Raw genomic sequence first — 57,671 nt, 5'->3', positions numbered from 1 at the left:
CTATGAACTACACTATAGATGTAAGGCTCAATAAATGAGAGTGGGGTGGAAATTACGATGAACGAAATGATGATGGTTTCAGAATCAATACTAACAAGATTCGGCTTTGATCTAATGACTTCTAAGAGTTTCAAATCAGGATTCTTCATTGTGGGTAAAGCCTCTTATGTGAACATCGCTATTACATACGGTTATAAAAACGGGTTTTCGGTGGATATTCTCCCTAATAAGGAGTTTATAGGTCTGACTGTAGACGTATCACCATTTGATTTTCCTAATGACCCAACTTGGGAAGTAGAGCTACTTAATATTGTAAGGCGTGCACTAAAACAAAATGCAGCTATTGAACGCAAATTTCTGATGAACGAGAAGTTTAGAGAAATTACCAATATCAAATTAAACCGTATGCAGCGCTCCAACCTAGTTGGTTGATCTGGTAATTGGAACTTTAACGTAATTAGTTCAAAAGGCTAAAAATGAAAGAAAAAGATTTCAATTTACTAATAGTTGATGATACCCCGGCAAACATTGACCTCCTGAGCGGTATATTACTATCAGAATATAATATTAAAGTCGCCACGAATGGTTCTTTAGCGTTAAAACTTGCTGAACAATCACCTAAGCCTGATTTGATCTTATTAGACGTAATGATGCCTCAGATGGATGGTTATGAGGTTTGCACACTTCTTAAGAGTAATCCTGTTACCGCTACAATCCCAGTGATATTCGTTACGGCTAAGTGCGAGGTAGAAGACGAAACCAAAGGATTTGATATTGGAGCTGTTGACTATATCGTAAAACCTATAAGCCCACCGGTAGTAAAATCTCGAGTGGCTACGCATTTGGCGTTACACAATCAAAGAAGAACACTGGAACAACAAGTTCATTTACGTACGCAGGAAATTAGAGAAAACCAACTTGAGATAATTAGTTGCCTTGGTAGAGCCGCTGAGTTTAAAGATAACGAAACTGGTATGCATGTAGTGAGAATGAGTCACTACAGTCGAATACTTGCAGAGGCACTCAATATTGAACAAAAGTGGTGCCAATTATTATTTGAAGCATCTCCAATGCATGACATCGGTAAAATAGGTGTTGCGGACAATATACTTAAAAAAAACGGAAGCTTAACTCCAGAAGAATGGGAGCACATGAAGGAACACGTCAACTACGGTGTTCAGATATTGGGTGACCATAAATCCGAGTTAATCGATATGGCTAGGCAGATTATTGAATATCACCATGAAAAATGGGATGGCTCAGGTTATCCAAAAGGCGTGCTAGGTGAAGAGATACCATTATCTGCGAGAATAGTGATGATAGCGGATGTATTTGATGCACTTACAAGTGATAGGCCCTATAAAGAGGCTTGGCCAGTTGAAGAAGCATTTAGCTATTTACAAGAGCATGCGGGTACTCATTTTGACCGTAAGCTAGTTGATGTTTTTCTTACACAAAAAGCAAAGATATTGGACGTAAAAGCAAGTTTTGCCGACTAAAATGTTGGAGGCTTCACGTATGAATGATGAGCATGTTGATAGCTCTATAGATAGGTCAAACAAAATCACTTTAGGCTTTGTTTTAGTCGTTGTTATATTAATGACTTTAGGAGTCACCGCTTGGAAAAGTCTAAATAAACTGTTTTCAGCTGTCGAACGTTATGATGGCGCAAGTCAAATATTAATAACGTTGGATAGGGCTCGATTACATGAATTATCTTATACTCGTGACTTAACATCCGATGCATCAAAGGAAGCTTTGCACTACATGAATGAAGCATTATCATTTACCGGTAGTCTTGATTCTTCGGAAACGAACTTCAATAATAATCTTAATAGTATTAAAAACGAATTGGAACGATACCGTGACGACTTTGTAAGCTATGTCTCATTAAATGACCACTTGAGTTCATCTAAGAAGTCAATGGTGCAATATGCACAGAACTCTAGTGCACTAATTGATAGATTAAGAGACTTACAAATTGGTTATATAAGCGCTGATACAAGTTTATCGGAAAAATTATATCTAGAAATAATTAACTCATCTAATGCAGTTTCTTTATCAAATAATATCTACTCGTCAGCGCTACTTCTAAATAAAAAACATGAGTATTTGAAGTTGCGTGAAAGTAATGATCTAGAACAAAATGAGTTGCAAATCCTGAAAAGTATGAATAATGACATACATGCTTTAATGGCATTAGAAACTGTTTATTTTCCAGAAGATGAAGTGAAGCAACTTCTACAGTTAATTGAAGAATATACTCATGTGATTGAATCTAGAGTCGATACATTAGAGAACAGTAGTACCTTTGTTAGATATAATAATTCATTAAAAGATATACTAAAGCTATCTTCTTCTATAAAAAGAGAGTTTGGTTCTATTAATGATGTTTCGTTACGAAAGCTATCATCGGCACAAAAACTTCTCTCCAAAAGGGTGGTTCTTTCAGAACAGATCATACTGCTAGCCGAAAATGTGAATATAGCTAGACAAGCAGATCGAGATTTCTCTCTTTCTAATGACAGTACTTTACGTGATGATTACTCGTTTCTCGTTATGGATGTACTCACGAATATTGATGATGATATTAATAATATCAAGGAAGTAGTCATCGAGCAGGATGAAAAAGAGTTATTATTAGAGTTGCAGCCAATTATTAGAAAATACAATCGTGACTTCAGATACGTTTACGATATATCCAATGAAATTTCTACTATCTCAAAAAGAATGGTCTCAAGTGCAATTAGAATTGATTCTATATTGCTTTCCATGAGAGACGCTAGAGCTAGAGAAATGAAAGAGGCACGAGAACTAGCTAGTTTCATATCCTTTGGTGGAGCAGTGTTTGTATTTTCAATCGCTCTTCTAGGTTACTTAGTTCGTAAAAGTGGCAAAGAGTTACAGTCCTTAACAGAGGGGCTGAAACGCTCTAATGATCGAGTGAGTAAAGCTGCTGAGGCAAAAACAAATTTCCTGGCGATGATGAGTCATGAAATTCGTACGCCTATGAATGCAATTATAGGGATGAGCTACCTTGCATTAGAAGGGAAACTGTCGATTAAAGAACGTGGTTACGTCGAAAAGGTACATAATTCGGCTAATTTACTTTTAGGGATTATAAATGATGTCCTTGACTTTTCTAAAATTGAAGCAGGGAAGGTTGTTATAGAGTCAATAGAGTTTTCTCTTTACAAAATGATAGATAGCTTTTCATCTATTATTCAGGAACGAGCGAAAGAGAAGAATCTTGAACTTTCAATAAATATAGATCATAAAGTTCCAAGAATGTTAGTTGGAGATCCTTTGCGTATCCATCAAATATTAATGAACCTGGGTTCGAATGCTATAAAGTTCACAGATACTGGCTCTGTATCTATCGATATAGATACTCTTGAAGGAAGTGGGGGTGATATCTTTCTGAAGATCTCTGTTAAAGATCAAGGGATTGGAATGAGTCAAAGTCAGATCGAGCATTTATATACTTCATTCACTCAAGCAGACAGCACTACGACTAGGAAATATGGTGGAACAGGGTTAGGCTTGGCGATTACAAAAAATCTCGTTGAGCTAATGAATGGAACAATTTCGGTAACTAGTGAGTTAGGAAATGGCTCGCAGTTTAACGTAATCTTGCCATTATCTTCCATGAATATGAATGAGAGTAAAGCTAAAACGTACGAAAAGTTAGTTTTAGTATCTGATGGTGAGTTGGATGTAGGCGGACTAGAAGCTGAGTTAAAGAAAGGTTTTTTCCGAACAGTCGAGAGTTTGAGTGACTACCGTAATATAAGTGACTATTCAAAGCTAGCTGATATCGAACCGATATTGTTCGTGTTTGTTGCTAACTCTGTTAATGACGCTTTTCTCGATTCATTAACGAGATGTTTGGAGAGTTTGCAAAGTTCAAAGTCAAGCGTTTCAATTTTCGTCAATAACCTAAGTGAAATAGATCTAATTCTTAACTTCGATCATAGTGGTGAATTGTTTCATTATAATGAAACTTCAGTTAAAAAAGGTAATCTACTACCACTGCTATACAATTCGTTTGAAAAGATTCGATTCAATGTTTTTCAGTTTAAGAATGAGACATTCGAATCAGGAACCATATTTGGAGGCAGGGTTCTTGTAGTAGAAGATAATGCTATAAACCAGGAGTTGGTGATTGAAATACTTTCGAGACATAGCGTCGAGACGGTTTTAGCCGTAAATGGCATAGAAGCTATTGATATTCTTGAGTCTGACACGGAATTTGATGTTATTCTGATGGATTGTCAAATGCCACTATTAGATGGCTATGAAGCAACTAGGATTATAAAAAAAGAAATGGCTATTGATATTCCTGTGTTGGCTTTGACGGCTAATGTTTTACAATCTGACAGATTAAAGGCAAAGGCTAGTGGTATGGATGGTTTCATCAACAAGCCTATTGTTGTTGATGAAATGATTCATACATTAAGTGAGTGGATTGATTCTTCGAAGTTTAAACACGTTGTAGATGAAGGTGCAGACAGTACCAATAGTACAGTTACAGAATCTAATGAATTTGGATTTTTGAAAGTTGAAGGCGTGAATCTAGAAAAAGGGCTCTCGATATCAGGGAATAAACCAGAATTGTTCATGCGTTTGTTGACCAATTTTGCGAATCAATATGAAGATAAAGAAATTTTCTCTGATGATACTGAAGTATTTCAAATCAACGTTCATACGCTTAAAGGAGTAGCTGGAAATTTAGGATTTGAATCTATCTATGAGCTATGTTCTAAGATCGAAGACGATATGCCAAATACAAACCAGTTTCAAGTTGAATGTTTGAAATCAGAACTCGTTAGTCTTTGTGACTTAATAAATTCACAAAGTGTTATAGGAAAATCAAATCACTACCTTAAATTTAGTGACAACGAGATAACGGAAATCATCGATAATGCAAAGAGTTACAATATTGAAGCCATTGTTACATTAAATGGTACTTTAGGCGAGGCCATTATGTCAGAACTAAGTGATGAAGTTTCCAATGAGCTAAAAGCTGCTATAAAAACCTATGACTTTGATAAAATTGAGCAGATTCTCTCTGCTAGGTTTTTATAAGTACTAAAGAGTGTTTATGAAAGAAAATAAGAAAAAAATAGTAGTTGTAGACGATCACCCAGTTGTTGCAAAGGCAGTTGTCGATTGTATAAAGACTATATCGATAGACTTTGAAGTAATTAGCTTTACTAAAGCTGAACAAGCTCTCGTATACATTCGTTCCTCGATGGTTGACTTGGTCATTCTTGACGTGCAATTAGATGAAGGCGACGGATTTTCATTTTATCGTAGAATAAAATCTTCAGGATTTTCAGGAAAGCTTATTTTCTTCACTACGTTAGAGAATGAGTCTTATATTGAAACAGCAAGACGACTAGGTGCAGATGGATATTGTACAAAGTCAATGCCATTGGAGTCGTTACAGAATACGGTTATAAAAGTTCTTTATCAGAAGCATAGTATTGAAAAGCTAGGTGCACAAAAAATACACGAAATTAAATTATCTCAACGAGAAATGCTGGTTTTATCGTTCCTTATGGAAGGTTATAGCAATAAAGATGTCGCAGAAAAGCTCTTTTTGAGCCCGAAAACCATCAGTACGTATAAGCATCGTTTGCTTAAAAAACATGGAGTTTCCAACATAATAGACCTGATCAGGCTTAAAGATAATTTTTCATACAGCAGAAAGTGAGCTAATAACCTACAAATTGAAGACTTTGATAAGCTAACTGATGAATTTTCCTCCTCACTAGTAGAAACGTCACTCTACTGACGCTGTACTACCTTGTTCGAGGTTAGAGTCTGCTCCAGATTGACCCTATTTATCTCCATTGGGGCAGCAATGCCTTGCGTGGCTTTAGACAAAAAAGCTCCCAACGGGAGCTTTCCAATCACCAATTATCAATTCAAACCACCAAGCCTAAAGCTCAGCAATCTGCTTATTTCGAATAACTCGGCGTTCTTGCCACGCGGCGTTTAGTTGCTGCTTTTTTACCAGCAGGCTTCGCCATTTTCTTCTCAATCTCAGCTTTTGCTTTTACAAAGCGCTCGGGAAGAATTTGCGTTGCGAATACATCTTCAACCGTTTCAGCGCGTTTGATGAGCTCTGCTTCGCCGTCTTTCACTAGCACCGTTGCTGGGCGTGGTAGTGAGTTGAACTGGCTTGCTTGAGACTCTGCGTAGTGACCGACATCCATAATCGCTAGCACGTCTTTTGGTTGTAGAGCTGGCATGCGCGCGCCGCTTTCCCAGATAGATGGGATACAGATTGGGCCTGCGATTTCAGTGGTTCTCTCTACCAATGGTTGGGTCATTTTGTTTGCTGGAAGAACTGGGTTCTTCGACTCTTGAGACTCGACCAATGTAGCTAGGTAAGTCGATGCATCAACCATGGTGTAGGTGTAATCCATCTCTTGATCGTCTTTCACAACGTATACCGACGTAAGTAGCGTGCCGATGTTACCTGCGATATAACGGCCAGGTTCTAGCCATAATTGTGGTACTTCGAAGCCTTCTTTAGTGAACTCTTCTAGCATGCCCGCACACACTACTTTTGCGTAGTCTTCGATGGTGTTCGGGTTCATCATGTGTTCTTTGCTACGACACTCAGGCTCACGCTCACGTGGCCAGCCGCCGCCTAGGTCAACTTGGAAAGGTTGAACGCCACACTCACGAGAGATTTCGATAATGTTGCGTGCGTATTCGCGGTATAGCGCATCCCAACCTTCAGGCTGTTTAGAGAAGCGGCCTAGGTGAGTGTGGAAACCGTAGAATTCGAAGGTGTCGATTTCTTTTACGCGGTTGACGATCTTTTTCGCTTCTTCTTTCAGCAAGCCGAATTTGATCCACTTCATCGCGCCGATAAAGTTAGGGAACGGGTAAGCATCTGGTTCGAAGTCATTGAAGAAATCTTCAGGGATAACTTTTAGACGAACCGCGATACGTACTTTTTCCGCTGGTTTCACTTCGCGAGCGATGCGCTCAACGATTTCAATCTCTTCGTAAGAATCTAGGTGAATCGCGTAGCCATATTCAATTGCTTTACGGATAGCAAGTTCAGGCTTAACGGTACCGTTTAGTGCGATGGTTTTTGGATCTGCGCCAGCAATGTATGTCGCTTCAACTTCACCTGGGCCAAAGCAATCACCGCCGACGCCTTCTTCGTTACAGATAGCTCGAACCGCGAAGTTGGTATTCGACTTGATAGCAAACATCACGTTGACTGGTTTTGGCCAGTAGTTGCCAAACGCGTTTTTCACACGACGCAGGTTGTTACGAAGCGTGTCTTCGCTCAACACGAATAGCGGGCTACCGTATTGCTCGATAAGATCAGTGGCTTTGCAACCACCAATTAATAAGTCGTCACCTTGAGTGGTTAGCTCATCGGTTGGAGTCAGAATGTTCTCAAGACGCTCAGCATAGTTCTGGTTAGCTTTGTGCTCTGCTAGAAGCTGTTGCTGTGTCTCTAAAATAGTGCTCAGTTGCTTTACAGACTCTTCTAAAAGCGCTTGATTTTTCATATTCATTCCTCACGAAGTGTTCGTAATTGGGTATCGATTTGATGAACGCTAGTCTATCTGGAGGTCAAAAATGCAGCATGTCACTGAGGGTCAATTTATTTTACACCTAGTGTTAACGTATTGAATTAATGTTGCTTTTGTCAGAAAGCAGATGTTGGGAGTGGGCTGATAGGTTAACAAACTACGGTTGTCGGTGAACTAACGTATTGTTTGCTATGAGGCGAGAGACAGTGAGGGGTTACGTAATGAGTCAAGTTATCGCTGTGGGTTATTTGCGTTAATGGGTCAAATAAGCTGACACCCAGTGACATCGTGTTGATCAATGTCTGGGTTAAATTATAGCCATATTAGGTGAGAAATCAGCCTTACTAAACATGTCGAAAAGAGCTGGCATAACGCCTAGCTCTTCACAATACCCAATTTTACGAGGTAATCACTATGTCTTTTGATATTAACAACGCTAAAGGTGTATTCGCGACAGTGGACGCTGCGATTGAAGCAACTCATAAAGCTCAACGAGAGTTCTACGTAAACTGTACCAAAGAAGGTCGCGAAGCCATCCTAACTGCTATTCGTGAAGCAGTATTAGCGCGAGCAGAAGACTTCGCAAAAATGGTTCGTGAAGAGACAAAACTGGGCCGCGTGGAAGACAAAATCGCTAAGCACCACCTTACGGCAATGAAAACGCCGGGTACGGAAGTACTGGATACTAAAGTATGGTCTGGTGACAACGGTATTTCTCTTGGTGAGCGCGCACCTTATGGTGTTATTGGCGCGGTAACGCCTGTGACTAACCCAACAGAAACCATAGTGAACAACGCAATTTCGATGCTTGCTGGTGGTAACGCGGTTACGTTTAATGTTCACCCATCGTCTAAAGTGGTTTCTGCGGTGATGATTGACTTGCTAAACAAAACCATCGTAGAAGCAGGCGGCCCAGAAAACCTAGTAACTATGGTAAAAGAGCCAACACTAGAAACACTAAACGAAATTGCTCAGTCACCACTGATTAATATGCTTGTGGGTACAGGTGGCCCTGGTCTCGTTAAGGCTATCTTACAATCTGGTAAGAAAGGTGTGGGCGCAGGCGCTGGTAATCCACCAGTAATCGTGGACGCTTCTGCTAACCTAGACCTAGCTGCGGCAGGCGTATACGGCGGTGCCTCTTTCGATAACAACCTGCTGTGTATTGGCGAGAAGGAAGTCTTCGTTGAAGAGGCCGTAGCAGATGCATTCCTTGATAAGCTAGAAGAAGTTGGCGCTTACGTGCTAACAGCAGAAGAAGCAGAGCAGTTAACTGAGCAAATTTTGACGCTAGATGAGTTTGAAGGCGCGAAGCCGTGCACAGCCCATGAGATTGCTCGTGTTTGGCATCCGGTGAAAAAACACGTCGGTCAAGATGCAGGTGAAATCCTAAAATCAATCGGTATTGAGTCTGACACTCGCCTAGCAGTAATGCTGGTAGAAAACGACCACCCATTGGTTCACGTAGAGCAAATGATGCCAGTTCTTCCTGTGGTTATCTGTAAAGATATCGATGAAGCCATCGAGCGCGCAGTTGCGGCTGAGCGTGCCAATAAGCACTCGGCATGTATCTACTCGGGTAACATCGAGAACGTGACTAAGTTTGGTGCTCGCATCAACACTACTATCTTTGCGCACAACGGACCAACGCTGTCTGGTGTGGGTTATAACGCAGAAGGAACGTCTACGTTCACTATCGCGGGTCCAACGGGTGAGGGTATTACTAACGCGTTATCGTTTACTCGTGCTCGTCGTTTTGCTATCGCTCAAGGTGGTCTGCGTATCGTTTAATCGATGGTGTGATGACCCGTCTTGAGGTGAGTTGAAAGCCGGAGCGTTTGCTTCGGTTTTTTTGTTTGATTGCCGCAGGAACGTTTCCTCTGAGAGATGCGCGGGCAGTAGACATCGACGGCTTTAACCAGAATAACGCTGCCATTTTAATAGGTTAACGATTTTATGAAGTCAATTTGAATACTGATTATGCCCATATTCCAATTAAGTACCACAATGTAACAGTGCTTGTAGCACGTTGATATTGCTAAATTTGTTCTAAGAGGGCGTGTTGATACGAAGATCAAATTTAACGACTGATTTATCAAATAAGCAGTTCCTTCCATTTATTTCTATGATACTGATATTTTTATCTAGTAGATCTTCCTAATTCAAACCTTCATTCGAACTGAGCTTAATTTTCGTACAAGTTGCAACATTTCGTAATCCCTCTTTATGTCTGAAAAACAAAGGATAAATCACACTTTCTAAAATCAAATGTTGCTCAGTTGTTAATCAAAACTAGGTTTTTGAATAGCGCTCAGTTTTTGAGGTTGAGCTTGAAGCAGAGGGATAGGCAGTAGAAATGGACAGTCGTTACGTACAATTCAAGAATGTAAAAAAGAGTTATGACCGACACAATTTTGTGGTGAAAGACTTTAGCCTCGACATCGCTAAAGGTGAGTTTGTGACACTGTTGGGGCCTTCTGGCTCTGGAAAAACCACGTGTTTAATGATGCTCGCTGGGTTTGAAGATGTGACCAGCGGTGGGATAGAAGTCAACGGAGAACTCATCACTAACGTTGCGCCTTATCATCGTAACATCGGCATGGTATTTCAGCACTACGCATTATTCCCTCATATGACGGTGGCAGAAAACCTCGCTTATCCCCTTAATGTTCGCAAACTACCCAAAGAGCAAATCAAACAGAAGGTTCAAGAGTTTTTAAAGTTGGTGGAGCTCGAACACTTTGGTGACCGCTATCCGGGCCAGCTCTCCGGTGGTCAAAAGCAGCGTGTGGCATTGGCGCGTTCGTTGATTTTTGAGCCTTCGATTGTTCTTATGGATGAACCTTTAGGTGCATTGGATAAAAACCTTCGCGAGCAGATGCAATTTGAAATCAAGCGCTTGCACGAACAGTTAGGTTTTACCGCCATCTATGTTACCCATGATCAGACCGAAGCACTTACTATGTCTGACCGTATTGCAGTGTTTGAGGATGGCGTAGTTCAGCAGTGTGCGGACCCTTCTACGCTGTACGAACGTCCAGCCAATGCATTCGTCGCCGATTTTCTCGGCGAGAATAACCATCTTCCGGGGACTTTAACTAAAATTGATGGCGACCACGCTTATGTTGAGTTGAGCGATGGGACTCAAGTCGTGGCGACTGCGATCAATGTTCCTGAAATTGGAGAGCGCTGTATGTTGGCAGTGCGCCCAGAAAACTTCTTTATCGGAGACAAGGACGAAGTGAACAGTAACCAAGTCTCCGCTACCTTTGTCACCCGATTGTACGTTGGTGACTTCATTCGTTACTTCTTTAAGTTGCAAGACGGCAGAGACGTGATGGTGAAGCTCCTCAATGACCAACAAGCACCGACCTTCAAGGCCGGTGATGTAGCCAGCCTAACGTGGTCCATTTCTGATGGGTTAGCGCTTGATCACCCTTAGTCAAGGAAAGAAAGGATATATGATGACGAAAATGAAAAAGTGGCTTCCTATTGCTCTTGCGCTTGGACTGAGCAACGCAGCAATGGCCGACCAACTAACGGCAGTGTCGTTTGGTGGTGCTTACGGCGATGCCCAAAAGAAACACATGCTTGATCCGTTTACTGAGAGTACCGGACACAAGGTGCTGTCTGAAAACTATTCAGGCGGTATCGCAGAGCTTAAAGCCCAAGTAGAGAGTGGCAACGTGCTTTGGGACGTGATTGACGTTGAGGTTATCGACCTTGAGCGAGCCTGTTCAGAAGGTTTGCTAGAAGTATTCCCAATGGATACCTTGCCTCCTGGTGATGACGGTACGCCAGCCAAAGATGACTTCAGCAAAGAGGCGCTCGCTAATGAGTGTGGGGTAGGTAACATCGTTTGGACTGTCCTTTTCGCCTACAACCACGACACCATTCAGGGTGGCAAACCAAGCTCGATTCAAGATCTTTTCGACACTAAAACGTATCCAGGTAAACGTGCTTTTCGTAAGCGTCCTCAAGTGAACTTAGAGTGGGCATTACTGGCTGATGGCGTTGCTAAAGAAGATGTGTATGACGTGCTAAGTACCGATGAAGGCCAAAAACGTGCGTTCGCGAAACTCGATACCATCAAAGACGACATTGTCTGGTTCGACAGTTGGTCGCAAGCGCCTCAACTGCTTAACGATGGTGGCGCGGTCATGGTTCAGTCGGCGAACGGTCGCTTCTTCGATGCCATTCAACGTGAAGGTAAACCGTTTGAAATGGTCTGGGATTCGCACGTTTACGATCTCGATGTTTGGGCGATTGTAAAAGGCACTAAAAAGAAAGCGTTAGCGGAAGAGTTCATTCGCTTTGCAACGGGTTCAAAACCACTGAGTGGTATGCCTGAAGTGGCGTATGGTCCAACTCGTAAATCCGCTTATCAGTATGTGGATCCTGCGGTTATTCCAAAGCTGCCATCGTCTCACCTAGATGAAGGGGTAAAAGCATCGGGTGATTTCTGGGCTGATTACGGTGAATCACTGGGTGAGAAGTTTAACGAGTGGTTACTTCAATAGCCTCAATCCTATAAACAAAAGTTGGGCTATCTAAAAGTATTAGATAGCCCTTTTAATCGAGTTTTTAAGCGTTTAGATTCAAGGATGAAAACAGAATGGCGAGTGAAAATACGCTAACACTGACAGAGCTTTCTGAGAGTAAAAAGAAGCATCGCAGCAAACAGTTAATGCTGTTTTTGTTTACTTTGCCACTGCTGCTGTTTGTGTTTCTTTCCTTTTTAGCGCCGATCACCACCATGCTTTATCGCAGTGTTTATCATCCGACGGTTGCTCAATTGGTACCAAACACCTTAGAGGCGATGGCATCATGGGATGAGTCAACCGGAGCCATGCCGCCTGATGAGGTTATTCAGGTATTCACGTTAGAGCTTCATGAACTGGCACAGGAACGCCGCTCCGGAAAATTGGCCGAGGAAATCAACCGCTCATTGCCGGGCTCTTCAAGTCTTATCAAATCCACTGCACGAAAAATCAAAAGAATGCCGATCGAAGAGCTGCGTCTCGAAGGCACCGATATTCTATTAGATAAACATAAAAAGTGGCGCTCCCCCGATGTGTGGGTAGCGATTAAAGTATCGGGTAACAAATGGACTGAGCGTTACTATTTAACCGCTCTGGATCTGAAGAAGTCATTGCAAGGCGACATCGAAGCCCGAGACACCAAAATCTATATCAAACTGTACTGGAAAAGCTTGAAAATCGCTCTGTACATCACTTTGCTCACAGCGATTATTGCGTTTCCATTGTCTTACTATTTATCTACAGCCTCACCGAGTAAAGCCAATAAGTTACTGGTGTTTGTATTGTTACCGTTTTGGACCTCATTATTGGTTCGAACCACATCATGGATTGCGCTGTTGCAAACCAACGGGGTAGTGAACAGCGCCCTAAAAGCGATAGGCATTATTGATGAGCCACTTGATCTACTATACACCGAGTTTTCGACCATTATTTCAATGACTCATATTTTGCTGCCTTTCATGATTCTGCCGCTCTACAGCGTAATGAAGAACATTGACCCAAGCTATTATCGTGCGGCGCTGTCCCTAGGTTCTAAACCCATGCCAGCGTTTTTTAAAATCTATTTCCCAATGACATTACCCGGCTTAAGTGCAGGAGCTCTGCTGGTGTTTATTATTTCTATTGGTTATTACATTACACCTGCGCTGGTCGGGGGCACGGACGGGCAAATGATCAGTAATATCATTGCGTTCCATATGCAGTCATCCAATAACTGGGAATTAGCGGCGGCATTAGGCAGTTTGCTACTGGTTCTGATTTTAGCGCTCTATTGGTTATATGACCGCTGGGTAGGCGTGAACAACATTAAGTTAGGTTAACGGTATGAAGAGATTTCCAAGCTATTTTACGCCTCTGCAAAAACTGGGCTCATTGTCTCTTTCTGCTAGTGCGTATTTGACTCTGTTTTTTTTGATGATGCCGATCTTGGTGATCATTCCACTCTCTTTCAATGCCGAGCCTTATTTTAGTTTTACGCCGGGGATGCTGGCATTTGAAAAAGAAGCCTATTCGCTCGAATGGTACGCTGAGATTTGGCACGATGATAACTGGTTGCTCGCCATCAAAAACAGTTTTTTGATAGGTATTTGCGCCACGATTATCGCCACAGTATTAGGGACATTGGCCGCAATAGGGCTAAGTAATTCAGCGATGCCAATGCAGCGCATCATAATGGCGATATTGTTGTCTCCGATGATAGTGCCTTTGATTATTACCGCTGCGGGTATGTTTTTCTTCTATACCCAACTCAACTTAGCGGGTACGTTCTGGGGTGTGGTGATTGCACACGCAGCTCTAGGGACGCCATTCGTGATCATCACTGTGAACGCGGCATTAGCGGGCTTTGATTATTCGCTTGTGCAAGCCTCGTTGGGAATGGGCGCAAGACCGGTATATACCTTTGTTAAGATCATTATGCCGCTAATCAGGCCCGGAGTGATTTCGGGGGCGTTGTTTGCTTTTGTGACCTCGTTTGATGAAGTAGTAGTCGCGCTATTTTTGGCAGGACCGGAGCAAAAAACAATTCCGAGACAGATGTTCTCGGGACTAAGAGAGCAAATCAATCCGACCATACTGGCCGTTGCTACCTTGTTGGTGGTCTTGTCGGCTATCTTATTGTTTACTATTGAATATTTGCGTGCCAGATCGGAGCGCATCAAGATCAATAGTTGGTAATCCACTTCTATCGCAGCCTATCTTTGAACGATAGGCTGTTGTCTCATTACCTTGCTTTCTTCACCTTGTTTTGTGTGTTGATTTTGGGTCTGTACTTGCTTGAAAACTGTGAATTATCTTTAACTTTCAGAACGATAGCGGCGGGTGTACCGTAGTTGGGTTTTTCGTTTGTTTAATCCAAGTATCAAGGACCCTAAGATGAACATTAAAAGTTCGCTGAAGCTTATTACTCTCTCTGTACTTCTTGCCTCTCCACTGTCATTTGCTAAAGTCTACACCACCACCGATATGCAGGCTGTCAGCCACCAAGCGCCACAAATGGAAGTCTATAAAGACATCAATTGGGTGTCGGTATCTGACATTCAAAAGCAGCTTCCTGACCATCCAATTACTGTCGGCTTGGATATCGACGACACCATGCTGTTCTCTTCACCGGTGTTCTATCGCGGCCAGCAAAAATACTCTCCGGGTTCGAATGCGTATCTTAAGAACCAAGACTTCTGGAACGAAGCAAGCACAGGCTGGGATGATTTCTCACTACCTAAGCATTCAGCGCTTGCCTTAGTAAACATGCACCTAGCGCACGGTGACACTATTTACTTCATCACCGGTCGTAACGCTCCAGAAGGCAAAGAAACATTAACCAGCACCATCCGCCATTTGTTCCCTAAAGATCGCCGTGACCAGATCAAACCTGTGGTCTTCGCTGGTGGCTTAGAAAAAGAGAAACAACTCAAACAAGCTGGTGTTGAGCAGTACTACGGTGACTCAGATTCCGATATCACTAGCTCAATGCATGTGGGCATCAAAGCAATCCGTTTCCTTCGCAACGAACAGTCAACCTACGTCCCTATGCCTCAAGCAGGCAAATACGGAGAACCTGTTTTGATTGGCTCTAACTACTAGTTAGTCACACTCAAACAAAGGGGCGCAGCCAATAGCCGCGCCCTCAAACATTTAGTCTTCTAATATATCGTCCTCAAAGGCGCTCGTTATTCCTGCCCCCCGAGCAGGAGTCTACTCACCGTGTGCGCCAAGCCCAAGCTAAGTCGACGGAAGTTCTTGCTCACCTTCATGAATATTAAAAACGAGGGTTGAATAGATGAGTGAGCCACATGCTACAGGAGATTTCCTTTTTCAAGGAAATGACGTTTGTCTTGGAACTCTAAGCACCCTAGGACCTTAAACTCATCGTCATTCCCATCTAGAATGGGAATCTACTCAAAGCGCTCACCAACCCACAACCCAATCTCAATGACAATTAAAAAAGTTACGTATGTACTTTTCACCAGAGAGATTCTCCTTATCCGACGATAAGGAAATCAACTCCAACACAATATCAATCAGCTCTTCCTTTGAGTAACCAATACTTGGGAATTGGTAAGAGCCAAAGTGAGAGAAGAAAGTATTATCAAACCCAATAATTACTGGACGGTCATCTTGGTTACCAAAGCTGTCCACCGCTGCCATCGCCATGGCATCAGAGGTACAAATCACACCGTTGTTTGGTTGAACAATGTCGTTTGAATTGCCGATGAGATACTGCTTCGCCTCATTGTACTTGTAGTTGCAATAGGCGATGTTTTTCAGGGAGATATCGTGGCGTTCGAGATTGTCTTGGTAGAGAGCAAGTCGACGTTCTTCAACGGCAGAGCTTTGTCGTCCGGCAAGTAAATGAACTTCTTTAACGCCGGATTGAACTGCATAATTCACTGCATCCTGAATGGCCTGTTCTTCGTCGAGTAACACCGACCATGTATTGTCCCAGTTTTGCCCGTTAAGGTTAATCACTCGCGGAGTAAGAAACAGCTTTGGCATGTCTTTAGGTTCAATGAGATCCGAGAAAATGATCGCAGCGTCTACGCGATGAACGAACGCGTTGTCGGTAATTGATGCAATATCCTGCTCGGTTTTGATGCGAATGAAGATCGGCAGCTTGCCTATTGATTGCAGTCCTCGTAATAAATGATCAAACAGCTCAAGGTCGCTCAAATCACTAATGTGGTTGACCACAATGGCGACGAGTCCAGTGGTATTACTATTCAAACTTTGCGCGAAGGGATTCATGACGTAACCGAGCTCTTCGGCGGCTTGCAACACGCGCTGCTTTTTTACTTCAGATATGGGTTTTTTCTCTTTCGAAAAAGCCCGAGAAGCAACCGCTTTTGATACGCCTGCTCGGTCTGCTACATCCTGCAATGTAGGTAGCGTTTTAGTACTCATTCACAAATAACCTCACGATTTTCTTCACTTTATCATAGTCTGTTACCGAGACCCAATCATCGCAACTTTCTGTTCCCATGGAGATTTGTGAGGACTGTTGAATCATATTACTAGGGCGCTGACCTTTACCAGAAAGGTGCAGCTCGGTGATGCCTGTGTCAGCCAGTGAAAGCGCATTGCTGTCGTTTACTCCAGAGCCCGCCATGATAGATAGGCGACCCTGAGCGGTGTCGACTAACTGTTTAATCATCGCTTTACCTTCTGGTGCAGTCGGCTGGAGTCCTGAAGTTAAAATTCTTTCAATCGGGTAATGGCAGAGGAGTTCTAAACTCTCTATCGGGTTAGCAACCAAATCAAATGCGCGATGAAAAGTGATTCCAATACCTTGAGCGGCGGTTGTCCATCGACGCAGGGCATCTTCGTTGATGGTAGCGTCGGGATTCAGTGCACCAATAACGACGCCATCAACGCCAAGCAACTTGTAGCTGAGTATTTCCTGCTCCATAAAGTGGATTTCTTCTTCACTGAAGACAAAGTCACCATCACGAGGGCGAATCATCACGTAAATAGGAATGGAGGAAACCGCGACAGCCTGAGTTATTAATCCTAATGAAGGCGTTAGGCCGCCCAGTGACAGAGCGCTACACAATTCGATTCGGTCGGCGCCTGCCTCGACGGCAGTGTGTAGTGATTCAATATTATCGATACAGACTTCAATTTTCATACAGCTCGCTCATTGAAACTTATGGAAAGATAGAGAGGAAAAAAAGGCCCGGAGGAAAGGGCCTTTGAGTTATCGGTTTACCAAGTACCCGCTAGTTTAGGTGGGTTAGCATCCGTACCCCACCATTTGTGGTAAGACGCTTCATAAGCACCAGAGTTAATGTAGTCAGAGACAAACATATCCATCCAGCGTAAGTACTCGGCGTCGCCTTTTCTAACTCCAATAGCGATAGGGTCATTAGAGTGTAAGCCTGGCAGAGTCACAAGATTTGGGTTGTTGGTAGCTAGGTAATCAATCAGAGAGCTGTCTTCGATACCCGCATCTACACGGCCTTGACGAAGCAACAATACACCGTCTGGTGCGAAGTTATCGGTATAAACCAATTCAGCTTCTGGTACTTCACGTTTCAAAAAGGCTTCGCCTGTAGAACCGCGGCCTACAACAACGCGTTTGCCTGCAAGATCCTGCAGTGAATTAATATCTTGGTCTTTTTGATGAACAATACGAAGACCAGCACGTGCATAAGGAATGGAGAAATTCACCGATTTAGCACGTTCTAATGTCGCTGACATGTTACCAATGACCGCATCTAGTTGGTCAGAAAACAGCATTGAAACACGAGCGTCACCATGTACATCAGTGAAGCGTGCCTCAACGCCAAGCTTTTCTGCTAGGCGTTTCGCTAGATCAACGTCATAACCTGCTGGGTTATTCTTTTGATCACGGAATCCGATAGGTTCGCCACCAAGTGATACACCGATTTTGATGTAACCGCGCTCTCGAATGTCTTCGAGTTTGCCAGCAAACGCTGAGGTGGAGCTGATTGCGAGTGCACTTGCCAATATGGTGGCAACCAATGCCTTAAATTTCATTGTGGTTCTCCATTTCATTTCGTTTATCCATATAGCGTCTTTCCGCTATTCTCTGTTCAGGCTTACTCATTCCAGATTTGTAAACCCAGTATTTGATGTCCTCTTCACATCCAAAATTGATTACTCGGTAGTTGTCATCTTTGTCGATCGCATGAATGACAACACCAGCCAAAAAGCCTGTTCTAAGCGAATTTAATTCTTCAATGGCCATATCCACCGCTTGATCTAGCGAGAAGCCAAGACGCATCGCCATTACGATGGAGTAGGAGGTATTAGCTCTGATAGTCATTTCGCCAGTATGAGTACAGGCCGCCGCGCCATATCGGCTATCAGCATAGAAACCAGCGCCAACAATAGGTGAATCGCCAAGGCGTCCAGGATATTTCCATGCCCACCCGGAGGTGCTAGTAGCTGCATAGATACTGTCTGTACTGTCTTTGGTTAGAAAGACGGTGGTATCACGGACTTTCTCTGGGTCAGTGATCATTGAGTTGAGGTGAGCAAGCGGACGAGTCGACATATCAGGGTTGTCTTCGCCAGTGATTTCCTGAAGCTTCTTAAACCACACCTCTTTGGAGTCTTCTAGTAGAGGGTTAGGGCACTCAAAACCCATTTCATAGGCAAAGCGTGTCGCCCCTTCACCTACAAGGATCTCGTGGTTCAGCTCTTCCATCACTTTTTTGGCAATGCGCGTGACGTGAAAATGATCTTTGACGGCCCCAACGGCACCGGTTCGAAGCGTGTTGCCGTCCATTACCGCACCGTCAAATTCCATATCACCCAATAGGTTAGGCCACCCACCGTAACCGACACTGCGAATTCTTGGTTCTGCTTCGACTTTTTCAATACCACAAATGACCGCATCGAGACCATTGTCGCCGTTATTAAGCATACTTACCGTGTCGTCGATTCCCGGCCAGGCTTCTGAATTTGATAATACAATCATTACTTGCTATCCATTTTCTCTAAAAATCGTCTAATTCTTTCGTCTTGCTTACCGCCCTCATCGGAGAAGAAAGCATCTTTGTCCATGTCAGCTTTTACTACCCCTTCGTCGAGGAAAACAATGCGATTGGAGATCTTTTTCGCGAAGGCAATTTCGTGAGTGACAAAGATTAATGTTGTGCCTGATTTGGCAAGGTCAGCGAGCACGTCTAGCACCTCTGAGGTCATCTCTGGATCAAGTGCACTGGTTACTTCGTCTAGTAGCAAACACTCCGGCTTCATCGCTAGAGCGCGACAAATACCGATACGCTGTTTTTGTCCGCCAGAGAGTTGAGCTGGGAAGCTGGTCTCTTTGTCCGCTAAATCAACAAGCTGCAACAGTTCTCGCGCGGTGCTTTCAGCTTGCTCTTTGCTTTGCCCTAGCACTTCAATAGGTGCGAGGGTGATGTTGTCTAAAATGCTCAAATGCGGGTAAAGGTTAAAGTGTTGGAATACCGTTGACACTGACGTGCGGATCTTTTGTAGCTCCGCTTTGTTGGAGACCGAGAGGTCGCGAAAGGTGATGTCACCGTCATTAATCGCTTCTAGCCCGTTGATGCAGCGTAGTAGGGTAGATTTTCCAGAACCACTTGCACCCAAGATAGAGACCACATCGCCTTGCTCAATATTTAGGCTGACCCCTTTTAATATGTCGTTGCTTCCAAACGACTTCTTTACGTTGTTAATTGAAATCATGGGGTTCACCTTATGCTAAAGACCAAGTTTGATGTTTTCGTAAGTAGAGCTCGAGCTTTCTGCCCAGCTTGGAGATGCCCATCGACATGGCGAAGTAGGTCAGCCCGATGACAGGCCAAACAATAAATGGCTGCCACGTACGTTGGTTCAAAATGGCGCCGACTTTGGTAATGTCCATAACCCCGATAACGGAGACCAGTGACGTTACCTGAAGTTGGTTCACCGCAAGACCGACGAGTGGCGCAATGGCAACCAGCAGCGCTTGAGGCGTGATGATTTTCTTCAAAATCACCATCTCAGAGATGCCAAACGAGCGTGCAGCTTCAATCTGACCTTTATCAACCGCTGCCATTGCGGTAACAATAATGACGGATACAAATGCAGCCGTATTGCCTGTCAGCGTGATAGTGGCGGCTAGTTCCGCCGACATGTCCATGGAGAGGAAAATCGGCAGGCCGAAGTAGATCAGGAACAGCTGAACCAGAACTGGGGAGTTTTTAAGAAACTCGCTCACAAAAACAGAAATCTGGCTCAATAGAGGGAATCGATAGTGACGAAAGAGCGCGAGCCCCAAACCCAACAAACCGCCAAACAAGCTAGAAACCAAGAACACCTTTAACGAAACGCTGATACCACTAAGCAGAACAATAAGGTCATAGGGGACAAATTCATTACTAGACATTGCTATGCTCCCGCTTCAGAAAATCGATTTAGTCGCTTGTGCGCTAAAGTGATAAGAATGGATAAGATGTACGTCAGCACGCAGTAGAACAGTAATAAGAAGAAGTAGACTTCAAAGGGTCTAAATGTTTCCGCCGCAATGATTTTTGCGGTTCCTGTGAGTTCGTTAAGTGTTACTGTCGATAAAATAGAGGTGGTCAAAATTAGGTTCACAAAGATCGAACCTAACGGTTTGATCGAGTTACGCAACGCGATAGGAAGAATGATCTTTCTATAGATAGTTAAGCGTTTTAAGCCGAAAGATTGGGCGGCTTCGATCACGTCTCGATCGACCTGCTGAACTGCTGCGCGCAGCACGTCAGCACAATAAGCACCAACTGCAATAGAAAGCGCCAACACTCCCGTGGTGTAGGGATCAATGAAAATGCGTAATTCAGGTAAGCCATAAAAAATAAAGAACACCTGCACAATAAAAGGAATGTTCCTAAATATATTTATGTAGGTATAGCCTGTCTTAGACAGTACTTTTGACTGACTAATACACGCAAACATCACCAGCAAACCAATACAAAAACTACCAATAATAGAAGCGACGCTAATACTAGCGGTTATCGCAAATCCTTCTATAAACGAGTCTAAGTATCGATACATTATCGAGATATCAAACACGGAAGCTCCTTCTAATTGAAACTAGTTTCAATTTACGTGCTGATTCTTTTTTACGCAATGCCATTTAGTTAAAATTGAAACCGGTATCACATTGTTAATAACAACATGCTTAATTAGAGATTTTCTGGTCTAGAAGGCATAAATGAGGATGTTTTTCATACTAGAAATTGCTTCAAGTGCACGTCATTCCTGCCGTCGAGCAGGGTCTAATTACCATGTCTCGCTTATGCTAGAGAGCCCTGTTCTTAAATCTTCCACAATTAAATATTCCGCCAGTAGACACCTCGTCATTCCTGCCTCCGAGCAGGAATCTACTCCCAGCGCGCACCAAGCCTTAATGTGAGGTCATTCAGACACTTTCAATACAGCTCAATTGCTCGATTTCCTCTCGAGAAGAAGCAGGGGTAGTCACTTGTGGCAGGAGATTTCCTTTTTCAAGGAAATGACGGGTTATTTGAATTTCTTAGTACTCTCCGTCCTCAAACACCCCGTCATTCCTGCCTCCGAGCAGGAATCTACTCACAGTGCGCACCAAGCCTTAATGTGAGGTCATTCAGACACTTTCAATACAGCTCAATTGCTCGATTTCCTCTCGAGAAGAAGCAGGGGTAGTCACTTGTAGCAGGAGATTTCCTTTTTCAAGGAAATGACGGGTTATTTGAATTTTTGAGCACTTTCCGTCCTCAAACACCCCGTCACTCCTGCCTCCGAGCAGGAATCTACTCACAGTGCGCACCAAGCCTTAATGTGAGGTCATTCAGACACTTTCAATACAGCTCAATTGCTCGATTTCCTCTCGAGAAGAAGCAGGGGTAGTCACTTGTGGCAGGAGATTTCCTTTTTCAAGGAATTGATGGGTTATTTGAATTTCTGAGCACTCTCCGTCCTCAAAAACACCGTCATTCCTGCCTCCGAGCAGGAATCTACTCCCTACGCACACCGAACTCACTGTTTTACTCCATTCAAACAGTTTCAACACAGCTCAAACATTCGTTTTCTTTTTGAGAACAAGGTAGGGGAGTCACTTGTGGCAGGAGATTTCCTTTTTCAAGGAAATGACGGGTTATTTGAATTTCTTAGCATTCTCCGTCCTCAACCACCGCGTCATTCCTGCCTCCGAGCAGGAATCTACTCCCAGCGCGCACCAAGCCTTAATGTGAGGTCATTCAGACACTTTCAATACAGCTCAATTGCTCGATTTCCTCTCGAGAAGAAGCAGGGGTAGTCACTTGTGGCAGAAGGTTTCCTTTTTCAAGGAAATGACGGGTTATTTGAATTTTCGAGCACTTTCCGTCCTCAAACACCCCGTGATTCCTGCCTCCGAGCAGGAATCTACTCACAACGCACACCGAACTCACTGTTGTAGTCCATTCAAACAGTTTCAACACAGCTCAAACATTCGTTTTCTTTTTGAGAACAAGGTAGGGGAGTCACTTGTGGCAGAAGGTTTCCTTTTTCAAGGAAATGACGGGTTATTTGAACTTTCGAGTACTTTCCGTCCTCAAACACACCGTCATTCCTGCCTTCGAGCAGGAATCTACTCCCAACGCACACCGAACTCACTGTTTTATTCCATTCAAACAGTTTCAACACAGCTCAAACATTCGTTTTCTTTTTGAGAACAAGGTAGGGACTCACTTGTGGCAGGAGATTTCCTTTTTCAAGGAAATGACGGGTTGTATTAAGACGAACAACAGTAGAGCACCTATTGCTCACCTGCCTTACGAAACTCCTTCGGCGAACACCCGCTCCATTTCCTAAATGCGTGCCGAAAATTGGCACTGTCAGAAAAACCAATTCGCTCTGAAATCTCTTCCATGGTGATTTGTGTAGTAAGCAGGTAGTGGCGGGCCAGTCGATAGCGCACATTATCAAGCACCTGTTGATAGCTGGTCCCTTCTGCTTTCAAATGACGGCGCAGCGTACGTGATGACATGCCCAACTCGGAAGACAAGACTTCAATGGATGGATAGTTGCCTAGACGTTCGATAAATATCTGGCTGATTTTCTCTTGCAAACTGGTACCGCCTTCGGCTTTTTCCAGCATTTCATCACAAGACTTCAAACACATTTTCAGCGTCATTGCATTGGCAGCAGGCAGAGGCTCGTAAAGTACCGTAGCGTCAAACTGCCATTCCAAACAATCACTATCGAACTCAATGGGGCAATGAAAAACTTGCTCGTATAAGTGACCATATTCTGGCTCAGGGAAGGGGAATTTAATCAATGTCGACGGGAACGGCTGCTGCATTACCTCTTCACACAAATTTTGAATGGCAGTGAACCAGTACTCGGAGCAAAACGGCAGTAGTTCGTCTAAATCGATAAGTTGCTCGGCGCGAAAATAACCGACATTACCTTCGACCCACATTTTCTTTTTAAGCACTGGGCCGGCCAGACGAAGGTATTTAAACCCCATCATAAGAGCATCAAGCATGGTGTTGCTGCTGAACACCGCATAACCCAACACTCCAAAATCACTGAACCTTGCTTGCTTACCCACTTGGAGCCCTAAACCCGCTTCATTTGTCTGAGTGAGTGCGTTGCTGAAGATAGCCATCTTTTGAGCAAAAGTGAGCTGTGTATCTGGTTGATTGAGTTGGGAAGAAGTGACGGTCGTTCCCTCAAATAATGATTCGGTGGCAAAGCGACTGTCGAGATAACGCGCCATAAGCTGAAGATCTAAAATCCCGCAAGCTTGAGTATCTGGCTCATAAACTGCCGTGTATTGCATCCAACTTCTCCAAAAAGGTTAATAGGCGACTTTCAATAAGTTAGCGTGATTGTGGGCTCTCAATGTCTGAACAATGTCCGAATTTCACCGCTTTTTGTCTCAATGTAACCTGTGCTCAATGTTATCAGAATGTTGTAATGAGGCAAATTTCAATGCGAGATTAATAAATGAGCGAAATGATTAATTGGGTAAAAGATGTAAGTTCTGAATGCGAAAGTGTCGAAGTGAGCGAGCTTAATACTTGGTTTTCTGAGCTTCAAACCGCATACCAACAAGAGACCAACCCTTCACTTGCTGTGCGAAAACAGAGATTGCAGGCTCTCAAAACACAGCTAACGCGATATCAATCGGTATTAGCGGAGGCAATGAGTGATGACTTTGGCGGACGCAGCCATACCGAGTCATTAATGGCTGACGTGTTAGCACCTATTCTCGATATCAACCATGTTAATCGCCACTTGAAAAGCTGGATGAAATCGAAAAGTCGCCCAACGGAATGGTTGTTTAAAGGCAATAAGTTACAGGTTCGCTATCAACCAAAAGGTGTGGTGGGGATTATCTGTCCTTGGAACTTTCCGCTTTATCTTTCTATTGGCCCGATGATTACTGCGTTGGCAGCAGGTAATCGCTGCATGATTAAGATGCCGCCTAACTGTCCGGCAACCACAAAGGCTCTGCGAAAAATGTTGGCCGAGATATACGCGCCAGATCTAGTCAGAATTGTTGATGGTACGCATCCAGAAGCGATGGAAATCTCTCACTTGCCGTTTGACCATCTGGTCTTTACCGGCTCACCAAATAGCGGCAAAACCATAATGGCCAATGCGGCGGCTAACCTAACGCCTGTGACGTTAGAGTTGGGCGGAAAGTCTCCGGTGGTGGTTTTTGATGACTACGATATTGAGAAAGCAGCAAGCCGTATTGCTCATGGCAAAGGCTTTAACTCAGGACAGATTTGTATCGCTCCGGATTATGCGTTTGTTCCAGAAGGCAAGGTCGATGCATTTGTAGAAGCGCTAAAACAAGCTCACATCAAGATGTACGGGGAGATTAAAGACAACGCAGACTACACGTCATTGGTGGACGATGCACAATACCAAAGATTTATTGCTCTGTTGGAAGACGCAAGACTCAAAGGGGCAAATATTACTCAGTGCTTATCGCTGGGAGAAGGCCGAAAAATGCCGCTTTTTGTCGCCACCAACCTCAATCCTAGTATGCGTATTTGCCAAGAAGAAATCTTTGGGCCGTTATTGCCAGTTCATAGTTATCGGTCAATTGATGATGTGATGCAATACATTACTGAGCGCCCAAGGCCGTTAGCTTGTTACCTGTTTAGTCACAACAAGCAGCAACGAGAAGCGCTGCTAAATCAAACTCATAGTGGCGGTGTCACCATAAACGATTGGGGCTGGCATGTACTTAACCATTCGGTGCCATTTGGTGGTGTGGGTAACTCTGGTATTGGTAACTACCACGGCGAAGAAGGTTTTCGTGAGTTGAGCCATGCACGCACAGTGTTGCAAATGAGAGAGTGGTTTCCTATCCAGCTCTTTTCTCCGCCTTACGGCAATCTTGTTCAGAAGTTGGTGCTGCGCGTATTTGTTGGTAAGCCAGACCCAGACCTCAAAACCCATTCCTCAAAATAACACGAATAACCTAATCCACTAACAACGGACCATTTTAAGAATCTTCGGCGCGCCAGTATTTACTGGCGTGGTACACCTACAAGGAGACCTCGGATGCATAACCTTGCTGTTAATCTTGAGCGCAGTGCTGCGCTCTTCCCGGACAAAACTGCTCTCAGAATGGGCGCAGAGGAGATCAGCTATCAACAACTGGAGAGTGCGGCTAGCACTGTTGCTCACAACCTCAAGCAACTTGGCTTAGAACAAGGGGACAAAGTGGCGCTTTCGTGTCCTAATGTTACCTATTTCCCCATCGCTTATTACGGAATTTTAAAGGCAGGCTGCGTGGTCGTGCCGCTCAACACGCTGTTTAAGAATCGGGAGATCGCCTACCACTTGCAAGACTCTGATGCTAAAGCGTATTTCTGTTTTGAAAACCAAGACATGGAGCCAAGTGAGCAATACGGACGATTGGGCTTTTCTCAAGTGGACAGCTGTGAACACTTCATACCCATAATGACAGCTGATGAGAGTGAACACTCATTAGAGCAGTGGTTGCAACAACCGCCGCAAGTGTTTGAATCTGCAGCAATGCAAGGGGACGATACTGCAGTCATTCTTTATACGTCGGGTACGACAGGACAACCGAAAGGCGCAGAGCTTTCTCACTCTAATATGCTGGCAAACGCAATGTCTTCTCAGTATTTAATGCGACTAGAGTACAGCGATACCACGATGGCGACCCTACCTTTATTTCACAGTTTTGGTCAAACCGTCATGATGAACGCCAGTGTGCTTACGGGGTCGTCGATTGTGCTCATTCCTCGCTTTGATCCTAAGTTGGTTATTCAACAAATCATCGACCACAAAGTTAGTGTCTTTGCGGGTGTACCCACCATGTATATCGCTCTGTTGACGGTGGGTGACCAATTACCAGAGCAATCTGAACAGGTTAAACATAGCTTGAGACTGGGTGTTTCTGGTGGGGCGTCCATGCCAGTAGAGGTGATTCGTCAGTTCGAATCGCGCTTTGAGTTACCTGTCTTGGAAGGCTATGGCTTATCGGAAACGGCGCCCGTTGCTACTTTCAATCATATCGACGGTGACCGCTTACCAGGTAGTGTAGGTCAGCCGTTATGCGGTCATATGATTAAGATATCTGATGTTCAAGGTAATGCGCTGCCTATTGGAGAGTTAGGAGAAGTGTGCATTAAGAGCCCAAGTGTTATGAAAGGCTATTACGGCAGAGCCGAAGCCAGTGCAGAAGCGTTACGTGATGGTTGGTTCTGGAGTGGTGATATTGGACGACTTGATGAGCACGGCAACTTATTCATTGTCGATAGAGTGAAAGATATGATCATTCGCGGTGGCTATAACGTCTATCCACGTGAGATTGAAGAAGTACTGATGTGTCATCCGGATGTAGAAATGGTGGCTGTTGTCGGTGAGCATGATGAGCGACTTGGTGAGGAAATTCATGCTCACGTAGTGTTGCATGAAAACTGCACCAGTGATGGCGAAACCTTGGTAGCGTGGTGCCGTAGTCAACTTGCTGATTACAAATATCCACGCCGTGTATTTATTCGAGCATCACTGCCAATGACGGCAACAGGAAAGATCTTGAAACGCGAACTGCATCCATTGGATGTGATGGAGGCAGTCGATGGACAGCTATGATTTCATTATTGTCGGTGGTGGTTCAGCAGGTTGCGTGCTTGCTTCAAGGCTATCAGAAGACCCTACTGTGAATGTTTGTTTGCTAGAAGCCGGAGGTAAAGATACCAGTCCGTTTATTCATACGCCCGTTGGCTGTGTTGTGATGATGCCAACCAAAATCAACAACTGGGGGTTTGAAACCGTTCCTCAGCCTGGACTCAATGGTCGTAAGGGTTATCAACCCAGAGGGAAGACCTTGGGTGGTTCGAGCTCAATCAATGCCATGATGTATGCACGTGGTCACCGTTATGACTATGATCTTTGGGCATCATTAGGGAATGAAGGCTGGAGCTACGATGAGTGTCTACCGTATTTCAAAAAAGCAGAAAACAATGAAGTTCATCACGATGAATTTCATGGCCAAGGTGGGCCGCTGAACGTCGCTGACTTGCGATCACCTAGCCCAATGGTGGAAAGATACCTATCAGCGTGCGAGTCAATTGGCGTGCCGACCAACCATGACGTGAACGGTGCTGAACAGTTCGGTGCTATGCAAACGCAGGTGACACAATTAAACGGTGAGAGGTGCAGTGCGGCAAAAGCTTACTTAACGCCAAACCTTAATCGTCCGAACTTAACCGTGCTCACCAAAGCCACCACGCATAAGGTGTTGTTCGATGGAAAGCGAGCGATTGGTGTAGAGTATGGAATGAAAGGGCAGCGTTTCCAAATTTACTGCAATAAAGAAGTCATTCTAAGCGCTGGTGCGTTTGGTACTCCGCAAGTGCTGTTGCTATCAGGAGTCGGTCCTAAGCAAGAGCTAGACAAACATGGTATCGACCAAGTGCATGACTTGGCGGGAGTAGGTAAGAACCTGCAAGACCATATCGACTTGGTGCACTCATACCGAACTACGGCCAAACGTGACACCTTTGGTGTATCACTAAAAATGGCGTCGGAGGCTAGTAAAGCAGTGCCTCAATGGTTCAAGCAGCGTCAAGGCAAGCTCAGCAGTAATTTCGCCGAAGGTATCGGGTTTTTGTACTCCGATATCGACGTCGATGTGCCTGACTTAGAGTTTGTCTTCGTCGTAGCGGTGGTGGACGATCATGCTCGAAAAATCCACATGAGCCATGGATTCAGTTCTCACGTAACGCTACTTAGGCCGAAAAGTACCGGCACGGTAACCCTAAATAGCGCCGACCCTTACGACGTTCCAAGTATCGACCCTACTTTCTTCCAAGATCCTGACGATATGAGAGTGATGATCAAAGGTTGGAAAAAACAGTATCAGATGCTGCAAAGTGAGGCGTTTGATGACGTTCGCGGAGCGAGTTTCTATCCTGTCGACCCTGACGATGACGCCGCAATTGAGCAAGATATCCGTAATCGTGCTGATACTCAGTATCACCCGGTTGGGACGTGCAAAATGGGTACCGAAGACGACCCTTTGGCAGTGGTAAATAGTGAACTGTCTGTCTATGGTCTGGCAAATCTTAGAGTAGTGGATGCGTCCATTATGCCTACTTTAATCGGAGGCAATACCAATGCACCCACTATTATGGTGGCTGAGAAAATAGCGGATGCTATTAAAGTCCAATATCAGCTCATTGATGGTGATAAAGACACATCGAAAGCGAGCTAATTGACCTTTCTATACAGAGCTACCGAGCCCTTGTGGTTCGCTAGCTCTCTGAGTCGCCAGCACTAACCGAACTTGTCAAACATGAAGTTAATTAGTGCTTTCTCTCTTCGTGGGATATCGGCTTTTTTTCGATAGGCAAGGTAATAAGGAATCTTTTCATTGAACACGTCAGGTAAGACGCGCTTTAGCTGCCCAGCTTCGATTTCTTGTTTTGCCATATATTCCGGCAAGATCCCAATATAGTTGGTATGCAGTACGGTGTATTTGACCATGTTCAGATCAGATACGGTAATAAAGGGTTTGTAATCCAAACTCATTAACGATCTAAGGTCATGATCGTAGTACACAGGCGGTACAGCAACTTGTGTTGAAACGATTTTATGCCTAGTTAGGTCTCTCGGCTTTTTAATCTCGCTAATATCTACATCACCTTTAGCGACGATACACTGCTTCTCTTCTGTTAATTTTCGAGCGACGAAATACTTGCTAGGCAACTCTCCAACCAAAACAGCAATATCTACTTTTGAATTCAGTTCCTTTTCAACCAACCCTTCAGTAGTGATATCGAGCTCGATGTCAGGGTAAATAGCGATAAATTCACTAAGGTGTTCGACTAAGAACTGCTGGTAAACTGAATTAGATGCTGAAAGGCGAATTTTCCCTGAGATATCGGAAATATCTTTTCTTCTTTGCTCTAGTTCGTAGTCCAACGATTCAAAAACTGGTGCAAGAGATTGGAAGTATTGTTCTCCAGAGACGGTTAACTGATTACTAAAGGCGTTTCGGTCGATCAGCTTTACAGTGAGCGTTTTTTCCAAGTTCGCTAGGCGTCGACTTAACGTGGATGTGGGCAAACCGAGCTGATCACTGGCCCTTTTAATGCTTCCATGTTCAGCTATTTTGCAAAACAGGTAATAATCATCATAGAAACTGTTCACAGTTAACCTTTTTGGTGTTGTATAGAGATATTTAGTGGTAATTAGAGTACTGCGAATTGATAAGGCAATATATCTATACAAATGCAACTGTGAGTCCCAAATTTGGGACTCGTTATTGGGCCTTATGATTTAAAGTCGATTTTTAAACCAAGCATCAGGTTAAAAGCATCAATGGAATTACCTTTATAAAATAGGCTTCGTTGAAATTCACCATAAAAGTTAAAACTACTCGATTGAAGGTCAACGATTTTGCCTACCCCAATACCGATAGGAATGTTGTATTCCTGTTCAACAAAGTCAAACTTAATAGGGGCAGTAGAGCGCAAGTAGACACCATCATTTAATGTCCAATAGAGGAATGGCGTATATTCCAGTTTGTGAACTTGATCCAGTGAGCTGTTGTCATCGACGCTGTTAATGTAAGTGAGTAGTCCAGAGTGTGAGAATGCGCTTCCTTTGACTGGGTCCATATAACCAATGCCAAATCCCAGCCCCACAGAATCACTACCGGCATAGTTTTCTGTGTGTGTGGGTAAGGTAATATTCAACCCTGCACCAACAATGACATCGTTGTCAAAAGTCCAGGCTCTAGGAATTAATAGATTAAGATCCCCAATCGCGGAAGATTGGTGATTGGACGACTGAACTACAGGTAGCGTCACTCGAACTAACCAGTTCCCCAACCCTTTACCAACCTGTAAAATGCTCCCACTGCCATAGTTACTGCTGTCGGCATCGGGACCGACCTGTTTTAGAGGTTCGGTATATTCATGCTTGAAATAAAGTACCTTTGAAAAAGGATTATTTGAGTCCTCATTTGCTGACGCATAATTAGTTATTGAAAGTGCAGCTAACGCTATAGCGTATTTGTTCATATAATTCCTCATTATTTGTATGCCTTTCGCCATATTAATGAGTGATAGACGGTCACGATATTGCCATCTAAGCATTAGCTATTCCCATTTATGAGATTGATGAAAAGTAACCTGTTATTCCAAGGTTGGGATTAAGGTAATTTGTGACAGGTTATATACTAAGCATATTCTTGCTGATGGTTTGAATGGAAGGTTGAATTCTTTTGAGGCTAACTTCATGAAAAATAAGGACAAAGAGAAAGTTCATAACTGCTTTTGACTGAATAAATAGTTCATTCCCATTATTGGGATTAGTAAACTCAATAAATGGGATGTTCAAAATACGTCTACGCATTTAGTCTTCCTGCATGCAATTCCAATAACATGAGGATTACCATAATGGCTATAGGCACGATTGATATAGTAACGTTATTACTCGCAACAATGGGACCAATGAAAATATCCATTGTCTTTTCTAAATACGCAATCAATATGACTAAAGAACAACAGCGTCAAATTGCATTCAAAACAACGATTATCGCGGCTAGTATCTGTTCCTTCTTCGTTTTGGGTGGCAGTGTTTTACTAAGTTTGTTCCATATTGATACCATGTCGTTGAACATCGCTGGTGGTATTATCCTATTTCTTTACGCTATTGAAATGGTAATGGGAAAGTCGAAAGGTGATGAGGGCCCAGTAGGAACATTTAGTAAAAGTATTGCTATATCCCCATTAGCTATGCCTTTTTTTGCAACACCTCAAGGACTTGTCGCTATAACGACACTATCAGCAGACGCAGGTCATATAGGTGGTCAGCTTATGATTCTTGCTATCGTATTAGGTATCTCTTTAGTGAACCTAATTGTGATGCTCAACATTAAGAAAGTGATGGATTTCTTGGGCGCCGAAGTGATTCAAATTATCGGTAAGATAGCAGGTATTCTGCTCACTGCACTAGCAATGCAAATGATTGTTTCGGGATTAACCGACGGATTGAAGCACCTGCAAGTACTGTCGTAGTCCCTACTAAAATATACGCCACTCTCTGTACCTTAAAAAAGCACAGCTCATAACTTGAGCTGTGCTTTTTTTATTGTGGGAATAAAGGATTGCAAACCGTGCTCTCAAAACCAAGAAGGAATAGTTTATTTAATATTTGTTATGGGTTTTTATATGGCATGTTAATCATTGGTCACGCGTAGGGCGGTTAAATTGAACAGAAAGGAGCGCGAACTAGGTCATTATTACCAACACTTATGGCAATCCTGGTTCTATTCCCTTAGAAGGCTGCATTGGTTTAAATGGCGAGGTATCGAGCTGCGTTTGGTTCTGGCGTTTACAATGCTAGCTATTACCACTTTGGTACTGTCTCTAGTTACTACCTATACCTTCAACGATCTCAATCAAAGGCTAACAGTTCTTAAAGAAAATAAAATACCGGCGTTGGAGCATGCTGCACTATTGAACGATAAAGTTAGGTTAATCATCACTTCTTCATCTCAGCTCAGTGAAGCCGACTCGAATATAGAGCGAAAGCAAGCAATGGAGAAAATAGAACGTGCGATTGATGAGATGGATCAGATCATGATCCAGTTTCCGGATTACCACTCCTATTACAAAGAAATGATTGCTCAGGTGAGTAATAGCTTGAGCTTATTGCATCAAAGTGAAAATGAATCACAGCAACTCAATCTAGAGTTACGGGATTTACTGGAAGGCTTTTACCCGCTTTTAAAACAAGCTACTCAGTCGTTGGACCAATTGCCGGATGAAGCCAAAGCTCGAATTCAATACACACAAATGAAATCGCAGCTCTACTACCAACTAGGGCTGGTGGAGAAATTGTATAGTGATGCCAGTTTTAACGAGCTCGATTATACCAGTTACCGAATCAGGCAAATTGGTCAAGAGTGGTGGGCTTTATGGCAACAGAGTGGTGTGAAGTTAGCATTTCCTGATATTGACCAAAAACTCACGATTATTTACGACTTATCTTCCAGCTCGAGTCGCCTTTATGTGCTGAAAAATAAAGCACTAGATCATAGGTATCAAGAGCAGTACTTCTTGCAAAATAGTCGCGACCATTTGAATCAGTTAACTGTGCAGATTGAGTCTAATACGAACAAGGTCAACCGAAATATCGATAACTCAATAGCTGTCGTTCAGCAGTCACTGCTTTCAAATCAACAGTTATCGCTGGCGCTGTCTTTGTTTAGTGTTTTTGCTGCGGCAGGTATCTCTTGGTTCTATGTTCGCAAGAACATTCTTGAGCGTCTCAAGCAACTGAAACACAACATGTTCGCTATCTCGACGGGTCATTTAGATACTGAAGTGGCGATTCGTGGTAATGACGAAGTGACGCAAATGGCTAAATACCTCAAAGTGTTTCAGTCAACGGCGAAAGTGGTGAAACAGACCAACCGACGCTTGGAAGCGGAAGTGGTGGAGCGAACAGCCGCAGAGGAAAAATTACGTATTACCCAAAACGAACTGATTCAAGCAGGGAAACTGGCGGCGCTGGGGCAGCTCAGTGTTGGGATTACTCATGAAATCAATCAGCCACTTACCGCGGTTAATAGTCATGTGCGCAGTGCACAGCGTTGGCTTGAAAAAGAGCGCCCCGATAACGCTATGACCAATCTTCAAAAAATCGAAGTGCTATTGGAGAAAGTGGCAGCAATCACCAGACACCTTAAAGCATTTGCTGGAAAAAGTGACGGTAGGCTTGAAAACGTACCCTTAAACAAGGTTGTGGAAGATGCTCTTGAACTCTTTGATAACCGAAGAGAGGGGGTATCGATTGTGTTCGAACAGCAGCCGGACTGTTTGGTTCGAGCCAACAGCATTAGATTGGAACAAGTTTTGGTGAATTTGGTCAGCAACGCCTTAGACGCTGTGGAAGGGAACGCTGAACCACTATTGGTGGTTTCCATTTGGAGCGACACCAAAACAGTTTCAGTTTCCGTCCAGGACAATGGGAAAGGCATACCTGCCGATGAGTTACCCTATCTTTTTGACCCATTTTACTCCACTAAGCGTTCAGGCAAGGGGCTCGGGCTTGGGCTCTCTATTGCATACAACATTATTCAAGATTTTGGAGGGACGATTCACGTCCAATCCGAGATTGATCAGGGCACTGAGTTTATTGTGACTCTGCAACAAGGCAATCCATCATGACACAACAAAAACACATCGTCCTCATTGACGACGAACACGACGTAGTAGAAGCAGTAAGTGAAATGCTAGAACTTGAAGGTTTCGCAGTTACGGCGTTCACTGACCCAAAAAAAGTGCTACGATCACTTACCAATAACAGTCGCTCGGTTGTGTTGTGTGATGTCAGGATGCCCTCGGTTGACGGCCTAACATTGTTAAGCTCAATTCAACATCGCGCGCCACAAGTTCCGGTTTTATTGATGAGTGGTCATGGGGATATTCCGATGGCTATCGAAGCAATGAAGTTGGGGGCGTTCGACTTTATCGAAAAGCCGCTTAATGCCGATGAGGTGATCGCCAAGCTCGATTTAGCTCAGTTACAAGCGCAACAAACTCTCGCTAGTACCCCATCTCTGGAGTCGACCGACAGCGAAGCGATTGAATCCGTGATTATTGGTCAATCTAAAGCGATGGAAACCATACGTAAGCAAGTGCTCGCGCTCGCTAACATAGGGGTGGATACCATCATTAATGGCGAGACAGGAACAGGAAAAGAAGTCGTAGCAAGAGCACTTCACCAGTTTAGTCGCCGACAAGCCAAACCATTTGTCGCTATCAACTGTGGTGGAATGACCGAGAGTATTATTGAAAGTGAGCTGTTTGGTCATGAAGCGGGCTCATTTACCAGTGCCAACAAAAAGCGTATTGGCAAAATTGAGCAGGCTAATGGGGGTACGTTGTTTCTTGATGAAATAGAGAGTATGCCCATAGCGGTACAGATAAAACTACTGCGCGTTATTCAAGAGCGAGTCATTGAGCGTGTGGGTGGGAATGAGTTAATACCAGTGGACATTGTTGTCGTAGCGGCCAGTAAGGCAGATCTTGCAGCATTAAGTGATACTGGCGAGTTCCGCTCGGATCTTTTCTATCGCCTTAATATCGCCAGTCTTAATCTGCCGCCATTGCGTCAACGTAAAGAAGATATCCAGAGTTTATTTAGGCATTTTGTTGGCCAGGCGAGTCAGAAATACAAGACTCGACCTTCCACGATTTATTCGGAACAGATTCAACAGCTATCGCGTCATGAGTGGCCGGGTAACGTGAGGGAACTACGTAACGTTGCGGATCGTTTTGTATTAGGCATCGTTGGTGATGGCTTTGATTTACAAACGCCAATACAAGACGCCAGTGAGACCGAGTTTGCGTTTGAAAAACAGATGGAACAATACGAACGCAATGTATTGACTGAGGCGTTAATTGAATCGGCTGGCAACATAAATGACGTCTCTAGCAAATTGAACTTACCGCGTAAGACGCTCTATCGGAAAATGAAAAAGCACCACTTGGATAAGGACGATTTTAAAGTGACCTAAGGCTTGAAGAGTGATGGAGATAATGGCAAGTCGCTTAGTGAATGGTGAAGGACAATAGTGACCCAATAGCCAGTGTTCTTTGTAAGTGGAAGTTCTAATTGACTGAAATTAAATAGTTTTGTTGTTTTGGCATGAAGGGTGCAAATCACGTGCTTGTGATAATTTTGTCACATCCTTCACGGTAAAATAGGGTGTAGAAAGCCAACGTTTTCGTTCCTATAAACGATAAACCGTGACCACTAACAAGGATTGATTCTCGTAGAGTAACGAGATGAAAGGAGAACTAAATGAAGCACATACTCACAGCAGTGGCAGGCGTCCTGATGGCGGTAAGCTCAACAAGTGTTTGGGCTGATGAACCCGCCAATTTGGGGCCAAGACCGGCGTATCTGGTGAATAGCATGGATGATAGCCCTCTTAAAGATAAGCTACTGAGTTGCAGTAATGGCGCGTTTGAGCGCAGTGATTTCTCTATCGGACACCGTGGTGCTGCGATGCAGTTTCCTGAACATACTAAAGAGTCTTATCTAGCGGCGATTGAGATGGGAGCGGGTGTACTGGAGTGTGATGTTACCTTCACCAAAGACAAGCAACTGGTTTGTCGTCACTCTCAAAGTGATTTGCACACAACAACCGATGTATTGGCACACCCAGATCTTGCAAAAAAATGCACCATACCTTTCCAGCCAGCTGATCCATCTACTGGTAAAGACGCACAAGTTGAGTGCCGCACATCAGACTTTACTCTGGCGGAGTTTAAGCGTTTGAAAGGCAAAATGGATGGCGCTAACCCGAAAGCGACCACTATCGAAGAATACATGCAGGGAACGCCAAGTTGGAGAACGGATCTGTATGCACAAAGTGGTACGTTAATGACCCATGCAGAGAGCGCTGCTCTGTTTAAGAAGCATGGGGTCAAAGTGACGCCGGAGCTAAAATCTGCAGCGGTTGAAATGCCGTTTGATGGCTTTAGTCAAGAAATGTACGCGCGAAAATTGATTGATGAACTCAAAGCCGCGGGTTTTGCGCCTTCCGATACTTACGTTCAGTCATTTAACCTAGATGACGTGAAATATTGGATTGCCGAGACACCGGAGTTTGGCGAGCAAGCAGTGTATCTTGATGACCGTGTTTATGAGCAGAAAGACTTCGTTGCTTCTCTAGAGAACATGAAAGATCTGCATAAGCAGGGCGTCAATATTATCGCCCCACCGTTGTTCGCGTTAGTGCAACTTGATGACAAAGGACAAATAGTGGCATCTGATTATGCGAAACTGGCCAAGCAAGCTGATTTAGACATTATCGCTTGGACGCTAGAACGTTCTGGGCCATTGAACAATGGCGGCGGATGGTACTATCAATCAGTCAAACCAGCTATCACAAAAGATGGTGACATGATGGTCATGCTAGATGTGTTAGCCAAAGATGTAGGTGTGTTGGGTGTGTTTAGTGATTGGCCGGCAACAGTGACCTATTACGCTAACTGTATGGACATCGAATCGTAGATTTTTTTGAAGGTAGAGTAAGGGCCTTCGGGCCCTTTTTTAGTGGCGTTAATCTTTGCAAAAAAAAAGTTGGGACAAAACTGACTCAAATGACGGTTTGTTTAATGGACACTTTTGACCCATTTAGCTAACGTGTTTGAGTGGCGTGATTTAACTAATTGAATAATAAGAATAAAATTGTTGGCACGTCGCATGCAATATGTGACGTGATTACAACAACAACGTGAAAATAAGGTTTGAATATGAAAATCAGTGTTAAAGGACTGTTAATCGCCACCTCGCTGCTTGCACCTTCCCTCGCTCTAGCAAATGAATGCTCTAGCCGCGGCGTACTTGACGATAGATACTGTGATGAAAACAACGATTTGGTCGCTGACTCTCCGAAAAATGCCGATGAGTGGATTGACCCAAGTACCTTAGTATTTACCTACACTCCAGTAGAAGATCCGGCATTGTACAAAGATGCGTTTGCTGACTTCCAAGCACATTTGAGCAAGATTACTGGTAAACGCGTAATTTACTACACGGTGCACTCAAACTCTGCTCAGGTTGAAGCGATGCGTTCTGGCCGACTTCACGTCGCAGGCTTTTCGACAGGTCCTACAGGTTATGCAGTAAACTTGGCAGGCTATGTCCCGATTGCAGTAAAAGGTGACGAAGCTGGCTTCCAAGGCTACAACCTGATTACTATTGTTCGCAAAGACAGCGGTATTAACGACATGTCTGACTTAAAGGGTAAAAAGGTTGCTCACACTTCTGCTTCATCCAACTCTGGTAACCTAGCACCACGCGCACTTTTCCCTGCTGAAGGACTTGTACCTGACCAAGACTACAAAGTGCTTTATTCAGGTAAACATGACCAATCTATTCTTGGCGTCTACAACGGCGACTATGATGCCGCGCCAGTCGCGTCAGACGTCTATGACCGCATGGTTGCAGCGGGTCGTGTTGACGATTCAGAACTAAAAATCATCTACCGCAGTCCTCGCTTCCCAACTTCAGCATTTGGTTACTCTTATAACCTGAAACCAGAACTGGTTGAGAAAATCAAAGAGGCATTCTTTAGTTACCGCTTTACCCCAGAAATGAGCGCTTCGTTTAAAGGCGCTGACCGTTTCTCACCAATCACTTATCAAGAGGAGTGGGGCGTGATTCGTGATATCGCACATGCCACGGGTACGGCTTACACCAAGGCGGGTCTGAAGAAGTTGGCTGAGAAAGATGCGGCGAAGCGTGCTAAGAAGAAAGCTGCGGAACTAGCAAAGCAAGCTAGCACTCAATAACTCCCCCCTAATTTAAACCATTAGACCTTTGTTAACTATGCCCTCAAGGGTAGGGCATAGTTCATTCAAAATTTGCCTAAGACGCTGAACAATCGAGAGCGAATTAGGGTAAGCACAAGGAAAGCAGTATGGCTGTAGCAAGCTACGACGGAATCAAAATCAATAACCTATTCCATGAATATGTCGCAGGTAAGCCAATCCTAAAAGGGATCGATATTGATATCGATGAACCGGGGATTATCGCGATCATTGGCCCATCTGGTACTGGTAAAAGTACCTTACTTCGATGCATCAATCGTCTCAACGACCCAACATCCGGTGAAATCCTGTTTGAAGGAGAAGACCTAACTAAGCTAAAGGGTCAAGAGTTGAGAAAGCAGCGCCGACACATAGGTATGGTGTTCCAAGAGTACAATTTAGTTGAACGTTTAACGGTTATTGAGAACGTACTAAGCGGCCGTTTGGGGTACATGAGTGCTTGGAATGCGTGGCGACGTAAATACTCTTCAGAAGATCTTGCTAAAGCATTTGAACTGCTCAATTTTGTTGGTTTACAAGATTTTGCTAACCAGCGAGCTGATAGCCTGTCTGGTGGTCAGCGTCAACGCGTTGGTATTGCAAGAGCTGTGATGCAAGACCCTTATATTCTGCTTGCCGATGAACCGACTTCGTCTTTGGATCCAAAAACCGCTGTGGAAATCATGGAGCTGATGGAGACCTTTGCTGAGCAGAAGAATATTCCGGTGCTGGTTAATATCCACGATGTGAACCTAGCGAAGCGATTTGCAAAACGCATTATCGGCATGTGTAACGGCAAGGTACATTATGACGGCAGCCCTGAGGGAATTACCGAAGAAGATCTGAAGATCATTTACGGAGGTGAGTCATGGCTGGACTAACTCCGAATGCAAAAATCAATGTTGAAAACCCATTCAAACCGTCGTGGACAAGTCGCGCGATTGTTGTTGCGGTCGTGGCGTATCTGTTTTACAGCGTCTCGACGTTGGGCCTGACATTTGACCGATTAATCATAGGTTTTGGTGAGAGTGAACGACTGATCTCTCGTATGATTCCACCTGATTTTTCTCGCACTAACTTGTTATTGAGTGGTTTAGCGGAGAGCTTGCAGATAGCTATCATTTCGAGCTTTTTCGGCATCGTTATTTCGCTCTTTTTGGGTCTACTAGCTGCACGAAACCTGATGCCTTTGATTGTGTCCACTCCGGTGCGAGGCTTTATCGCATTATGCCGTTCGTTCCACCCAGTCATCATTGCCATCTTGTTTGTTAAAGCGGTTGGGTTTGGCGCATTGGCGGGTATTTTGACGCTGGTGTTCGCGTCAATAGGGTTCATTGCCAAGCTATTTGCTGAGGCGATTGAAGAGATTTCCTTTAAGCCTGTAGAGGCGATTAGAGCAACCGGAGCAAGTTTTGCCAGCGTGATTCTATACGCGGTAATGCCACAAGTGTTTACTCGCTTCATCGGCTTTGCCAGTTATCAGCTTGACTCCAACTTACGTAACTCAACCATGGTCGGGATCGTTGGTGCTGGTGGACTTGGTGGTACCTTGTTCTCTGCATTCCAACGCTTTGATTATGATTTCGTTGCTGCCATTCTCATCACCATTATTGCACTCATTTTGGTTGGCGAGTTCTTGTCTAATATCGTGAGGAGAATCTTCTAATGACCACAGCAGCTATTGATAAAGAGTGGCAACGCTTTACTCCCAATGAGCGAATTGCGCGTTTCGCCGTGTATTTGTGCCTCGTATCTGCCATCGTTTGGTCATGGCAAACGGTGGAAGTGATTCCAGAGTTTTTGTATGACGCGCCAGCGCAATTTGCCGACATGTTTCAGCGTATGGTGCCTTTGGATTACGCTTTCTACCCGCAAACCATTCATGCGGCGATGATAGAAACGCTGCATATCGCAACACTGGGTACACTATTTACTTTGATTTTTGCAATACCTCTCGCGCTGCTTAATGCACCGAATATTACACCAAGCAAAACATTAAACTGGATTGCTCAGTTCTTCTTGGTATCTTCGCGCTCAGTGAACTCATTGGTTTGGGCGCTATTGTTTATTGCGCTGTTTGGCCCCGGTGTTCTGGCTGGCATTATGGCGATTGCGATTCGCAGCGTCGGTTTTGTAGGGAAACTGCTGTCGGAAGCCATTGCTGAAGTGAACATGGGGCCTATCGAGGCATTACGAGCGACAGGTGCGTCTTGGATGAGCGTGATTGTCAAAGGCTATTGGCCTCAAGTAATGCCCGCTTTTTATTCGATTGTGTTGTTCCGTTGGGACATCAACGTACGTGAATCTGCAGTGCTTGGCTTAGTTGGGGCTGGGGGGATCGGCGTAGTTCTTAACGATGCTCAAAACCTATTCGAATGGCAGAAAGTCTCAATGGTGTTAGTGACGATTTTCGCAGTCGTTATTATTGCTGAAGCCTTAGTCATTCACATTCGAAACAAGTTAATCTAGTTGATTTATACCCAATAAAAAACGGCCATTATGGCCGTTTTTTATTGCTATTAACTTTGCTTGAGCGCAATCAGTTTCTCGGCAAACTCTGCAAATCCGAAGCCACCCGGCTTAGTCATCACAAGGCTAGGCTTATGTTCTAGCTTATCCCAATAGTGCGTAATGTTGGCCACACCCACGGTGAGAGGTAAGCGCTCAAACATCAATTGATCATTAAGAGAGTCCCCTACGTAGCAGCATTGCTCATCAACCTTATGGCCCTCAATGCCTTTGCCTTTCAAGAAGCTGAGAGATGAGTGGCGTTTAGAGTGGTCACCATACCAAGCATTAATATGAATAGAACTTGCAGTAGCATGCGCACCTAAAGTATGGATTCGAGTTAGTACCTGTTGAACAATGTTCGGATCCACAGGCTCACGGTTCTGACCAATATCAATGGCAACTTCGCATAATCGATAGGATTGGTCGAGAGTTAACGCTAAATCAGGAAAGTCGCTCAATATACCTAGCACTTGCTGTATGAGTTTGGCTTGATCTGCGCGAATCTGCTCCAAAGGTCGCTCGGTGGTTATTTGCAACGCACCATTTTTCTTTTCCAACAAGAATGCACCATTTTCTCCGAGTACCGCATCCACTGGCCACAACTGAGCAATATGGTCGCACCATCCTGCACAAGCACCAGTCACCGCCACCACTTTGATGCCATTATCTCGCAGAGACTGTAGGGCGATGAGAGTGTCAGGAGGCAAGGAGCCATCCCACGTTAAGGTGTCATCAACATCGGTCAGAACCCAGTTGATCTGCTTCCATTCTGAAGAGAGTGGATTGGTCATACTTTCTATTCTCAGTTGTACTTTTTATCGTGTTTTCAATAGTACCAAAACGGCAAAATTATGCAGTGACGTAGGTAGATTTAGCTATGCCTATATGACGTTTGAAGCGTTGGAACACACTCAAATGTCACAATGTATGTCTGGTTTCCGCCGCTTATGCCCGTTTCCCACAGTCAATGCCCGTTTTTTTGTGTGGTAAACCAAACAATCGGGCAAAAGTGGTCACTGAAAAATCTAGTGTGAGCTGGGTCGTAGTTTTTTTGGCCTTTTCGATTAATCTGTTAATAACAGCAAAGCAGTTGGTAGTAGGAAACGATGCAAGCAATTACCAGAGCGAATTTTATCTTGGGTTTAATTTCAAAGGTTGGTCAAGTTTCAGTTCAAGACTTGGCATCGGAATTAAATGTGTCGGTGGAAACAATTCGTCGAGACCTTAAAACGCTAGATAAAAAAGGTGAATTAATTCGTACTCATGGTGGCGCTATAAGTAAGCGTTATATTGATGAAGGAACGTCGTTTACTAATCGAGCCTCAAGCAATATGCAAGACAAACAAGATTTGGCTAAACAGGTTATTGAGCATATTTATGAAGGTGCCGTTATCGGTTTAGACGCTAGTTCTTCAAGTTGGCTAGTTGCTCAAGCATTACCTGATATTCGTTGTACGATTGTAACCAACTCGTTGAATAATATTAGTGTCCTATCTGGGAAAAAGAATATAACGATTATTAGCTTAGGTGGACACTATTCAGAAAAATACAAATCATTCTATGGTTTGATTGCCAAAAATACTTTGCAGGAAATGGCGCTTGACCTAAGTGTAATCTCGTGTGTGGGCTTTGATGAACATAGTGGTGTGTGGGATTCGAATGAATACAATTACGAGATAAAAAAGACGCTCATCCAAGTGTCGAGCAAGAATATTCTTATTGCGGATAAGAATAAATACAAGAAACGAAGTTTATTAAAAATATGTAATTTTTGTGAAATCGATATATTGATTTCCAATGCGGAAATTGAAAGTGATATTCATGGTGAGATGAGTTCAATTTCAAATCCAAATAAGTGCATGATAACACCAATATAAAATAATTAGTTTAATCCAATAACGTGAAACAGTATCCAACATTAATTTGGAGGGTACAGTATATCTAAAGGAAAAGAAAATGACCGACGTACTAATATCCACCACGGACCGTGGATCAAAGAAAGGAAACTCTGAAGTCATACCTAAGAGTATTTTAATACCGTTTATCTTGCTTACCTCATGTTTTGCTTTATGGGGACTGGCAAACAATATGACCGACGTATTGATCGCTCAATTTAGAAAGGTCTTTACATTAACCGATATGCAATCAGGATTGGTACAAACCGCCTTTTACGGAGCCTATTTTGTACTGGCTCTTCCTGCTGCTCTTTTTATTCAACGTTATAGTTATAAAGCGGGAGTGCTACTGGGACTAGGTCTATTCGCCTGTGGAGCCATCCTGTTCTACCCGGCAGCACAAGCAATGCAATACCTACCATTTTTAATGGCGCTGTTTGTGCTTGCGGGTGGTCTATCCATCCTTGAGACCAGTGCCAATCCTTACATTATCGCGATGGGACCGGAAGAGACGGCAACACGACGTTTAAACATTGCTCAAGCCTTTAACCCTGTGGGCTCTATTACTGGGGTAGTGATCGGTAAGGTGTATATCTTATCTCAATTGAATCCGGCAACGGATGTAGAACGCGCCGCTATGAGTTCAGCAGAGTTGTCTGCGATTCAAACATCTGAGCTGAACGCAGTAATGATGCCATATCTCATGGTGGCGGCGGTGATTGTCTTTGTTTGGTTAGCGATTGCGTTCACTAAGATGCCGGCAGCAAAAGACACGGTTGCTGAGAGCGACTTAGACATGTCTATCCGCGCCACATTTGGTCGCCTGATGCAGAAAAAACACTTTGTCAAAGGCGTGATCGGTCAGTTCTTTTATGTTGGTTGTCAGATTGGCTGTTGGTCGTGGACGATTCGTTATGTGATGACTCAAGTCGGCGGCACTGAAGCGGAAGCATCCACTTACCTGTTGGTATCAATCATTACTTTTAGTGTCTTTAGATTCGTATGCGTTGGTTTAATGAAGTACATCGCACCGGAGAAACTATTAGCAGCACTCGCATTGGTAGCCTCTGTTCTAGTGCTAATGCTGATGACTGTTGGTGGCGTGGTTGGTGCTTACGCTTTAGTTGGTATCTCAGCATGTATGTCATTGATGTTCCCAACCATCTTCGGTCTATCACTTCGTGACCTTGGCAGTGATTCAAAATTCGGAGGTAGTTGTCTGATTATGGCTATCTTAGGTGGCGCAGTACTCACCGCCATTATGGGACAGATTTCAGATTCGATGGGTATTCAAGCTGCCTTCATTATCCCTCTAATTGGCTTTGCATACCTTATCTACTTCGGCCTTAACGGCTACAAAATTAAGCAGTAATTCAATTTAACGGAAACGAGAACAAAATTATGACTACAACCCTAACAAGAATTGGTATTCGTCCAACCATTGATGGTCGCCAAATGGGCGTTCGCGAGTCTCTAGAAGTTCAAACTATGAATATGGCGAAGAACCTCGCTGCTTTCATTGAAGAAAACATTAAGCATGTATGTGGCACTGCGGTTGAATGTGTTATCGCTGACAGCACGATAGGCGGTGTTGCGGAAGCAGCGGCGTGTGCAGATAAGTTTCGTCGCGAGAATGTAGGGGTTTCAATTACTGTTACACCTTGCTGGTGCTATGGTACAGAAACTATTGATATGGACCCACATATGCCAAAAGCGATTTGGGGCTTTAATGGCACAGAACGCCCAGGAGCAGTGTACTTAGCCGCGGCCATGGCTGGACATTCTCAGCTTGGTTTACCCGCTTTTTCTATCTATGGGCAAGAGGTGCAAGACGCTGATGACACATCTATTCCTCAAGATGTTCAGGATAAGATTTTACGTTTCTGCCGTGCTGGCTTAACAGTAGCAGCCATCAAAGGCAAGTCATACCTGTCCATGGGCTCGGTCTCGATGGGTATTGCAGGTTCGGTGGTCGATCCAGATTTCTTCCAACGTTATTTGGGAATGAGAAATGAATATGTCGACATGACTGAAATTAAGCGACGCTTGGATCGTGAAGTCTACGATAAAGATGAGTTTGAGTTGGCATTAGCATGGACAAAAGAAAACTGTAAAGAAGGCAAAGACTATAACGGCGAAGCGTTGCTTGAAGAGCAAAAGCAGCAAGATTGGGAAACAGTCGTTAAGATGACGATGATCATGCGCGATCTCATGATAGGTAACCCTAAACTAGCGCAGTTAGGCTTTGGCGAAGAAGCAATGGGACACAACGCCGTAGTGGGTGGCTTCCAAGGTCAACGCCACTGGACAGATCATTTGCCAAACGGTGACTTTAGCGAAGCGATCCTTAACTCGTCTTTTGACTGGAATGGACTCCGTGAACCGTTTGCTCTAGCTACAGAGAATGACAGTTTGAACGGCGTAAACATGCTGTTTGGCAAGATGCTTACCGGTCAAGCTCAGGTTTTTTGCGATGTTCGAACCTATTGGTCTGATAGTGCGGTAGAACGGGTGAGTGGCTACAAGCCAGAATCTGGTTTCATTCATCTTGTTAACTCCGGTTCCGCTGCGTTAGACGGCAGCGGCGAAGCAAAAGATGAGCAAGGCAAACCTGTTATCAAGCCTCATTGGGATATGACGGTTGAAGATGCGCAACAATGCCTAGATGCTACTCAATGGCCGCCTGCAATAAGTGAATACTTCCGTGGGGGCGGTTTCTCTTCGAACTTCCTAACACATGGTGACATGCCATTCACTATGCACAGAATCAATCTCATTAAGGGTGTTGGCCCTGTGTTACAAATTGCTGAAGGGCACTCCATCACGCTTCCTGAAAATGTTCACAATACGTTGAATGAGCGTACCAACCCAACATGGCCAACGACGTGGTTTGTTCCAAGACTCACTGGCACTGGTGCATTTAGAGACGTGTACTCGGTCATGGCTAATTGGGGTGCGAACCACTGCGTTATCACTCATGGTCATATCGGGGCGGATCTCATTACCTTAGCTTCTATGCTACGTATTCCGGTGTCTATGCATAACGTTGAGTCGAGCGAGATTTTCCGCCCGCATACTTGGAGCGCATTTGGTCAGGATGCGGAAGGTCAAGACTACCGAGCTTGTGCCAACTTTGGCCCTCTATATAAGTAACTAGGTAAGGCGGGGAAACCCGCCTATAGGATCGCGTTATGTCAGTAGTAATAGTTTTGGATTGTGGCGCTACCAATATTAGAGCCATTGCCGTCTCCGATAACGGACAAATACTCGCGTCGCACTACATCAAAAACAACACTCAGTTATCGGGTTCTGAAAACCAATACCATGTGTGGGATTTTGCAGAGATATGGAGCAAGCTGGTCAGGTGCTGCACCGCGGTTACTAGCCAACTGAATGCAGAGCAGATAGTGGCGGTGACAGTAACAACGTTCGGGGTTGATGGTGCACCGTATTCGAAAAGCGCTCAACAAATATATCCAATTATTTCTTGGAAATGTCCGAGAACGGTACCTGTGATGTCGCAAGTAGAGACAGAGACCGACAGACTAGCCCTCTACCAAAGTAATGGGGTTGGCGACTACAGCTTCAATACGCTCTACAAGCTTCGTTGGCTTAAAGATAACGAGCCGAAGATCTATCAATCGATGGACAAGTTTGTGTTCATTTCCTCGATGCTAACTCACAAGTTAACCGGAGAACTGACCACAGATCGAACCATGGCTGGTACCTCAATGCTAACAAGTCTAGGTGATGGTAATTGGGATGATAAGACATTGTCATACCTAGATTTAAGTGCTGAGCACTTTCCGAACCTAATAGATGCCGGTTGTCAGGTTGGGTTGGTACTCGATGAGGTGGCTGAGCTGTTGGGATTACCAAAGTCGATTCCTGTCGTTTCTACCGGACATGATACTCAGTTTGCGTTAATTGGTTCTGGTGCTGAACAAGACCAAGCGTTTTTAAGTTCGGGTACATGGGAAATTCTCATGGCTCGTTCGTCGAAGCCCAAGGTGGATAGAGACTCTCTTGAACAAGGATTAACAGTCGAATTGGATGCGGTTCAAGGGGTATACAACCCGGCTATCCAATGGTTGTCCAGCGCTGTTATTGAGTGGGTTGTTAACCACTTTTATCAAGCGGAAAAAGACAGCAGCGAACTTTATCAGATCATGATTTCAGAAGCTGAGTCCGCCGGCCCTGGAGCAGGGAATGTTCGCTTTAATCCAGATTTTTCTGTCGACGCTGGAGGGCAAGGTAACGGTGCTATTGAAGGTTTATCTATTCACACCACGAGAGGACAGATTACCCGAGCTGTCTTTGAAGGGTTAAGTCAGCAGTTCAAACGTAACTTTGATTACCTTGCAGAGCGTTGCCATTTAGGAAGTTTACCCGTTATTGCCGTAGGTGGAGGGACAAAGAATACGCTCTGGAACCAACTGCGTGCTGATGCCATTCAAAAGCCGCTATTAATCGTCGACCAAGCAGAGGCGACGGTAACTGGAGCTGCGATGGTGGCGTTTTACGGTGTTGGGCATTTTAACTCGTTATCTGAGGCTCAAATTGCCATGAAATCGCCGACAACGAGAGTCGAACCACGTAATCAGGTAATGAGCACAAAGAAGGAGCCAGCATATGCTTAAAGGAATTCATCCGGCGTTATCTCCGCAGTTAATTGCAACATTAGCAGGCATGGGACACGGAGACGAAATCTTACTTGCAGACGCACATTTTCCGGCTGCAAGCTTTAATTCCAACGTTATTAGGGCTGATGGTATTCGAGTTAGCACGCTACTAAGCGGCATCATCCCACTATTTGAATTGGACCAATATGTTCAGCAGCCCTTGGCGATGATGCAGGCTGTTGAAGGCGATACGTTAGATCCTTCGGTTGAGGATCGCTATCTAACCGCGATAAACACTAACAACATTGATGCAACCATGATTGAGCGTATCGAACGATTTGCTTTTTATGAACGCGTGAGAAGTTGCGCCGCCGTCGTCGTTACTGGCGAAACGGCAAAATACGGCAACATCATTCTCAAGAAAGGCGTAACAGAATTTAAGGAACTATAAGCATGAACAGACAACAACTTTCGCAACAAATCATCGACACTTGCCTTGAAATGACAAGACTTGGGTTGAACCAAGGCACTGCTGGAAATGTCAGTGTTCGTTTTGATAACGGTATGTTGATCACACCAACGGGCATCGCATACGACAAACTCACCCCCGATCATATTGTGTATGTCACTCATGATGGGTTCTTTGAGGAAGGCAAGTTACCGTCATCAGAGTGGCACTTCCATCTGACTTGTTATCAAACTCGTGAAGACGTAAACGCGGTAGTTCACAATCACGCCATTAATTGTGCGGCGGTATCCATTCTGAACAAACCAATCCCAGCGATTCATTATATGGTTGCTGCGTCGGGTGCGACAGAGATCCCTTGTGTCCCTTACGCTACTTTTGGCAGTCACGAACTAGCCGAGTATGTCAAAGAAGGGATGGCAAACAGCAAAGCCATTTTGCTGCAACACCATGGACTTATTGCGGGTGAGGCTAATTTAGAAAAAGCACTGTGGCTAGCACATGAAGTCGAAGTATTGGCTGACCTCTATCTGAAAACAATGGCGATTACAACAGATGTCCCTGTGCTTGACGATGCAGAAATGCAAAAGGTCTTGGGCAAGTTCAAGTCATATGGACTGAGAGTTGAGCAGTAGTTACCAATAACCTAATTGAAGATGTAGAGGGAAATGACCATGGCTTTTTCTTTAAATTTACCCAAGTTGAGTTTAGCTGGGGCTGGCGCTATTAATGATGCGGTACAAGAGATCCAAGCTCAATCGATTAACACTGCGCTTATCGTGACAGATGCGAATCTGGTTAAGCTGGGAATTCTTGATTCATTACTGGCTCAATTGGAGCAGCTCAGCATTGATTATGTGTTGTTCGATAAAGTGACACCAAACCCGACGGCTGCACTAGTAAGAGAAGGGGTAGAGCTGTACCAAAAGGAACAGTGTGACTGTTTCATTGCTGTAGGTGGAGGTAGCCCTGTAGATTGTGCTAAAGCTATACGCATAGTGACCTCAAATGGCGGTGACATCTGTGATTATGAAGGTGTAGGTAAAGTGCGTGTCGTGGGGGACTACTTTGTCGCGGTTAATACGACAGCAGGGACAGCGGCAGAAATGACCTCTAATTCGGTTATTACTGACGAAGAACGGCAAGTAAAAATGGTGATTATCGATGCCAAACAGATCCCTGATTTGGCGGTTAATGACCCTGAGCTTATGTTGGGATTACCAAGCAGCGTAACCGCTAGCACGGGTATGGATGCGCTCACCCATGCCATTGAAGCTTATGTTACACCCGGTGCACATACACTAACCAAACCGACGGCTTTAGAAGCGATTCGCCTCATCAATAAATGGTTACCTGTTGCGGTAGATGATGGCCAGAATCTAGAGGCGCGTGAACAATTAGCTTGTGCTCAGTTTCTTGCAGGTATGGCGTTTAACAGCGCAGGTTTAGGTTTGGTTCATGCCATGGCTCATCAACCAGGTGCTACACATAACCTTCCTCATGGTGTTTGTAATGCTATCTTGTTACCGGAAGTGTGTGAGTTCAATGCTCAAACACGTCCGCAACCGTTTAGAGCGATTGCCGAAGCTATGGGTTCGAGTACTGCGGACTTAGATGATGAATCTGCGGCGAAAGCTGCGATAGCGAGAATTCGTCAGCTTTCACAGCGCGTGCAAATTCCAAATGGCTTAGCAGAGCTAGGCATTCAAGAAAGTGATTTTGCTCTTTGGTTAGATAAGACTCTGGCTGACCCATGTCTTGGAGGCAACCCTAGAGTTCCGACGCGAGAAGAAATCCTTAAGCTATTTGCTCAAGCTATGTAACGTAATGAAAAACCTAGCGCAATGCTAGGTTTTTCTGAACATCCTTTTGAATGTTGCGTAGGTGCTTGATGTCCGCTATTCGTCATAATTCAAATAAGTCACACATAAGTCATGGAATGCTTGTGCTTGAGGGGAAATCGTTCGCTCAGTAAGGCGAAATATCCCGATTTGCCTTTGTAAAGGTGGGTCGATCAGAGGAAGCCAGACTAAGCGAGTTTCATTAGTGGGAAAGGCAAGTTTTGGCAGTGTGGTAATGCCAATACCAAGCTCCAATACAGAGAAAAGAGAGGTGATATTTTCGACGGAATACAAAGCCTGCTCGCTGAGAGCTCTGGCTGGTGTTGGGTCTAGGAGCTTACAAGTACCATTTCTGATAAACGGCTGTTGTAACAGAGTTTGCCATTCGATGCCTTCGTTTTGAGAAGCAATAGGGTTGTCTTTCAAACAGACGACACCAATAGGATCTGAGATAAGCGGTGTAAACTCGATAGCGCCATCCTCAAGGTGTGAGCTGTTACCTAGGGCCAAGTCGACTTCCCCTGACAATAGTCGTGCTTCGACACCAGCGGCGTTATCATCAATCAGACTTACCTCCACATTGGGAAATTGTTCGCAAAAAGTACCCAATACACTGGGAATCAGCTTAGCAGCGACAGAGGGGACACTGGCGATTCTGACTCGTCCCTGTTGTCCCGCGGCAGCGGCTCGTAAATCATTATCTAATGCACTATAGACGTTAAGGAACTGGATTACTTTGGGCAGACATATCTCGCCAAATGGTGTGAGTTTAGATTTGTTCCCGGATTCAAACAGCGCCTGACCTAAGTTCTTTTCAAGTTCTTTTATTGATGTGGATAATGCTGCTTGCGAGCGGTTGGCTCTATTTGAGGCCGCTCTGAATCCACCTTCTTCGACCACCATCACAAAATGCCGCAATTGTTGAAGTTTGATACTCATTAGACCACTTCCTTAAGCCCTTTTGTCACCGTACCTTTTGTAAGGTGATAGATTTTACTTATCAAATGTAAAAAATTTACCGTTAGATTTATCAAATATCAAGTAGCATTATTTAACCATCAAGAAACATAGTTGTTACAAATGGTGGATTGCTCGTGAATTTTCAAACCCAAAAGTCTCCAGTTAAAACTTCTCTATTTGCTTCAAAGGCGCCACTTGAATGGGCGATCGTCAACAATGGCACATTATATACCGCGCAGATCCCTATCGATGATACTGGAGCTGTTGTTGATGGTGGCATTGAAGCACAAACCCGTCAGACATTTAACAACCTTTCTCACACACTAGAATGTGCAGGTTCGTCTCTAGATTCAGTTCTGCAAGTGTTGATCTACGTGACAGACCGAGAGTACCTCAAAACCGTCAATGAAGTTTATGCAGAGTACTTTGAAGCACCTTATCCAAATCGCGCAGCTATGGTCGTGGCGGGGTTAGCGAGAGAAGAAATGCTGGTGGAGTTTGTTGTGTACGCAGCCGCGCCGCAACCAGAGTAACAACAGTTTACTAATCAACTAAGCAGAATATTGGCGGCTAGATCTCATCTAGCGAGCTACAGAACAAGGAAAGCACAAATGACTCAACAACTTACTATTCCAACTGAAAATGCCTTGTACATCGCAGGGGAGTGGCAGTCTGGTGCAAGCACCATCGCCAACATTAACCCATCAGATATTTCTGAAAATCTAGGTCACTTTGCTCAGGCAAGCCAAGTGCAGGTTCAGCAAGCCATATCCGCAGCTAAACATGCACAGCCAAAGTGGGAAAAAACGCCTATTGAACGCAAGCAAGCGGTGCTTCAAGCAATTGGAGACGAATTGATAGCGCGCTGCGATGAACTTGGTACCTTGCTTTCTCGCGAGGAGGGTAAGCCATTTTTAGAAGGTCGTGGTGAAATCTATCGAGCTGGTCAATTCTTCCAATATTTCGCGGCTGAGGTGTTACGTCAGATAGGTGACAGTGCCGATTCAGTGCGTCCGGGCGTTTCGGTGGAAGTGACTCGTGAAGCTGTTGGTGTGATTGCGATTATTTCCCCTTGGAACTTCCCAACCGCAACGGCGGCTTGGAAGATTGCACCTGCATTGGCTTTTGGTAACAGCGTCATTTGGAAACCTGCGAATCTTACTCCAGCGAGTGCGGTGGCTTTAACGGAAATTATCCATCGTCAAGGCATACCTGCTGGCACGTTTAACTTGGTGTTAGGTAGTGGTTCTGAAGTGGGTAACACTTTGATCAATTCTACAGATGTGAACGGCGTCAGCTTCACGGGTTCTGTTGAAACAGGACGTAAAGTGGCAGCCGCAACCGCCCCGAATTTTGTTCGTTGCCAGTTGGAAATGGGTAGCAAAAATGCTTTGGTCATTGCCGATGATGCTGATATTCAGATTGCAGTAGAGGCGACGATTGCTGGTTCTTTCTCTGGCGCAGGCCAAAAGTGTACTGCGTCTTCTCGTCTTGTGGTGATGGATGGCATTCATGACCAATATGTTGAAGCACTCATTAAGCGCATGAGCGAACTAAAAGTAGGTCACGCACTTGAAGAGGGCATCTTTATGGGACCTGTCGTCGATGGTAACCAGTTAGAGGCAAACTTTGGGTGGATTGAAAAAGCTCGTCAAAGTGGAGCAGAGCTAGCATTTGGCGGAGAACGTCTGAATCTTGCGCATGAGGGTTACTACATGTCACCAACTCTGTTCTTGAACACTAAGAATGAGTGGGAAGTGAACCAAGAAGAGGTGTTTGCGCCTATGGCGAGCGTTATTCGAGTTGCCGACCTTGACGAAGCAATCGCAACAGCGAACGACACACGATTTGGATTAACGGGTGGCATCATCACACAAAGCCTGCGAAACAGTGCCATCTTCAAACAACAGATCCAAACCGGTTGTGCCATGGTGAACTTGCCAACAGCAGGCACAGATTACCACGTACCGTTTGGTGGTCGTAAAGAGTCTAGCTTTGGTCCTCGTGAGCAAGGTCAATATGCAAAAGAGTTCTATACCGTAGTAAAAACAGCGTACCAACGCCCTTACTAATTATTACACGACGCCGAGAGAGTGACGTTGTGACGTCACTCATTCTGAACACCAATTCAATGAGTACAGCAAGAGGTGGGGTATGTACCAGCAAGGGATTGTCATAGACGGATTGCAATACTGCAATTGGGACAGAGAGTATTTTCAAACGCTCAAAGCCAGCGGCATTACCGCTGTTCACGTTACTATCGCTTATCACGAGAATGCACGTGAGACACTGACTCGATTTGCCGAATGGAACCTTCGTTTCGAGCAAAACGACGACCTCATTATGCCGGTTTATTCCATGGCAGATGTCGAGCTTGCAAAGGCATCGGGTAAGGTTGGCATTTTTATGGGGGCGCAGAACTGTTCTCCGATTGATGACGAAATTGGCTTAATAGAAGTCATGCGCCGTCAAGGGCTGCTCATCATGCAACTGACCTACAACAACCAAAGCCTATTAGCGACAGGGTGTTACGAAAAGCACGACACAGGCATCACCCGTTTTGGTAAGCAAGTCATCGAAGAGATGAACCGTGTCGGCATGATCATCGATATGTCACACAGCGCCGAACGTTCAACGCTGGAGGCGATAGACCTTTCTGCTCGTCCAATTTGTATCAGTCATGCCAATCCAACGTTCGCTCATGATGCACTGCGAAACAAGTCGAACACGGTGATCAAATCCCTTACCGAGCGTGGCGGCCTGATTGGATTTAGCCTTTATCCATTTCATCTACCCAATGGCAGTGAGTGTTCATTAGAGGATTTCTGCCAAATGGTAGAGAAAACGGCGGATATTGCAGGTATCGACCACATTGGTATCGGTAGCGACCTTTGCCTGAATCAGCCTCAACAAGTTTTGGAGTGGATGCGCAACGGACGCTGGTCAAAAACCATGGATTATGGCGAAGGCTCGGCTGCTAACTCAGGTTGGCCTGATGCTCTTCCTTGGTTCAGCGGTAGCAAAGGAATGGAAAACATCTACAACGGATTAGTCCGTCATGGCTTTAGTGAAGTCGAGGCGGGGAAAATTATGGGTGGTAATTGGTTTGACTTCTTACAACAAGGATTGGAGTCAAATCTATAGCGTACACCCGAACATGGAAGAGCTCGCCAATACAAGAACAATAGGTGAGCGTTAAACACAACATAGGTTGCTTTCCCCAAGGCGAGCAACACAAACTTCTGGAGTCAGAGTATGTCTGATCTAACCAATGGCATGAACACAGCACCACCGTCTTCTGCAAGCGCGGAGATAGAACATCAAAGTAAACTCTCTTCATCGGATAAGTTGGGGTTGAGTAACCCTGCATTTTGGTACAGTGGCGGCTTTATCGCTCTGTTTGTTGCACTTGCGCTTTATGATGGCGAGCTGCTTTCTTCTCTAGTCAATGCTGGTTTTAGCTGGTCAGTAAAAGTTTTTGGTCCTTACTGGCAAATATTACTACTACTCACTTTTCTTATTGGTCTTGGTCTCGCAGCAGGGCGAACAGGCAAAGTGATTTTGGGCGGTAACGTGAAACCAGAGCTAGACTCATTTCGCTGGATGGCTATTCTATTCTGTACCTTACTGGCAGGGGGCGGTGTATTTTGGGCAGCAGCTGAGCCTATTGCGCACTATGTGAGTCCTCCTCCTCTGTACGGTCCCCAAGACAGCGTTATGCAAACAGCGATTAATGCTTTATCGCAGTCATTTATGCACTGGAGCTTCTTGTCATGGGCAATTGTAGGTAGCTTAACCTCTATTGTTATGATGCATTTGCACTATGACAAAGGCTTACCTTTAAAACCTCGAACCTTACTGTATCCAGTGTTGGGAGAGCGTGCGTTGAAAGGTCATACCGGTGCTCTGATTGACGCATGTTGTATTGTAGCAGTTGCTGCAGGAACCATCGGACCTATCGGTTTTCTGGGGCTGCAAGTGAGCTATGCATTGAACGCACTGTTTGATATTCCAGATGGCTTTACCACTCAGCTGATCATTATTCTGTTTGCGATAGTGCTATACACGCTATCAGCACTCAGCGGCCTTAATCGCGGAATGCAGATGTTGAGCCGTTATAACGTCATCTTAGCTATTGCGCTGATGGTTTATATCCTACTGTTTGGTCCAACTAACTTTATCTTCAATGGCTATATCCAGGGTATGGGTACCATGTTGGATAACTTTATTCCAATGGCGACATATCGAGGCGATGAAGAGTGGCTGAGCTGGTGGACGGTATTCTTCTGGGGTTGGTTCTTAGGTTATGGGCCATTAATGGCTATCTTTATTGCTCGTATCTCACGTGGTCGAAGCATTCGCCAAATCATTTCTATTATTAGTATTGCGGCGCCATTTGCGACCTGTTTTTGGTTCACCATTGTCGGTGGGACTGGACTTGCGTTCGAGATTGCCGACCCTGGTAGTGTTAGTAAAGCATTCGAAGGGTTTAACCTTCCGGGAGCGTTACTCGCAGTAACACAACAGCTACCTATGCCAATGCTAGTTTCCATTTTGTTCTTAGTGCTTACCACCATATTCATCGTCACTACGGGAGATTCGATGACTTACACCATCAGTGTTGTCATCAGTGGTGAAACGGAGCCAAATGCCATCGTCCGTACCTTTTGGGGAGTAATGATGGGGGTGACGGCAATCATCTTAATATCACTGGGATCGGGCGGTATTTCGGCACTGCAGTCCTTTATCGTGATAACCGCGGTACCAGTATCCTTAGTGCTGTTGCCCTCACTATGGAACGCTCCGCAAATCGCGATGAAACTGGCGAAAGAACAAGGCTTATAAACACAACAATAGTTCTTCAATAACGTGAATGCTGTGTGGGCTTAGGTTCACACCCCACGCAGCTCCAATCATTCTTATAATTAAAACAGGTGAGCAAAATGGATGTACATCGTTCAACTTACACTGAGACTCCGCTTCGTAGCGTTGATGTGGTAATGAATCCACAACGACTTGGCGCTATGCATCAAAATCGAATCAGTTTTGTGCGCAGCTTAATCCGCAAAATGGCACAGCAAAATTGGCAGGTGAGTAAGCATGAATGGCAGTTGTCGCCGCAAGGTTATGGACACGTCATTTACCGTCTCGCAACACCTAAGCACGTTTATCATCTAGTGGTATTTTGTGACCAGATTGCTGATGAAGAGCGCAATGATCGCGTGATTGCAGAGAAATGGGATGTGACATTCGCCCTAGTGTATGGAGATGTTGATGTGTCTCTGTTGGAAAAGCTGCGTGCCAATGTGCCGCTTCAAGAAGCAGGGCGCAATACCAACGATGTTCTTGTATTGGCTCGCGCCAATAAGAGTGTTCGAGTCTTCGAACATATTGTTTCTCACCTTGCCAAGGGCACTCAACCAGACGCGAAAGAGCTTGCTGAGGTTGGTTATATTCTGCGTACAACGGCAGTTTACGGTAATGGTAAGTTCGGCATTGCTGACTTTAAGTTACTGGAAGATAACGATGACTTTAGTCAGTCATTCAGCGCCCAAATGTGCGCGGTGTATCTGCTACGCGAATTCAGTTTGGATTGGGTGCATTACTTGGCGACGCAACAAGGCGGTGATAAAGCGATATCATTAGATCGCGGTTTGCAGCGATACTTGGGCGTTGGAAATGCGACTGGGCTTGGTATGGCGCCATATTTGATTAATCACCCATGCATCGTTGACCAGTGGATGACGTCACGAGAAAAAGCACTCGCGATGGTGTTGGCGCAGCAAACTAATAAAGATAAGTTGCCGCAACTTAAAGTTCTGCTTAGCAAAGCGACTATGCACTTGGCGCAAGTAATAACGATTAATGAGGTGCAAAACAGCTTAAATCAGCAGGCGCTTGATGAATTATCTTTGTTAGTAGACGACCTAGTCACACATCTTGAAAATGCCTCAACTTGGGGTGATTTGCTCAAACAAAATCAGTTAATGAATATGGAAGCCCAAGAAATCCTCATTGCGTGTCTGATGGAGCTCTACCCAGAACAAGTTGATGTATTTGCAGATCAGATGAATACGGATGAAACGCTGTATTTGCCAACGGGTAAAAAAGTCAGTGATTTGATTTCGTTATTGGAAACTCGTTATCAGTGGGCAGTTAGTACCGACTTTTCGATGCCAGAAAATAACTATTGGTTCTGGTATCGGTCACAGGACAAAGAAGAGCCACGCTTAGGTGTTCGTGAGGAAGAACAAGGGGCAGATAAAGAACTACCGCTTGATATTGGTAGACAAGCGTATTACCTGTACAGAGCGTTAGAGCAACAATCTCAAGAGATGTCGATTGCGCAATTTCTGCTGCATTCACCTCAATATCGAGCTATTGCAAGAAGGGTATGGACGCTAGGTAATCGCGTGATGGGAGACATTCAAATGAATGTTCTCCATAAACAGTCACTACCTATGCATTTATTGCGTTGCAAACTCGCCATCTTTGGGGCGACGAAGTTTGATCCTAGATCTGACCGCTGGGTCCGAGTCACCTTTTTCCAAGGTGCCCCATTGCTAGACGAAATCGATGATGAGAATTACCAAGATAATTGGATCTTTCCATTGTTGCCTAGTGAGCAATCTATGACTTCCATTAACTCTATTACGCCATAAGGACGTTGGTATGATCGTATCTCACAATGAATTAGTCGCTGCGGTAAACAAAGCTTTTTTGGGAATGAAACGCTCCTGTGGCGAAGCGGACGTGATTGCTAATATGGTTGCGGACCTGCAAATGGTTGGGCTTAATGGGATTCGCCATTTTAACAATGCATGTAACTACCTAGGCCTCGAACAAGACTGCGCAGTTCAAATCAATAAGGTTGAACCAGGTTTACTGGAGGTAGACCTCCACCAAAATAGCGTAGCGTGCCATCTGCCTGTGATCTTAGATTTCGCACTCGAGTCGATGGTTGGGCAGAAGCAGCTCAAAATGACATTATTGAACTGCCACAATCGCTGGTTGGCGTATAGTGAATTGGTAAAACTGGCAGCGAAGGGTATTGCTTGTAGAGCATATTGGAGCAATGGTAGTCAGCCCAAACGCACTCTTTATGTACTCAACCGAGGATGTGTTGCACCTGAGCTCTATTTTTCTGACACCGACCTTGTTGAAGACGACCTTCACTCGATGACGATTGAACTGTCGATTGAGGACTTTAACCAGACAGCATTAGCGGGCCAATACAATACCCATATCGATAGCACTGAACTTTCTAGCTCGCAGCAAGCCGCTTGGGTAGAAGGCATTTTTGTTGATGATGCCGAGTGGGCAATGTTAAAGCAGACGGCAACGATATTCTTAGTAGAAAACAGTCAGCGCTCACTGCAAGGAGCGGGTGAATTGGTGGAGTAATAATCAAGCCCACACTTATCTTATAAGGTTAGCAATAGATGAAAGT

The 57,671-nt window shown here is 44.5% G+C and carries 46 protein-coding genes and 1 pseudogene; 34 read left to right on the top strand and 13 right to left on the bottom strand.

Annotated elements, in window-relative coordinates:
• Nucleotides 1-57: 57 nt before the first annotated feature.
• The 4 genes from VME0621_RS13280 to VME0621_RS13265 are packed head-to-tail and all read left to right on the top strand — an operon-like array spanning nt 58 to nt 5,719.
• Nucleotides 58-432 carry a hypothetical protein gene (locus VME0621_RS13280; RefSeq protein ID WP_107306793.1) on the top strand — a complete coding sequence of 125 codons (375 nt, stop codon included), beginning with the start codon at nt 58-60 and terminating at the stop codon, nt 430-432.
• Nucleotides 433-476: 44 nt separating this feature from the next.
• A complete protein-coding gene (locus VME0621_RS13275; RefSeq protein ID WP_038224615.1) occupies nt 477-1,499 on the top strand; it encodes an HD domain-containing phosphohydrolase in 1,023 nt (340 codons plus the stop codon).
• A 19-nt stretch (nt 1,500-1,518) separates the two neighbouring features.
• Nucleotides 1,519-5,088, top strand: coding sequence for an ATP-binding protein (locus VME0621_RS13270; RefSeq protein ID WP_062463624.1), 3,570 nt, complete (start codon nt 1,519-1,521; stop codon nt 5,086-5,088).
• Between the two features lie 16 nt (nt 5,089-5,104).
• A complete protein-coding gene (locus VME0621_RS13265; protein WP_038228027.1) occupies nt 5,105-5,719 on the top strand; it encodes a response regulator transcription factor in 615 nt (204 codons plus the stop codon).
• A 247-nt stretch (nt 5,720-5,966) separates the two neighbouring features.
• Here VME0621_RS13265 and VME0621_RS13260 read toward each other — a convergent pair whose 3' ends face one another.
• Nucleotides 5,967-7,547, bottom strand: coding sequence for a diaminopimelate decarboxylase family protein (locus VME0621_RS13260; RefSeq protein WP_038228028.1), 1,581 nt, complete (start codon nt 7,545-7,547; stop codon nt 5,967-5,969).
• Nucleotides 7,548-7,985: 438 nt separating this feature from the next.
• On the opposite strand from VME0621_RS13260, the gene VME0621_RS13255 reads away from it, so the two are divergent.
• From VME0621_RS13255 to aphA, 6 genes are all read left to right on the top strand, one after another.
• Entirely contained in the window at nt 7,986-9,362 is a 1,377-nt protein-coding gene (locus VME0621_RS13255) for an aldehyde dehydrogenase EutE (RefSeq protein ID WP_062463621.1), read from the top strand.
• A 565-nt stretch (nt 9,363-9,927) separates the two neighbouring features.
• Nucleotides 9,928-11,013: an ABC transporter ATP-binding protein gene (locus tag VME0621_RS13250; RefSeq protein ID WP_062463618.1), complete on the top strand. Its 1,086-nt coding sequence runs from the start codon at nt 9,928-9,930 to the stop codon at nt 11,011-11,013.
• 31 nt (nt 11,014-11,044) lie between these two features.
• Nucleotides 11,045-12,091, top strand: coding sequence for an ABC transporter substrate-binding protein (locus VME0621_RS13245; RefSeq protein WP_031494112.1), 1,047 nt, complete (start codon nt 11,045-11,047; stop codon nt 12,089-12,091).
• Between the two features lie 95 nt (nt 12,092-12,186).
• On the top strand, nt 12,187-13,431 hold the full coding sequence (locus tag VME0621_RS13240; protein ID WP_062463615.1) for an ABC transporter permease: 1,245 nt from the start codon (nt 12,187-12,189) through the stop codon (nt 13,429-13,431).
• Nucleotides 13,432-13,435: 4 nt separating this feature from the next.
• The gene (locus tag VME0621_RS13235) at nt 13,436-14,287 is read left to right on the top strand and encodes an ABC transporter permease (protein WP_006071541.1); all 852 of its coding nucleotides are present in this window, start codon (nt 13,436-13,438) and stop codon (nt 14,285-14,287) included.
• A gap of 198 nt (nt 14,288-14,485) precedes the next feature.
• Complete coding sequence (gene aphA, locus VME0621_RS13230; protein ID WP_006071542.1) at nt 14,486-15,193, top strand: acid phosphatase AphA; 708 nt, start codon at nt 14,486-14,488, stop codon at nt 15,191-15,193.
• Between the two features lie 345 nt (nt 15,194-15,538).
• Here the strand turns inward: aphA and VME0621_RS13225 are convergent, their stop codons facing one another.
• The 8 genes from VME0621_RS13225 to VME0621_RS13185 form a co-directional block, all read right to left on the bottom strand.
• Nucleotides 15,539-16,510 carry a LacI family DNA-binding transcriptional regulator gene (locus VME0621_RS13225; RefSeq protein ID WP_006071543.1) on the bottom strand — a complete coding sequence of 324 codons (972 nt, stop codon included), beginning with the start codon at nt 16,508-16,510 and terminating at the stop codon, nt 15,539-15,541.
• Complete coding sequence (locus tag VME0621_RS13220) at nt 16,500-17,234, bottom strand: copper homeostasis protein CutC (protein WP_062463612.1); 735 nt, start codon at nt 17,232-17,234, stop codon at nt 16,500-16,502. Before VME0621_RS13220 ends, VME0621_RS13225 begins: the two co-directional genes overlap by 11 nt.
• Before the next feature lie 77 nt (nt 17,235-17,311).
• On the bottom strand, nt 17,312-18,106 hold the full coding sequence (locus VME0621_RS13215) for a transporter substrate-binding domain-containing protein (protein ID WP_062463609.1): 795 nt from the start codon (nt 18,104-18,106) through the stop codon (nt 17,312-17,314).
• Nucleotides 18,096-19,052 carry a glycosylasparaginase gene (locus VME0621_RS13210; protein WP_062463606.1) on the bottom strand — a complete coding sequence of 319 codons (957 nt, stop codon included), beginning with the start codon at nt 19,050-19,052 and terminating at the stop codon, nt 18,096-18,098. Before VME0621_RS13210 ends, VME0621_RS13215 begins: the two co-directional genes overlap by 11 nt.
• Nucleotides 19,052-19,786 (bottom strand): amino acid ABC transporter ATP-binding protein, encoded by a 735-nt coding sequence (locus tag VME0621_RS13205; protein WP_062463602.1) that lies wholly within the window; start codon nt 19,784-19,786, stop codon nt 19,052-19,054. The genes VME0621_RS13210 and VME0621_RS13205 overlap by 1 nt, the downstream gene beginning before the upstream one ends.
• 10 nt (nt 19,787-19,796) lie before the next feature.
• On the bottom strand, nt 19,797-20,468 hold the full coding sequence (locus tag VME0621_RS13200; protein WP_062463599.1) for an amino acid ABC transporter permease: 672 nt from the start codon (nt 20,466-20,468) through the stop codon (nt 19,797-19,799).
• Between the two features lie 2 nt (nt 20,469-20,470).
• Complete coding sequence (locus VME0621_RS13195) at nt 20,471-21,136, bottom strand: amino acid ABC transporter permease (protein ID WP_231892939.1); 666 nt, start codon at nt 21,134-21,136, stop codon at nt 20,471-20,473.
• Nucleotides 21,137-22,841: 1,705 nt separating this feature from the next.
• The gene (locus VME0621_RS13185) at nt 22,842-23,870 is read right to left on the bottom strand and encodes an AraC family transcriptional regulator (protein ID WP_062460807.1); all 1,029 of its coding nucleotides are present in this window, start codon (nt 23,868-23,870) and stop codon (nt 22,842-22,844) included.
• A gap of 167 nt (nt 23,871-24,037) precedes the next feature.
• Between VME0621_RS13185 and VME0621_RS13180 the strand changes: the two genes are divergently transcribed.
• The 3 genes from VME0621_RS13180 (at nt 24,038) to VME0621_RS13170 (ending at nt 28,799) form a co-directional block, all read left to right on the top strand.
• Complete coding sequence (locus VME0621_RS13180) at nt 24,038-25,519, top strand: coniferyl aldehyde dehydrogenase (RefSeq protein ID WP_062460810.1); 1,482 nt, start codon at nt 24,038-24,040, stop codon at nt 25,517-25,519.
• A gap of 93 nt (nt 25,520-25,612) precedes the next feature.
• Nucleotides 25,613-27,175 (top strand): long-chain-fatty-acid--CoA ligase, encoded by a 1,563-nt coding sequence (locus VME0621_RS13175; RefSeq protein ID WP_062460813.1) that lies wholly within the window; start codon nt 25,613-25,615, stop codon nt 27,173-27,175.
• Nucleotides 27,162-28,799, top strand: coding sequence for a GMC family oxidoreductase (locus VME0621_RS13170; protein ID WP_062460816.1), 1,638 nt, complete (start codon nt 27,162-27,164; stop codon nt 28,797-28,799). Before VME0621_RS13175 ends, VME0621_RS13170 begins: the two co-directional genes overlap by 14 nt.
• A gap of 62 nt (nt 28,800-28,861) precedes the next feature.
• Here the strand turns inward: VME0621_RS13170 and VME0621_RS13165 are convergent, their stop codons facing one another.
• Together VME0621_RS13165 and VME0621_RS13160 are read right to left on the bottom strand one after the other, a co-directional pair.
• The gene (locus VME0621_RS13165) at nt 28,862-29,737 is read right to left on the bottom strand and encodes a LysR family transcriptional regulator (RefSeq protein WP_062460819.1); all 876 of its coding nucleotides are present in this window, start codon (nt 29,735-29,737) and stop codon (nt 28,862-28,864) included.
• Between the two features lie 122 nt (nt 29,738-29,859).
• Complete coding sequence (locus VME0621_RS13160) at nt 29,860-30,612, bottom strand: hypothetical protein (RefSeq protein WP_062460822.1); 753 nt, start codon at nt 30,610-30,612, stop codon at nt 29,860-29,862.
• A 378-nt stretch (nt 30,613-30,990) separates the two neighbouring features.
• On the opposite strand from VME0621_RS13160, the gene VME0621_RS13150 reads away from it, so the two are divergent.
• The 8 genes from VME0621_RS13150 to phnE (VME0621_RS13115) all read left to right on the top strand — a co-directional run bounded on the left by VME0621_RS13150 (nt 30,991) and on the right by phnE (VME0621_RS13115) (nt 40,395).
• Nucleotides 30,991-31,611: a MarC family protein gene (locus VME0621_RS13150; RefSeq protein WP_062460828.1), complete on the top strand. Its 621-nt coding sequence runs from the start codon at nt 30,991-30,993 to the stop codon at nt 31,609-31,611.
• Between the two features lie 267 nt (nt 31,612-31,878).
• Nucleotides 31,879-33,768 carry a sensor histidine kinase gene (locus tag VME0621_RS13145; protein WP_099046326.1) on the top strand — a complete coding sequence of 630 codons (1,890 nt, stop codon included), beginning with the start codon at nt 31,879-31,881 and terminating at the stop codon, nt 33,766-33,768.
• Complete coding sequence (locus VME0621_RS13140) at nt 33,765-35,120, top strand: sigma-54-dependent transcriptional regulator (protein ID WP_062460835.1); 1,356 nt, start codon at nt 33,765-33,767, stop codon at nt 35,118-35,120. The genes VME0621_RS13145 and VME0621_RS13140 overlap by 4 nt, the downstream gene beginning before the upstream one ends.
• A gap of 287 nt (nt 35,121-35,407) precedes the next feature.
• Nucleotides 35,408-36,625 carry a glycerophosphodiester phosphodiesterase family protein gene (locus VME0621_RS13135; protein WP_062460838.1) on the top strand — a complete coding sequence of 406 codons (1,218 nt, stop codon included), beginning with the start codon at nt 35,408-35,410 and terminating at the stop codon, nt 36,623-36,625.
• Nucleotides 36,626-36,867: 242 nt separating this feature from the next.
• Nucleotides 36,868-37,908: a phosphate/phosphite/phosphonate ABC transporter substrate-binding protein gene (gene phnD / locus VME0621_RS13130; protein ID WP_006071559.1), complete on the top strand. Its 1,041-nt coding sequence runs from the start codon at nt 36,868-36,870 to the stop codon at nt 37,906-37,908.
• A 128-nt stretch (nt 37,909-38,036) separates the two neighbouring features.
• Entirely contained in the window at nt 38,037-38,807 is a 771-nt protein-coding gene (phnC, locus tag VME0621_RS13125; protein ID WP_006071560.1) for a phosphonate ABC transporter ATP-binding protein, read from the top strand.
• Nucleotides 38,795-39,592 (top strand): phosphonate ABC transporter, permease protein PhnE, encoded by a 798-nt coding sequence (gene phnE / locus VME0621_RS13120; protein ID WP_006071561.1) that lies wholly within the window; start codon nt 38,795-38,797, stop codon nt 39,590-39,592. Before phnC ends, phnE (VME0621_RS13120) begins: the two co-directional genes overlap by 13 nt.
• Complete coding sequence (gene phnE / locus VME0621_RS13115; RefSeq protein ID WP_006071562.1) at nt 39,592-40,395, top strand: phosphonate ABC transporter, permease protein PhnE; 804 nt, start codon at nt 39,592-39,594, stop codon at nt 40,393-40,395. The genes phnE (VME0621_RS13120) and phnE (VME0621_RS13115) overlap by 1 nt, the downstream gene beginning before the upstream one ends.
• A 50-nt stretch (nt 40,396-40,445) precedes the next feature.
• Here phnE (VME0621_RS13115) and VME0621_RS13110 read toward each other — a convergent pair whose 3' ends face one another.
• The gene (locus VME0621_RS13110; protein WP_062460841.1) at nt 40,446-41,228 is read right to left on the bottom strand and encodes an HAD-IIB family hydrolase; all 783 of its coding nucleotides are present in this window, start codon (nt 41,226-41,228) and stop codon (nt 40,446-40,448) included.
• A gap of 315 nt (nt 41,229-41,543) precedes the next feature.
• Here VME0621_RS13110 and VME0621_RS13105 point away from each other — a divergent pair, with 315 nt between their 5' ends.
• The 7 genes from VME0621_RS13105 (at nt 41,544) to fucO (ending at nt 49,243) form a co-directional block, all read left to right on the top strand.
• Complete coding sequence (locus tag VME0621_RS13105; protein WP_062460844.1) at nt 41,544-42,314, top strand: DeoR/GlpR family DNA-binding transcription regulator; 771 nt, start codon at nt 41,544-41,546, stop codon at nt 42,312-42,314.
• 79 nt (nt 42,315-42,393) lie between these two features.
• On the top strand, nt 42,394-43,704 hold the full coding sequence (fucP, locus tag VME0621_RS13100) for an L-fucose:H+ symporter permease (protein WP_006071565.1): 1,311 nt from the start codon (nt 42,394-42,396) through the stop codon (nt 43,702-43,704).
• A 29-nt stretch (nt 43,705-43,733) separates the two neighbouring features.
• Nucleotides 43,734-45,485, top strand: a complete 1,752-nt coding sequence (gene fucI / locus VME0621_RS13095; RefSeq protein WP_062460847.1) for an L-fucose isomerase — start codon at nt 43,734-43,736, stop codon at nt 45,483-45,485.
• Between the two features lie 38 nt (nt 45,486-45,523).
• A complete protein-coding gene (fucK, locus tag VME0621_RS13090; RefSeq protein ID WP_062460849.1) occupies nt 45,524-46,972 on the top strand; it encodes an L-fuculokinase in 1,449 nt (482 codons plus the stop codon).
• On the top strand, nt 46,965-47,405 hold the full coding sequence (fucU, locus tag VME0621_RS13085) for an L-fucose mutarotase (protein ID WP_006071568.1): 441 nt from the start codon (nt 46,965-46,967) through the stop codon (nt 47,403-47,405). Before fucK ends, fucU begins: the two co-directional genes overlap by 8 nt.
• Before the next feature lie 2 nt (nt 47,406-47,407).
• Nucleotides 47,408-48,055: an L-fuculose-phosphate aldolase gene (gene fucA / locus VME0621_RS13080; RefSeq protein ID WP_062460852.1), complete on the top strand. Its 648-nt coding sequence runs from the start codon at nt 47,408-47,410 to the stop codon at nt 48,053-48,055.
• A 39-nt stretch (nt 48,056-48,094) separates the two neighbouring features.
• Complete coding sequence (gene fucO, locus VME0621_RS13075) at nt 48,095-49,243, top strand: lactaldehyde reductase (RefSeq protein WP_006071570.1); 1,149 nt, start codon at nt 48,095-48,097, stop codon at nt 49,241-49,243.
• Between the two features lie 75 nt (nt 49,244-49,318).
• Here fucO and VME0621_RS13070 read toward each other — a convergent pair whose 3' ends face one another.
• Entirely contained in the window at nt 49,319-50,200 is an 882-nt protein-coding gene (locus tag VME0621_RS13070) for a LysR family transcriptional regulator (protein ID WP_062460855.1), read from the bottom strand.
• Nucleotides 50,201-50,355: 155 nt separating this feature from the next.
• Between VME0621_RS13070 and VME0621_RS13065 the strand changes: the two genes are divergently transcribed.
• The 6 genes and pseudogenes from VME0621_RS13065 to VME0621_RS13040 all read left to right on the top strand — a co-directional run bounded on the left by VME0621_RS13065 (nt 50,356) and on the right by VME0621_RS13040 (nt 57,625).
• Nucleotides 50,356-50,754, top strand: coding sequence for a RidA family protein (locus VME0621_RS13065; RefSeq protein WP_038228083.1), 399 nt, complete (start codon nt 50,356-50,358; stop codon nt 50,752-50,754).
• Between the two features lie 78 nt (nt 50,755-50,832).
• Nucleotides 50,833-52,293 carry an aldehyde dehydrogenase family protein gene (locus VME0621_RS13060; protein WP_062460858.1) on the top strand — a complete coding sequence of 487 codons (1,461 nt, stop codon included), beginning with the start codon at nt 50,833-50,835 and terminating at the stop codon, nt 52,291-52,293.
• An 82-nt stretch (nt 52,294-52,375) separates the two neighbouring features.
• Nucleotides 52,376-53,365 (top strand): membrane dipeptidase, encoded by a 990-nt coding sequence (locus VME0621_RS13055; protein WP_062460861.1) that lies wholly within the window; start codon nt 52,376-52,378, stop codon nt 53,363-53,365.
• Between the two features lie 177 nt (nt 53,366-53,542).
• Nucleotides 53,543-55,066 (top strand): annotated as a pseudogene (locus VME0621_RS13050) (BCCT family transporter); the annotation flags it as partial.
• Nucleotides 55,067-55,164: 98 nt separating this feature from the next.
• The gene (locus VME0621_RS13045) at nt 55,165-56,883 is read left to right on the top strand and encodes a hypothetical protein (protein ID WP_062460868.1); all 1,719 of its coding nucleotides are present in this window, start codon (nt 55,165-55,167) and stop codon (nt 56,881-56,883) included.
• A 10-nt stretch (nt 56,884-56,893) separates the two neighbouring features.
• Nucleotides 56,894-57,625: a DUF3726 domain-containing protein gene (locus tag VME0621_RS13040; RefSeq protein ID WP_038228093.1), complete on the top strand. Its 732-nt coding sequence runs from the start codon at nt 56,894-56,896 to the stop codon at nt 57,623-57,625.
• The last annotated feature ends 46 nt before the right edge of the window (nt 57,626-57,671 follow it).

It is taken from the genome of Vibrio mediterranei (assembly GCF_900088415.1).
GTDB lineage: Bacteria > Pseudomonadota > Gammaproteobacteria > Enterobacterales > Vibrionaceae > Vibrio > Vibrio mediterranei.
This window is presented reverse-complemented; position numbering and strand designations above follow the sequence as displayed.

Bases quoted from the DNA above. Each gene is read 5' to 3' on its own strand.
- VME0621_RS13135 (WP_062460838.1), top strand. From the start codon at position 35,408: ATGAAGCACATACTCACAGCAGTGGCAGGCGTCCTGATGGCGGTAAGC.
- VME0621_RS13140 (WP_062460835.1), top strand. From the start codon at position 33,765: ATGACACAACAAAAACACATCGTCCTCATTGACGACGAACACGACGTA.
- VME0621_RS13270 (WP_062463624.1), top strand. From the start codon at position 1,519: ATGAATGATGAGCATGTTGATAGCTCTATAGATAGGTCAAACAAAATC.
- aphA (WP_006071542.1), top strand. From the start codon at position 14,486: ATGAACATTAAAAGTTCGCTGAAGCTTATTACTCTCTCTGTACTTCTT.
- VME0621_RS13040 (WP_038228093.1), top strand. From the start codon at position 56,894: ATGATCGTATCTCACAATGAATTAGTCGCTGCGGTAAACAAAGCTTTT.
- VME0621_RS13200 (WP_062463599.1), bottom strand. From the start codon at position 20,468: ATGTCTAGTAATGAATTTGTCCCCTATGACCTTATTGTTCTGCTTAGT.
- VME0621_RS13105 (WP_062460844.1), top strand. From the start codon at position 41,544: ATGCAAGCAATTACCAGAGCGAATTTTATCTTGGGTTTAATTTCAAAG.
- VME0621_RS13110 (WP_062460841.1), bottom strand. From the start codon at position 41,228: ATGACCAATCCACTCTCTTCAGAATGGAAGCAGATCAACTGGGTTCTG.
- phnC (WP_006071560.1), top strand. From the start codon at position 38,037: ATGGCTGTAGCAAGCTACGACGGAATCAAAATCAATAACCTATTCCAT.
- VME0621_RS13275 (WP_038224615.1), top strand. From the start codon at position 477: ATGAAAGAAAAAGATTTCAATTTACTAATAGTTGATGATACCCCGGCA.
- phnD (WP_006071559.1), top strand. From the start codon at position 36,868: ATGAAAATCAGTGTTAAAGGACTGTTAATCGCCACCTCGCTGCTTGCA.
- VME0621_RS13245 (WP_031494112.1), top strand. From the start codon at position 11,045: ATGAAAAAGTGGCTTCCTATTGCTCTTGCGCTTGGACTGAGCAACGCA.
- VME0621_RS13250 (WP_062463618.1), top strand. From the start codon at position 9,928: ATGGACAGTCGTTACGTACAATTCAAGAATGTAAAAAAGAGTTATGAC.
- VME0621_RS13205 (WP_062463602.1), bottom strand. From the start codon at position 19,786: ATGATTTCAATTAACAACGTAAAGAAGTCGTTTGGAAGCAACGACATA.
- phnE (WP_006071561.1), top strand. From the start codon at position 38,795: ATGGCTGGACTAACTCCGAATGCAAAAATCAATGTTGAAAACCCATTC.
- VME0621_RS13180 (WP_062460810.1), top strand. From the start codon at position 24,038: ATGAGCGAAATGATTAATTGGGTAAAAGATGTAAGTTCTGAATGCGAA.
- fucO (WP_006071570.1), top strand. From the start codon at position 48,095: ATGGCTTTTTCTTTAAATTTACCCAAGTTGAGTTTAGCTGGGGCTGGC.
- fucI (WP_062460847.1), top strand. From the start codon at position 43,734: ATGACTACAACCCTAACAAGAATTGGTATTCGTCCAACCATTGATGGT.
- VME0621_RS13185 (WP_062460807.1), bottom strand. From the start codon at position 23,870: ATGCAATACACGGCAGTTTATGAGCCAGATACTCAAGCTTGCGGGATT.
- VME0621_RS13280 (WP_107306793.1), top strand. From the start codon at position 58: ATGAACGAAATGATGATGGTTTCAGAATCAATACTAACAAGATTCGGC.
- fucP (WP_006071565.1), top strand. From the start codon at position 42,394: ATGACCGACGTACTAATATCCACCACGGACCGTGGATCAAAGAAAGGA.
- VME0621_RS13255 (WP_062463621.1), top strand. From the start codon at position 7,986: ATGTCTTTTGATATTAACAACGCTAAAGGTGTATTCGCGACAGTGGAC.
- VME0621_RS13175 (WP_062460813.1), top strand. From the start codon at position 25,613: ATGCATAACCTTGCTGTTAATCTTGAGCGCAGTGCTGCGCTCTTCCCG.
- VME0621_RS13235 (WP_006071541.1), top strand. From the start codon at position 13,436: ATGAAGAGATTTCCAAGCTATTTTACGCCTCTGCAAAAACTGGGCTCA.
- VME0621_RS13060 (WP_062460858.1), top strand. From the start codon at position 50,833: ATGACTCAACAACTTACTATTCCAACTGAAAATGCCTTGTACATCGCA.
- fucU (WP_006071568.1), top strand. From the start codon at position 46,965: ATGCTTAAAGGAATTCATCCGGCGTTATCTCCGCAGTTAATTGCAACA.
- VME0621_RS13240 (WP_062463615.1), top strand. From the start codon at position 12,187: ATGGCGAGTGAAAATACGCTAACACTGACAGAGCTTTCTGAGAGTAAA.
- VME0621_RS13150 (WP_062460828.1), top strand. From the start codon at position 30,991: ATGGCTATAGGCACGATTGATATAGTAACGTTATTACTCGCAACAATG.
- fucA (WP_062460852.1), top strand. From the start codon at position 47,408: ATGAACAGACAACAACTTTCGCAACAAATCATCGACACTTGCCTTGAA.
- VME0621_RS13215 (WP_062463609.1), bottom strand. From the start codon at position 18,106: ATGAAATTTAAGGCATTGGTTGCCACCATATTGGCAAGTGCACTCGCA.
- VME0621_RS13210 (WP_062463606.1), bottom strand. From the start codon at position 19,052: ATGATTGTATTATCAAATTCAGAAGCCTGGCCGGGAATCGACGACACG.
- phnE (WP_006071562.1), top strand. From the start codon at position 39,592: ATGACCACAGCAGCTATTGATAAAGAGTGGCAACGCTTTACTCCCAAT.
- VME0621_RS13220 (WP_062463612.1), bottom strand. From the start codon at position 17,234: ATGAAAATTGAAGTCTGTATCGATAATATTGAATCACTACACACTGCC.
- VME0621_RS13170 (WP_062460816.1), top strand. From the start codon at position 27,162: ATGGACAGCTATGATTTCATTATTGTCGGTGGTGGTTCAGCAGGTTGC.
- VME0621_RS13260 (WP_038228028.1), bottom strand. From the start codon at position 7,547: ATGAAAAATCAAGCGCTTTTAGAAGAGTCTGTAAAGCAACTGAGCACT.
- VME0621_RS13265 (WP_038228027.1), top strand. From the start codon at position 5,105: ATGAAAGAAAATAAGAAAAAAATAGTAGTTGTAGACGATCACCCAGTT.
- VME0621_RS13225 (WP_006071543.1), bottom strand. From the start codon at position 16,510: ATGAGTACTAAAACGCTACCTACATTGCAGGATGTAGCAGACCGAGCA.
- VME0621_RS13070 (WP_062460855.1), bottom strand. From the start codon at position 50,200: ATGAGTATCAAACTTCAACAATTGCGGCATTTTGTGATGGTGGTCGAA.
- VME0621_RS13055 (WP_062460861.1), top strand. From the start codon at position 52,376: ATGTACCAGCAAGGGATTGTCATAGACGGATTGCAATACTGCAATTGG.
- fucK (WP_062460849.1), top strand. From the start codon at position 45,524: ATGTCAGTAGTAATAGTTTTGGATTGTGGCGCTACCAATATTAGAGCC.
- VME0621_RS13045 (WP_062460868.1), top strand. From the start codon at position 55,165: ATGGATGTACATCGTTCAACTTACACTGAGACTCCGCTTCGTAGCGTT.
- VME0621_RS13160 (WP_062460822.1), bottom strand. From the start codon at position 30,612: ATGAACAAATACGCTATAGCGTTAGCTGCACTTTCAATAACTAATTAT.